Source organism: Pseudomonas sp. Pseusp88 (assembly GCF_047303955.1).
Classification (GTDB): Bacteria; Pseudomonadota; Gammaproteobacteria; order Pseudomonadales; family Pseudomonadaceae; genus Aquipseudomonas.
In genome coordinates, this window is record NZ_JBGLYM010000024.1 from 54,965 (window position 1) to 101,973 (window position 47,009).

35 protein-coding genes and 1 pseudogene (1 of these 36 cut by a window edge) are annotated in these 47,009 nt (G+C 57.8%); 3 read left to right on the top strand and 33 right to left on the bottom strand.

Annotated elements, in window-relative coordinates; genetic code table 11:
• Positions 1-2,321 carry the 3' portion of a TonB-dependent siderophore receptor gene (locus tag ACCD02_RS24180; protein ID WP_413307600.1) on the top strand. The gene continues 46 nt to the left of window position 1, outside the view, so the window shows 2,321 of its 2,367 coding nt (coding positions 47-2,367); the start codon falls outside the window, past its left edge; it ends in the stop codon at positions 2,319-2,321.
• 99 nt (positions 2,322-2,420) lie between these two features.
• Here ACCD02_RS24180 and ACCD02_RS24185 read toward each other — a convergent pair whose 3' ends face one another.
• Positions 2,421-2,891 (bottom strand): Lrp/AsnC family transcriptional regulator, encoded by a 471-nt coding sequence (locus tag ACCD02_RS24185; RefSeq protein WP_413307603.1) that lies wholly within the window; start codon positions 2,889-2,891, stop codon positions 2,421-2,423.
• Between the two features lie 215 nt (positions 2,892-3,106).
• On the opposite strand from ACCD02_RS24185, the gene ACCD02_RS24190 reads away from it, so the two are divergent.
• Positions 3,107-4,258: an aminotransferase class V-fold PLP-dependent enzyme gene (locus tag ACCD02_RS24190; RefSeq protein ID WP_413307605.1), complete on the top strand. Its 1,152-nt coding sequence runs from the start codon at positions 3,107-3,109 to the stop codon at positions 4,256-4,258.
• A 126-nt stretch (positions 4,259-4,384) separates the two neighbouring features.
• On the opposite strand, the gene ACCD02_RS24195 is transcribed toward ACCD02_RS24190, so the two are convergent.
• The 32 genes and pseudogenes from ACCD02_RS24195 to tssA all read right to left on the bottom strand — a co-directional run bounded on the left by ACCD02_RS24195 (position 4,385) and on the right by tssA (position 45,773).
• Positions 4,385-4,969: a peroxidase-related enzyme gene (locus tag ACCD02_RS24195; protein WP_413307607.1), complete on the bottom strand. Its 585-nt coding sequence runs from the start codon at positions 4,967-4,969 to the stop codon at positions 4,385-4,387.
• Entirely contained in the window at positions 4,966-5,466 is a 501-nt protein-coding gene (locus ACCD02_RS24200; RefSeq protein ID WP_413307610.1) for a CMD domain-containing protein, read from the bottom strand. The genes ACCD02_RS24195 and ACCD02_RS24200 overlap by 4 nt, the downstream gene beginning before the upstream one ends.
• Before the next feature lie 121 nt (positions 5,467-5,587).
• A complete protein-coding gene (locus ACCD02_RS24205) occupies positions 5,588-7,156 on the bottom strand; it encodes an ABC transporter substrate-binding protein (RefSeq protein WP_413307612.1) in 1,569 nt (522 codons plus the stop codon).
• A gap of 50 nt (positions 7,157-7,206) precedes the next feature.
• A complete protein-coding gene (locus ACCD02_RS24210) occupies positions 7,207-8,217 on the bottom strand; it encodes an ABC transporter ATP-binding protein (RefSeq protein ID WP_413307615.1) in 1,011 nt (336 codons plus the stop codon).
• Positions 8,207-9,184 carry an ABC transporter ATP-binding protein gene (locus tag ACCD02_RS24215; protein WP_413307618.1) on the bottom strand — a complete coding sequence of 326 codons (978 nt, stop codon included), beginning with the start codon at positions 9,182-9,184 and terminating at the stop codon, positions 8,207-8,209. The genes ACCD02_RS24210 and ACCD02_RS24215 overlap by 11 nt, the downstream gene beginning before the upstream one ends.
• Positions 9,181-10,086 (bottom strand): ABC transporter permease, encoded by a 906-nt coding sequence (locus tag ACCD02_RS24220; RefSeq protein WP_413307620.1) that lies wholly within the window; start codon positions 10,084-10,086, stop codon positions 9,181-9,183. Before ACCD02_RS24220 ends, ACCD02_RS24215 begins: the two co-directional genes overlap by 4 nt.
• Positions 10,083-11,057 (bottom strand): ABC transporter permease, encoded by a 975-nt coding sequence (locus ACCD02_RS24225; RefSeq protein WP_413307623.1) that lies wholly within the window; start codon positions 11,055-11,057, stop codon positions 10,083-10,085. The genes ACCD02_RS24220 and ACCD02_RS24225 overlap by 4 nt, the downstream gene beginning before the upstream one ends.
• A complete protein-coding gene (locus ACCD02_RS24230) occupies positions 11,054-12,514 on the bottom strand; it encodes a SidA/IucD/PvdA family monooxygenase (protein WP_413307626.1) in 1,461 nt (486 codons plus the stop codon). Before ACCD02_RS24230 ends, ACCD02_RS24225 begins: the two co-directional genes overlap by 4 nt.
• 333 nt (positions 12,515-12,847) lie before the next feature.
• Positions 12,848-13,798, bottom strand: coding sequence for a LysR family transcriptional regulator (locus tag ACCD02_RS24235; protein ID WP_413307629.1), 951 nt, complete (start codon positions 13,796-13,798; stop codon positions 12,848-12,850).
• Between the two features lie 353 nt (positions 13,799-14,151).
• On the bottom strand, positions 14,152-14,577 hold the full coding sequence (locus ACCD02_RS24240; RefSeq protein WP_413307631.1) for a hypothetical protein: 426 nt from the start codon (positions 14,575-14,577) through the stop codon (positions 14,152-14,154).
• Between the two features lie 83 nt (positions 14,578-14,660).
• Positions 14,661-16,172, bottom strand: coding sequence for a hypothetical protein (locus tag ACCD02_RS24245; protein WP_413307633.1), 1,512 nt, complete (start codon positions 16,170-16,172; stop codon positions 14,661-14,663).
• A 15-nt stretch (positions 16,173-16,187) separates the two neighbouring features.
• Positions 16,188-17,705 (bottom strand): hypothetical protein, encoded by a 1,518-nt coding sequence (locus ACCD02_RS24250; RefSeq protein ID WP_413307636.1) that lies wholly within the window; start codon positions 17,703-17,705, stop codon positions 16,188-16,190.
• A gap of 15 nt (positions 17,706-17,720) precedes the next feature.
• The gene (locus ACCD02_RS24255) at positions 17,721-19,169 is read right to left on the bottom strand and encodes a hypothetical protein (protein WP_413307638.1); all 1,449 of its coding nucleotides are present in this window, start codon (positions 19,167-19,169) and stop codon (positions 17,721-17,723) included.
• Entirely contained in the window at positions 19,169-22,561 is a 3,393-nt protein-coding gene (locus tag ACCD02_RS24260) for a hypothetical protein (RefSeq protein ID WP_413307641.1), read from the bottom strand. The genes ACCD02_RS24255 and ACCD02_RS24260 overlap by 1 nt, the downstream gene beginning before the upstream one ends.
• Positions 22,554-25,043 carry a type VI secretion system tip protein VgrG gene (locus ACCD02_RS24265; protein WP_413307644.1) on the bottom strand — a complete coding sequence of 830 codons (2,490 nt, stop codon included), beginning with the start codon at positions 25,041-25,043 and terminating at the stop codon, positions 22,554-22,556. The genes ACCD02_RS24260 and ACCD02_RS24265 overlap by 8 nt, the downstream gene beginning before the upstream one ends.
• Positions 25,044-25,081: 38 nt before the next feature.
• Positions 25,082-26,053 carry a serine/threonine-protein kinase gene (locus ACCD02_RS24270; protein WP_413307646.1) on the bottom strand — a complete coding sequence of 324 codons (972 nt, stop codon included), beginning with the start codon at positions 26,051-26,053 and terminating at the stop codon, positions 25,082-25,084.
• Entirely contained in the window at positions 26,050-26,778 is a 729-nt protein-coding gene (locus ACCD02_RS24275; protein WP_413307649.1) for a PP2C family protein-serine/threonine phosphatase, read from the bottom strand. The genes ACCD02_RS24270 and ACCD02_RS24275 overlap by 4 nt, the downstream gene beginning before the upstream one ends.
• A complete protein-coding gene (tssM, locus tag ACCD02_RS24280; protein WP_413307651.1) occupies positions 26,778-30,302 on the bottom strand; it encodes a type VI secretion system membrane subunit TssM in 3,525 nt (1,174 codons plus the stop codon). Before tssM ends, ACCD02_RS24275 begins: the two co-directional genes overlap by 1 nt.
• Before the next feature lie 12 nt (positions 30,303-30,314).
• A complete protein-coding gene (gene icmH / locus ACCD02_RS24285; RefSeq protein WP_413307653.1) occupies positions 30,315-31,190 on the bottom strand; it encodes a type IVB secretion system protein IcmH/DotU in 876 nt (291 codons plus the stop codon).
• A gap of 4 nt (positions 31,191-31,194) precedes the next feature.
• Positions 31,195-32,526 (bottom strand): type VI secretion system baseplate subunit TssK, encoded by a 1,332-nt coding sequence (gene tssK / locus ACCD02_RS24290; RefSeq protein ID WP_413307655.1) that lies wholly within the window; start codon positions 32,524-32,526, stop codon positions 31,195-31,197.
• A 2-nt stretch (positions 32,527-32,528) separates the two neighbouring features.
• Positions 32,529-33,026, bottom strand: coding sequence for a type VI secretion system lipoprotein TssJ (gene tssJ / locus ACCD02_RS24295; RefSeq protein ID WP_413307658.1), 498 nt, complete (start codon positions 33,024-33,026; stop codon positions 32,529-32,531).
• A gap of 5 nt (positions 33,027-33,031) precedes the next feature.
• Complete coding sequence (gene tagH, locus ACCD02_RS24300; protein ID WP_413307686.1) at positions 33,032-34,228, bottom strand: type VI secretion system-associated FHA domain protein TagH; 1,197 nt, start codon at positions 34,226-34,228, stop codon at positions 33,032-33,034.
• A 17-nt stretch (positions 34,229-34,245) separates the two neighbouring features.
• Positions 34,246-34,386, bottom strand: coding sequence for a type VI secretion protein (locus ACCD02_RS24305; protein ID WP_413307660.1), 141 nt, complete (start codon positions 34,384-34,386; stop codon positions 34,246-34,248).
• Positions 34,387-34,473: 87 nt separating this feature from the next.
• Complete coding sequence (locus ACCD02_RS24310; protein ID WP_413307689.1) at positions 34,474-35,991, bottom strand: sigma-54 interaction domain-containing protein; 1,518 nt, start codon at positions 35,989-35,991, stop codon at positions 34,474-34,476.
• 10 nt (positions 35,992-36,001) lie between these two features.
• Positions 36,002-38,608 (bottom strand): type VI secretion system ATPase TssH, encoded by a 2,607-nt coding sequence (gene tssH, locus ACCD02_RS24315; RefSeq protein ID WP_413307663.1) that lies wholly within the window; start codon positions 38,606-38,608, stop codon positions 36,002-36,004.
• Entirely contained in the window at positions 38,601-39,629 is a 1,029-nt protein-coding gene (tssG, locus tag ACCD02_RS24320) for a type VI secretion system baseplate subunit TssG (RefSeq protein ID WP_413307665.1), read from the bottom strand. Before tssG ends, tssH begins: the two co-directional genes overlap by 8 nt.
• Complete coding sequence (gene tssF, locus ACCD02_RS24325) at positions 39,593-41,380, bottom strand: type VI secretion system baseplate subunit TssF (RefSeq protein ID WP_413307668.1); 1,788 nt, start codon at positions 41,378-41,380, stop codon at positions 39,593-39,595. Before tssF ends, tssG begins: the two co-directional genes overlap by 37 nt.
• Before the next feature lie 288 nt (positions 41,381-41,668).
• Positions 41,669-41,746: pseudogene (locus ACCD02_RS24330) on the bottom strand (Rhs element Vgr protein); the annotation flags it as partial.
• A 9-nt stretch (positions 41,747-41,755) separates the two neighbouring features.
• Positions 41,756-42,163 carry a type VI secretion system baseplate subunit TssE gene (tssE, locus tag ACCD02_RS24335; protein WP_413307671.1) on the bottom strand — a complete coding sequence of 136 codons (408 nt, stop codon included), beginning with the start codon at positions 42,161-42,163 and terminating at the stop codon, positions 41,756-41,758.
• A gap of 14 nt (positions 42,164-42,177) precedes the next feature.
• A complete protein-coding gene (gene tssC, locus ACCD02_RS24340; protein ID WP_413307674.1) occupies positions 42,178-43,653 on the bottom strand; it encodes a type VI secretion system contractile sheath large subunit in 1,476 nt (491 codons plus the stop codon).
• A 28-nt stretch (positions 43,654-43,681) separates the two neighbouring features.
• A complete protein-coding gene (tssB, locus tag ACCD02_RS24345) occupies positions 43,682-44,185 on the bottom strand; it encodes a type VI secretion system contractile sheath small subunit (protein ID WP_413307677.1) in 504 nt (167 codons plus the stop codon).
• Between the two features lie 31 nt (positions 44,186-44,216).
• Positions 44,217-45,773 (bottom strand): type VI secretion system protein TssA, encoded by a 1,557-nt coding sequence (tssA, locus tag ACCD02_RS24350; RefSeq protein ID WP_413307680.1) that lies wholly within the window; start codon positions 45,771-45,773, stop codon positions 44,217-44,219.
• Between the two features lie 524 nt (positions 45,774-46,297).
• Here tssA and ACCD02_RS24355 point away from each other — a divergent pair.
• Positions 46,298-46,816, top strand: coding sequence for an Hcp family type VI secretion system effector (locus tag ACCD02_RS24355; RefSeq protein ID WP_413307683.1), 519 nt, complete (start codon positions 46,298-46,300; stop codon positions 46,814-46,816).
• Positions 46,817-47,009 lie beyond the last annotated feature (193 nt).

Sequence of the window (47,009 nt, forward strand, 5' to 3'; positions counted from 1 at the left end):
TGCTTGCCAGCAGTCTGCTGCTCGCGGTGTCCGGCCTGGTGCAGGGTCAGGAGCGGGTCGCAATCGACCTGCCCGGCAGCCCGCTGGACAAGGCCCTCAACGCCCTGGCCCGGCAATCGTCGGTGCAGATCATCTTCGCCAGCGATATCACCAGCGGCAAGACCGCCCCGGCGCTCAAAGGCAGCTTCACTCCACAGGAAGCCCTGGACCGCCTGCTCGATCACAGCGGTCTGCAACCCCAGGCCCGGGATGAGCACACCTTTATCATCGTCCCGGCCGGAACAACTTCGGCATCGACGCTGATAACGCCTGCCGCCGTGATCGCCCCTACCGATATCGCGCCCATGGTCATCCGCGGTGATGTGTTGGGCAACGCCAGTAATCCGGAAGTACTCAGCTACTCCGGCAGCCGCAGCGTGATCGATGCCGGGGACTTGCAGAAAGCCAGTACCCGTGGTGTCGACGAAGCCCTGCAACACGTACCTGGGGTCAAGATCTTCGATGAAACCGGCACCGGCGCCCTGCCGCAGATTGCGGTGCGCGGTCTCTATGAGAGCCGCAGCGGACGCATCCAGGCTCTATCTGACGGCATCCCTCTGGCACTGGCGCCCTACGGCCAGACAGGCCTGTCGCTGTTCCCGGTGACCATGGCCACCGTGGACCGGGTCGATATCGTCCGCGGTGGCGCCGCCGTGCAGTACGGCCCGAACAACGTCGGCGGGGTGATCAACTTCATCAGCAAGCCGATCCCCCGCGAGCTGCAAACCACCCTGCAGGAGCGCACCACCTTCAACGCCGGCGGCCGCCAACTGTGGGATTCCTATGTCGGCACGGGCGGTTACCTGACCGATAACTTCGGTCTGCAACTGGACCTCAATACCGTCACCGGCGAGGCCGGGCGCGAGCACTCCGACACCGACATCCAGAACTACCGCCTGCGCGGCCAGTGGAATATCGATGACGACCGCGACCTGAGTTTCGGCGTACAGCATTACAAGGCTGATATGGACCTGGCTGGCGCCCTCAGCGTCAAAGACTACAAGCACGACCCACGGCAATCGACCCGCCCCATCGACCGCTTCGAAGGCGACACTGACCGCGTCTGGGGCACCTACACCCAGCGCCTCGGCGCCATGGGGCCGTTCGATTCGGTAGAGTTCAGCTGGACCAACTTCGCCCACAAGAGCTACCGCAACTTCGTCGTCGGCCTGCCCTTCACCCCGGATGGCAAGGCCGCGACCAAGCAGGATGGGCCACGGGACTTCCGCGTCTGGGGCAGCGAACCGCGCCTGAGCATGAGCATTGATGGCGATGAGGTCAGCCAGACCTGGCTGCTGGGTGCACGCTATGTCAGCGAAGATATTGACTACAAGGTTGATCGCCAGAGTCTGACAACCGGAGTCAATGCGCCCTTCCGCAACTGGAAGTTCGACGACGACGCCAAGGCCTTTTACCTGAGCAACGCCATCGGCCTGCTCGACCACAAACTGACCATCACACCCGGCGTACGTTATGAAAATGCGCGCATGGACTACAACGATGGCATCACCGGCTTCCAGAACAAGAACAAGTCCGAAGAATGGCTGCCAGGCCTGACAGTCGGCTATCAGGCCACTGACGCCTGGTATGTCTACGCCAACGCACAGAAATCACTGCGTCCGCCGCAGGTCACGCAGATCGTCAAGGAAGGCTCGGTGGGCGCTGAACTGGCCTGGAACTACGAGACTGGCGTGCGCTATACCCCTTGGGACGGCATGCGTGTGGATTTAGGCCTGTACCGCATCGATTTCGATGACCAGATCGTCTACAACGCCACCACCGACCGCTATGTGAACCTGGGCAGCACCCGCCATCAGGGCATCGAGACTGAAGTGTTCTGGACCCCGCAAGCCCTGCACAACCTTGACCTGCACGCCAGCTACGCCTACCTCGACGCCAAACAGCGCAATGGTGATTTCAAGGGTAACGAAGTGCCGTTCGCCTCGCGCAATCAGTTGAATGTCGAAGGCCGCTACCGCTTTGCCGAGCACTGGACCTACAGCCTCGATGGCCTGTATGTCAGCAGCGCCTATACCGATGCCGCTAATAGCGGCGCCGAAGATGCTACCGCTTCGGTGGGCAAACTGCCTGCGTACTGGTTATGGAATACCGCCCTTGAGCGGGAGTTCAAGCTGCAGGACAAGAGCGTGCTGACCGCTTCGGCGGGTATCAGCAACCTGTTCAACCGCGAGTATTACTTCCGCGGCATCGACACCAGCCCCTGGGGCCGCCAGCCAGCGCCGCAGCGGTCGTTGACCCTGGGGGTCAATTACAAATTTTGAGTCTGTCCGTCGGAGCGAGGCTTGCCCGCGAACGATTGAACGCGGTATGCCTGATGGCCTGCGTCACCCGATTCGCGGGCCAGCCTCGCTCCAACGCTCCTATCTTTGTGATCCCGTATAGTCCAACGGCAACGCCGTAGTGGATTTGATCTGCTCCATGGCAAAGCTGGAGCTGATATCGGTAATCCCGGGCAGTTCGATCAGGCGCTTGTACACCGAGTCGTACCCGGCGATATCCGGCACCACGATGCGCAGCAGGTAATCGGTATCCCCGGCCATGCGGTAGCAGGCCACCACTTCAGGCAAGGTGTCGATCAGGGCGTGAAAGCGTCCAAGCCACTCGGCGTTGTGCTGGTTGGTGCGGATCGCGGCGAACACCGTCACCGCCACGTTCAGTTGCCGCGGGTCGAGCAAGGCCACACGCTGACGAATGATGCCCTGCTCTTCAAGCTTCTGTACCCGCCGCCAACAGGCGGTGCTGCCCAGGCCGATGGCGTCGGCGATCTCGGCGATGGGCCGGGTGCAATCGGCCTGCAGGATGCTGAGGATGGCTTGATCGAACTTGTCCACGGCGGCGCTCCGGGGGAGTAAAAACTGCGGCGGTTTCGGGGTTGTGGCGATGAAGATAATCGAATGGGGTGAACATCTGAAATTTTATTTCATAAACCTTCCACTCATTCGAATATTATTCGTTAAAAACTCCGTTAGTCCGTCGAGATATCAATTTTTTTTCAGGCCCACGCTAGTAATCTTTTTGCCATTACCGCTAGCCCAGGCCCTCGACCATGACCACCACTCCCTGTTACTTCGATTACGCCGCCACCACTCCGGTCGATGACCGCATCATCCCGCTGATGGTGGCCTGCCTCGGTCGCGAAGGTACCTTCGGCAACCCGGCTTCCAGCTCCCACAGTTTTGGCAATCAGGCCCGCACCTCCGTTGAACTGGCGCGTCGTCAGGTCGCCGAACTGGTGGGTTGCGCCGCTGATGCACTGGTATGGACCTCCGGCGCCACTGAGTCCAATAACCTCGCCATCAAAGGCCTGGCTGCGAGCAACCCGAGCGGCCATCTCATCACCAGCGTGCTCGAACACAAGGCCGTGATCGATACCGTGCGCCAGCTGGAACAGGCCGGGCATCCGGTGACCTGGCTGCAACCGGGCAACGACGGTCTGATCCAGCCCGAGGCCGTGCGTCAGGCGCTGCGCCCGGACACCACTCTGGTGTCGCTGATGCTGGTCAATAACGAGATCGGCACCACCACGGACATCGCCGCAATTGGCCAGATCGTCCGTGAACACGGGGCAATCTTTCACGTCGACGCTGCCCAGGGCACCGGCAAGGTCGCCATCGATCTGAGTCGGCTGGCGGTGGACCTGATGTCGTTTTCGGCGCACAAGACTTACGGTCCGAAAGGCATCGGCGCGCTGTATTTCAATGAGCGTGCGCGGCCCCTGCTGGCGGCGCAGATCCACGGCGGCGGGCATGAGCAGGGCCTGCGTTCCGGCACCCTGGCCACCCACCAGATCGTCGGCATGGGTGCGGCTTTTGCCCTGGCCAGCGCCGAGATGAATGAGGAAAGCCAGCGCATCGGCGAACTGTCCCGGCAACTGCGCGACGGCCTGCTGCAACTGCCCGGCGTCAGCCTCAACGGCAGCCCCGAGCAACGCATCCCCCATACCCTGAACCTGTGCATCGACAGCCCCGGTTTCAACGCCATGAGCCTGGCCAATGACCTGGCCTTCTCCACGACCTCGGCCTGCAATTCGGCCAGCAACGCCCCGTCCCACGTGCTGCTGGCGCTGGGGCTGAGCCCGGCGCAGGCATCGAGCAGCCTGCGTTTGAGCCTGGGGCGGTATACCCGGGCCGAAGACGTGCAGCGGGCGATTGACCTGATCGCTCAGAAGCTGACGGCGCCTGCCACTACCTTCTGGTAAATCCTGGCGGTGATTCGGTGGGACCGGCTTTAGCCGGGATGAAGTCGGTACAGTCGCTGCATCTTTAATGCATGTACCGCCGCCTTCCCGGCTAAAGCCGGTCCCACAGGCTTCCCTCGGCACTCCCTATACAGCAAACACCGGCTCACCCAGATTCAGCATCAACCGATTGGCCCAGGCAAAGATCGCGATCGCGTGAATCAGGTCGAGCACTTCGGCATCGCTCAGGCCCTGCTCGCGCAGTGGCTTGATCTGCTGCGGTCCGACTTCGGCAGGGTTCAGCGTCAGGTCGATGGAAAACTGCACGATGGCCTTTTCCCGCGCCGTGGTGCCTGCCGTGTGGGGATCGGCAAAGACCTCGGCGATAACGTCATTGCGCTTGGCCAGTTGCTCGAAACGCTGGGCGTGCACCGAGGCGCAGTAAACGCAACGGTTGATACGCGAAACCACGGTGCTCGCCAGTTCGCGCTCGGCACGGGACAAACCGCCGGGGGCGTACATGATGGCGTTGAAGGCCAGGGAACGCTGACGCAGGATGTCCGGCTGATGGGCCAGGGTCAGGTAGTAATCCGAGACCTTGGCCTTGGGGTGGCTCTCTTCCAGCACGGCAATCTGCTCGGGCGTGGCGCTGTCCAGATCGACCTTGGGCAGCCAGGCCTTCCAGCCCAACTCTTCACTGGTGAAACCGTTGCTGCGAATCGGCTCGCTCATGATTGGGCTCCTTGCAATGCGCTGAGCCCGACAAGCAGGCGCGTCTGGTAAGACAGATAGGCGATCAACTGGGCCAGCACGACGATTTCCGTGGTGGCCAGGCCAGCGTCCTGCAACCCCTTGAGCGCGCCCTGATCACCCTCGACCGGCGACAGAATCAGGGTCCGGGTAAAACCCAGGATTGCCTGCAAACGCGGATTGCCGATGTCCTCAAGACTGTCACTCTGGATATGCGCCAACTGTTGCGAGTCGACGCCCCGAGCCTGAAGCTGCTCCAGGTAGTGACTGGCCAGGGCCGTTTGCGGGGTCAGGCTGGCGGCGTACAAGGCCACTGCCAGGCGCTCGACCAGGGTCAGGTCTCCCGGCAAGTCTTCGGCGAAGAACAGCTCATGGCTGCCCTGGGTCGCGGCCACTACCTTGTCACGGGCATGGCGCACGCTGTACAGATTGTCCGGGGCGGCAAGCCCCAGCAGGTTGTCGATCAGATCGGTGCTCATATCAAATCCTGTAAAATAACCTGCGGGAACGAATTCATTCGCGAAGAGGCCAGTACATCCACTACTTCTGCGGCGACTGAAATACCGATTTCGCGAATGAATTCATTCCCACAAAAATGCATCAAGGTTGCACGGTAACCATGCTCGCCGTGGTGCGGTCGCTGACCAGTGGCTGGACTTTCAACCCTTTACGCGCCGCCCAGATGTTCTGGTAATGGAACAGCGGAATGATGCCCACGTCCTCGCTGACCACCTTGACCGACTCCTGCAGAATGGCCCGACGTTTCTCCTCATCGAACTCGGCGGTGGACTGCGCCAGGGCCTGGTCCACCAGCGGGTTGCTGTAGTGGCCCCAGTTGGAGGCGCCCTGGCCCTTGCCGCTGTCCACAGTGCTGAGGATATTGGTCAGGGCATAGGCCGCTTCACCGGTGCCGTTGCCCCAGGCAATTACGCTGACCGCCAGTTCGTTTTTGTTCGCCTTACCCGCATAGACCGCCCAAGGCAGCACTTCCAGCTGCACCTTGACGCCGATCCGTGACCAGAATTGTGCTACCGCCTGCATCGCTTCAGGCGCCTGCGGATAGCGGTCGCCCGGCACATGCACGGTCAGCTGGAAACCGTCGGGGAAGCCCGCCTGGGCGAGCAGCTCCTTGGCCTGTTTCGGGTCGTAGGGAATGTTCTTGATCGCCGGGTTGTAGCCAAAGGTGTTGGCAGGCATCCACTGGTTGGCCTCGGTTACCGTGCCCTGCATGATGCGTTCGTCGATGGCCTGGCGATTGATCGCCAGGGACAACGCCTTGCGCACGCGCAGATCGCGCAGCGGGTTTTCTGCCAAAGGCTTGCCCGCGTTATCACGAATGAACTCGTTGGGGCCTTCGCGGAAGCTGGGTTGAATCAGCAGGGCACGCAGGCCCTGGTAAGCAAAGACGCTGACGTTCGGACTCTTGCGCAAACGCTCGACATCAGTCGGCGACACCTTGTCGATCACATCGACGTCACCGGCCAGCAACGCGGCGGTACGGCTGGACGCGTTAGGCACGAAACGGTAGTCGACCTTGTCCCAGGTCGCCCTGGCGCCCCAATAGTCATTGTTGCGCTCGAAGATCGTGCGGTCGCCCGGCACATAGGAGACAAAGCGATAGGCACCGGTACCGACCATGGCCTTGCCCGAGTTGTAGTCGGCGCTGCTGGCGGTGGCGCCGACATGGCGACTGACAATGTAGATCGAGTCGATGTCCGGCAGCAGGTTGGCGTTGGGCGCACGCGTCTTGACGATCAGGGTGTGGGCATCCTTGGCCTGGGCCGATTCGACGGTACGCAGGGCACCGGCGTAGGAGGCAACGCTGCCCGGCACGCTGCGCGCACGTTCGAAGGAGAACACAAAGTCATCGGCGGTCAGGGGTACGCCGTCCTGCCATTTGACGTCATCGCGCAGATCGAACTCCCAGGTCTTGTCGTCCAGCACTTTCCAGCTCTTGATCAGGCCCGGCAGGGTGCGGTCATCGTGACGGTTGACCAGGGATTCGAAGACATGGATGGCCACCGAGCGGTCACCGGCATAGTTGTTCAGTTGCGGGTCCAGGGAGGAAATCGGGTCGGCGAAGGCGATGCGCAGATCTTGCGCGGCTGCGGTGCCGGCCGCGAGGATCAGGGCCGAAGCCAACAGCGATCGTACAAACAGTTGTTTCATGGGTCGTTCCTTGCACGCAATGGCATGACGGGCTGCACGCCCGCTCTGGGTTAGTCGTTGAGGTGGCAGGCGCTCAGGTGGTTGGGTGCAACCTCCCGGAGCGTTGGAACTTCCTCGCGGCAGCGCGCCGTGGCATGCGGGCAGCGGGGATGAAAATGACACCCGGCGGGCGGGTTAAGCGGGCTGGGGATTTCCCCTTGGATCGCGTCATAACGGGTACTGCGAACATCGAAACGCGGAATCTGCGCCAGCAGTGCCTGGGTATAGGGATGATTGGCGCGGGCAAACAGATCATCGACCGTGGCGCTTTCCACCACGCGCCCCAGGTACATCACTACGACCCGGTCACACAGGTGCTCGACCACGCCCAGGTCATGGCTGATGAACAGATAGGTCAGGCCCAGTTCATCGCGCAGGTCCATGAACAGATTGAGAATCTGCGCCTGAATCGACACATCCAGCGCCGCCACCGATTCATCGCACACCAACAGTTGCGGCTGCACCGCCAGGGCCCGGGCGATGCCGATACGCTGGCGCTGACCGCCACTGAACTGGTGCGGATAGCGCTGGCGCAATTGCGGACTGAGCCCGGCGCGTTGCAACTGGGCACTGACGTAGTCGTCGAACCCGGCCTTGTCGGTCAGGCCATGGAGCAAAGCGCCCTCGCCGACGATACGGTCAACGCGCAGGCGCGGATTGAGGCTCGCGGAAGGGTCCTGGAAGATCATCTGGATCTGCAGGCGCACGGCGTGGCGCTCGGCAGCGCTGAGGCTGTCCAGGGCCTTGCCATTGACCGATGCAGTGCCGGACGAGACCGGCAGCAGCCCGGCGACCATGCGCCCGAGGGTCGACTTGCCGCAACCGGACTCCCCCACCAGCCCCACCACTTCACCGCGCTGAATGCGCAGGTCGACGCGGTCGACGGCATGGGTCACAGGCGTTGGCCGGGTCAGATGCAAGCGCTGCAACAGGCGTTGTACCGCGGTGTTGTCAGCCGCCTTGCCGAAGGTCTTGCTGACCTGTTGCAGCTCGACAACAGGACTCGAATGATCAGCGCGCATCGGCAGCTCCCGGATAAAAACAGCGGACCAGACGGCCGGGTTCGATTTCCTGCATCTGCGGCTCTTGCGCACAAACACTCGAAGCCCGGCTGCACCGGGCAGCGAAGGCGCAACCCACCGGCATTGCCAACAGATTCGGGGCCATGCCGGGAATCTGCCGCAGGCGCTGCCCGCGCTTGTTACGGCTAGGGAGGCTGTCGATCAGGCCTTGGGTATAAGGGTGTTGCGGACGATCGAGAACATCAGCGACGCTGCCCTGCTCCACGATCTGCCCGGCATACATCACTGCAATATCGTCGGCCAGTCCGGCCACCACCGACAGGTCGTGGGTGATCCAGATCAGCGAGGTGCCCTGCTGGCGCACCAGTTTCTGCACTTCACTGAGGATCTGCGCCTGAATGGTCACGTCCAGGGCCGTAGTCGGCTCGTCGGCGATGATCAGGTCCGGCGCATGCAGCAAGGCAATGGCAATCGCCACGCGCTGACGCATGCCACCGGACAATTGGTGCGGATAGGCGCGCAGGCGCTCGTCGGGGCTGGCGATGCCGACCAGGCCCAGGGTACGGCTGGCATGCTCACGGGCTTCACGCTTGCTCATGATCGAATGGGCGCGTACGGCCTCGATCATCTGCGTATCCACGCGCAGTACCGGGTTGAGGGTCATCATCGGGTCCTGGAAGACCATGGCGATGCGATTGCCCTGCAACTCGCGCAACTGTTTTGGCGCCAGTTGCGTCAGGTCGCATCCCTGAAACAGCACCTCGCCGCCGCTGATGCGCCCCGGTTCATCGACCAGACCGAGGATGGAAAAACCGGTCACCGACTTGCCCGAACCGGACTCGCCGACCAGCCCGAGGATACGCCCCGGCTGCAGGCGCAGGGACACGTCGCGCACCGCTGGCAGCACACCGGCATGGGTGTAGAACGAAGTGCACAGGTTGCGCACCTCAAGGGTCGCTTGACTCATCGCTGCAACCTCGGGTTCAGGACATCACGCAGGCGATCGCCCACCAGATTGATGGCGACAATGGTCAGCAGCAGCGCCAACCCCGGAAACACGCTGATCCAGTATTCATTGCTGAGCATGTACTGGAAGCCGTTGGCGATCAGCAGGCCCAGGGACGGCTCGGTGATCGGCACGCCCAGGCCGAGGAAGGACAAGGTCGCCTCCAGAGTGATGGCCCGGGCAATCTGCAAGGCGCCGATGACGATCAGCGGCGGCAGACAGTTGGGCAGGATATGCCCGACCACGATGCGCCACGGACCAATGCCCTGCCCCCGCGCCGCATCGACATATTCACGACGGCTTTCGGTCAATGCCTGGCCACGGGCGGTGCGCGCGTAATACGCCCACTCCAGCACCACCAGCGTCAGCATCACATTGCCCACGCCCTTGCCCAGCCAGGCAAGGATCATCAGCGCCATGAGGATCACCGGGAAGGACAGCAGCAAGTCCACCAGACGCATGATCAGCGCATCGACCCAGCCACCCGCGTAAGCCGACAGCAGCCCCAGCAAGGTGCCGATCACCGCCGCAATAAGCGCCGAACCAATGCCGACCCACAGGCTGATGCGCAGCCCGTAGATAATCGCTGACAACAGGTCGCGGCCCTGGCCATCGGTGCCCAGCCAATAGGTATAACCGGCGTCCATATTGGGGCTGCCCGGTGCCAGGCGTGCATCCAGAACGTTGAGCTGCATCAGGTCATAAGGGTTTTGCGCGACGATCCATGGCGCCAGCAAGGCCAGCAGGATAATCAGCGCTAGCACCACAAGTCCGCCCACGGCGACCGGCGAGCGACTGAATTCACCGAAGACCCGGCGCCATGGCGACTGCGCCTTGAGGGGAACGGTTTCGACGGCGCTCATCGGCTCGCCTCCACACGCACACGGGGGTCAAGCAGGTAATACAGGCTGTCGACGATCAGATTGAGCACCACGAAAATCACCACGACCACCATCAGATACGCCACCACCACCGGGCGGTCCAGGGTGTTGATACTGTCCAGAATCAGTTTGCCGGCGCCGGGCCAGGCAAAAATGCTTTCGGTCACCACCGCGTAGGCGATGGTCGAACCCAGCTCCATAGCCAGCACCGTCACCAGCGGGATCATGGTGTTGCGCATCACGTGCATGAGCATCACCCGCGCCGGCGTCAGGCCCTTGGCCCGGGCAAAGCGCACGTACTCCTGAGGCAGCACTTCGCGCACGCCTGCACGGGTCAGACGCAACACCAGGGAAAACTTGAACAGCGCCAGATTGAGTGCCGGCAAAAGCAAATGCTGCAGGCCGTCGAGGGTCAGGAACGACCACTGGATGCCGAACAGTTCACGGGTATCGCCGCGCCCACTGGCAGGCAGCCAGCCGAGCTTGATCGAGAACAGCATGATCATCATCAGCGCCACCCAGAACGCCGGCAGCGAGAAGCCGACGATGCTGCCCGCCATCAGCAGGCGTGACAGCGGATGGTCCGGGTAACTGCCGGCAAACATGCCCAGGGGCACGCCCAGCACCACAGCCAGCAACATGGCGCTGAACGCCAGTTCGAAGGTGGCAGGCAGGCGCTGCATGATCAGGCGCATGGCATCTTCGTGATAGACAAAGCTCTGGCCAAGATTGCCGTGCAGCGCGCCCTGCACGAACAGCAGGTATTGCTGCCATAGCGGCTTGTCCAGGCCCAGATGGGCGATGGCCTGCAAGCGCTCGGCCTGGTTGAGGTCTTCACCGACCAGAATGTCCATGGGATTGCCGATGGCGTTGAGGCCGACAAACACCACCAACGTCATGACCAGCACCACCAGCAACGACTGACTGATGCGCCGCACCGCCCAACCGATCATCCGCGCAGCTCTTCGGGCGTGGGCTGGGCCACCACCCATTCGTCACCCAACAGCTCGGGTTCGGCATAGAGCTTCATCGCGGTGAAATGCTGCTCGATATCTTCGTTGAACAGCTGCCCGGTCAGGCCGTGGGCCAGGCGCTTGGCGCCCTCGCTGATGGCCGGGATATCGCCGGACACTGCGCCGTAGCTCAAAGCGGCCGGGTAGTTGAAGCAATGGATCTTGCCGATGCCAGGGCAGGCACCGGGGGTTTTCTCCTGAAACTCGAAACAGGTGCCCAGATCCGGCAGCTCGGCCAGTTCGGCGTCGAACTCATCGGCAGGTGGCGTGAAACGATCGCTCCAGGTCTGGATATGCCGGGCGAAACCGGCAAATTCCGGACGCAGGGCAAAGTCGGTCCGAAAGCCCGTGGCGAAAATCAGAAAATCGTATTCCAGCCTTGCGGTGGGCGTATTCAGCACAATTGCGCCAGCCGGATCAAGGCTCGCCGAGACGATCGGGCTGTTGAGCAGAAACCGCGAATTCGGCGAGCGCGACACCCGCTGGGTGCTACCCCGTGGCGGCGGTACCTGCTGGGCATTGAGATAACGACGGATGCGCCATTTCCAGGCATCCGGCAGGCGCCAGTAGCCATGGGTCATCCCGGGGTTACCGGCGCCCTTGCCCTTGTTCACCCGTGGCAGATCGGCGCGGCGAACCAATAGATCGACACGTGCGGCACCGGCCTCCAGGGCAGTGGCAGCACTGTCCATGGCCGAGGCGCCGCCACCGATGACACCGACGCGCTTGCCGACAAACCAGTCATTTTGCAGGCCATCCGCCGAGTGCGCCCAAAGCTCATAGGGCAGGTCTTTGGCGAACTCCGGCACCCAAGGCCCGCCCAGGCCATCACGGCCGGTGGCCAGCACCACATGACGGGCCAGCACGGTACGGGTCTGCCCGTCGTGAACCAGATCCAGCTCGACCAGGCCATCGGCCCGCGGCTGTACCCGGCTGACTCGCGTGTCGTTCTGCACATCCAGTTTCAGTACCTGGCGGTACCAGCGCAGGTAGTCGGCCCATTGCAGGCGCGGGATCTTGTCCAGGGCATCCCATTGCGCCTGACCGAACTGTGCCTTGAACCAGGCCTGAAAGGTCAGCGCTGGCAGCCCCAGCGCCGGCCCGGTCAACTGCTTGGGTGAGCGCAGGGTTTCCATGCGCGCCGTAGTCGCCCACGGACCTTCGAAACCGGCGGGAGCCTGATCGAAGATGCTTGCACTCACGCCCAGGTTGCGCAGTTCTGCCGACAACGCCAGCCCGGCCATGCCACCCCCGATAATTGCCACATCCAGCGTCGCCCGGCCATCACTCAGGCGCGGCTTGACCCAGGGATTGGCGGGCAGTTCCAGCCACTCCAGATCCTGGCGCAGGCGTTGTTCCAATGCAGGAAGGCCGATGGGGGCGTTGAGGTCGAACATGGGCAAGTACTCGGAATGGCGATCAGGGAATGGCCCCAATCTTTATTCAAAAAACGCTCCAAAACCTCAATAAATGAATTCATGAAGGCCAAGAATGCGAAATATGAATACTAAAACCGGATTTTTATTCCCACAACTTACATAAAGGAATATTGATAGAACAAATAGGAATAAATGGTGCTTCAAGTGCGTTCACAAACGCACCGTTATGCAGCGAAAACGTTGATCACGCAGGCGCCACTTGTTGGCGATAGGGAGGCGATGTGTCTGGTCCAACGCCTCGCGAACAGGTTCGCTCCTGCCCGATCGCATTCCAATCGTGGGTGACGAGGCTTATTCCGCGTAAATGCTCTGCAACAACGCATCATGCTCACCGGGCGGATGCATGATCATGTCGGGCAGTAGCTCCCTGGCCGAGATCGCCAGTTCTTCGATCAGCGCCTGGGTGACTTCCGACAACGGATGGGCGAAGGCCGAGATCAACCCAAAGAAGAACGGGATATTACAGGCGATTGGCCGCACCACCACCCCCTCCAGGGGCACGCCCATGGCCGTAAAGGGATCGACCATCGCCACGCCGAGGCCGACCCGGGCCATCTGCATGGCAATCAGCGACGTATTGGTATCGAACATATTCGGCGCCTGCAGGCCCAGATCGTGGAACGCCTTGTCGATGCGGCGGCGAAAGCGGAACGGGTTGGACATGGTCACCAGGTCCTGACGGGCCAGTAACGCCATGGGCAGCACGGCATGCTCTGCCAATGGCGAGTCGGCCGCCAGCACCGCCACACAAGGTGCCTCGCCGATCCAGTGGATATCCAGGCCGCGATGCTCGGTCGGCAGGCTGACGGCGCCCAGGTCCATGGTCTTGGATAACACCGCCTGCACAACGTTTTCCGGGGTCATGCTCTGCAACTGAATCTGCTGCGGCCGCAACTCAGCGGGCAGCCGCGACAACGCCAGGGGCAGCAACCCGGTGGCGAGAGCCGTGATGGCGACCAGCTTGATCTGCCGGTTCTCGTCATGGGCCAGATGCTGGGCACGCTGGCGGATATTACGAATACCCTGCAAGGCACTTTCCACCTCGGCATACATGGCGAAGGCCTTTTGCGTCGGCGTGACCTTGGGTCCGCTGCGCTCGAACAAGGCAAAGCCCAACTCCTGCTCCAGCTCCTGGATCACCCGCGTGACCGAGGGCTGCGAACGCCCGAGCATTTTCCCCGCCGCAGTGACACTCCCTGCCGACATCACTGCGGCAAAGGCTTCGAGTTGACGCAAATCCATAGACACGCCTTGCAAGAAAGTAACGGGACCGCCCGACCGGCTCACCCTGAAATCGCCTGCCAGTCTACACGCAGCTATCCACAACAATGGAAGCCGATCAAATCGCCATCATGCTTGCGAAGCGCTGTGAGTCATGCCTTTTTAGTTGAAAAAACTCGTTGACAATCAATACTTTCAAACTGGAAAAGGCATTTGATCATTTTTTGATCAAACCGTTAAAAACCATGAGTCACATGGCATTCAGAGAGTTATCCACAGAGATACTCAAGATTTTCGTGGACAACTCTGGTGACGAAAGAAGGCATCGAAAGGTGTGAACACCTGTTGATGAGGACGCCATTGACAAGCCGCTATCAGCAACCCATCTGCGGCATCAGTCGAATGTCGCACGTCGATGGGTTGCCCATTGCTGGCAATGGCTGGCTGTCAGCGACACCCTGGACGGCAACACAATTGGCCGGGATCTTGTCCATGCGCTGCATTTCATCGAAACGAGAGCATCTTGTAAAATCCAGCTGGCAGTAGCTTTCAGCTGCCCATTGAAAGCAACCTCGTAATACAAGCCATCTCCATCCCTCCGGTTCTCGACCATACCCATTCTTGAGCACCTGAATGAGCCCTTGGGTGAAGGTTTCCGCCTCCTTGTTGCGAACCAACTCGGCCTGGGTGAAATAGTCGATCTTATGGAGGTTCGTCGGGCCTTCGCCCACCTGGCCCAGGCGCAGCCGGGCTCTATAGGTCTCGTAGCCGGGCAGCACACTGACGGTGCTTTCGCGCAACAGGGGTATCGGGGAGCCGTCGTAGCGCGGCTGTCGAGCACTGCAGCAAGTACCGACAACGGCACAAGAGGCGTTGGCACGCATCAGTCAAACAGTGCCTTTAATTTTGAGCGAAAGCCTGATCCCGTTACCTCGGTGTCACCAGGGACCGGCTCACTTTCAATAACGCTGCTTTGCCCGGAGTTCTCGTTTTCAACCGGGCCCGCAAGCAATCGAAAGCTTTTTAGCGTGGCGATAAAGTCTGTTTTGACTTGCTCGTAGGACTGCGGTTTTTCCGGGTAGTAAGTCTCGGCTTTGAGCACCAGGCTCGGTTCGATGCCATTACTGGCATTGCCCGCGGTAATGACATAGCTGCCTGCCGTTGTAGACTGATCGCCCTTCTGGCCAGCGGGTTTATAAGTCTTGATACCGAGGACGCCTTTACGGCTGCCGATCTCCACCGAAGTTGGGGCCGATGCATCCATGGAGACTACGCTCGGGAACGGATTACCATAAATCGGCGCGGTCAGCATCGGCAAAAGATCCATCGCCTTGTCGATACTGGAACTCAGGCTCAAGCTGTACAGCAGTTCATGATTGTCGACCGGGTGCCAGGCCATGGTGACCGAATAAGGTTCCTTGCCATTGTCGGCGATAAAGCCAAAGGGAATACAGAAGCCCGGTTCCTGGGGTATTTCGAATTCCGAACGGGTGCGAAAGCGCGATAATAACTCGCGAGCGGCGAGTACTAGTTTTTCAAATACGTCCGGATGGCCTGAGTTTCTGTCGGTGTCGCCGAATGTAAATTTATACACCCTGTCGTCACGCCAGAGCACGACAACCAGCTTATCGGGATAAGGTCCGCCATAGACACCGGGCACGCCAAAGTCGAAGGCCATCTCTTTGGCATAGCGCTCATCGGTTGGATAGCTGTCATATTCCTCTTCATAAGCTTTTAACTCAGCTTCCATTTTCTCGGTCGGGAGATTTTTCTCCCGGCGCAATGGGATATCATACTTTCTAAGCGTGAATATTTCTGTCTGAACGTGAGATATTCGCTTGAGTTTTTTCTCAAGCGCTAATTCTTCCTTCAGTAGTTTCCTATACAGTTCAGGGTCTGAGCGCTCTAGATCCCCCGTCGCCACGTGAGATATCTCGTTGATTTTTTCTTGTACAACTCTCTCTTTTGACTCCAACTTACTTGGGCTTTCACTCCTCACAACAGCCTCATAGATATCGATGGTCGTCTTGGGACTGACTTCTATAGCCACCAGACTGAAAGCCGCATTGGTAGGATCACGCCCATAACTCAGCTGTTTAGCCAGTTGCCCAACATCCGGCGAATAACCGCCAGGCCCCGTATTGCCGTGCCCAAACCGGCGAAAATCCATCAGATGCCAGACAATATCCGTTTGCAGCTCAAATACCGAGCGGCCCAGGCACTGGGTTCTCGTCTGAACACCAGAGTTTTCCGGGGACGCCACAGCGCTCTGAGCACCCAGCAGTAGCGATGTAACAAAAAGACCAACTGTATTAACAGGACGCATAAAAAACTTCCATATTTTGGCCAGCCAGAAACCGGCCATGACAGCAGAGGCAACCATCAAAACAAGCAAGCACCCTCGCCGCACTCATAACAGCACTTTCAATACTTTCAACACTATGTCAGGGCTGATACCGAGTTCCTTCATGTCACGGGGGAGCGGTCCAGTTTTTTCAGCCTTGTCGGGAATGGGGCTCTGCGCTTCAACCGGGCCGGGAAGCAAGCGAAAGCTTTTTAGCGTGGCGATAACGTCCGCCCTGGTTTCTTCCATCGACTGGGTCTGTGTCGATGAAAGATTCTTGACCTTTAGGGCCAGGCTTGGCTCGATACCATTACTGGCATTACCAGCGGTAATAATATAGCGCTCAGTAAACAGCGCTGGATCAGATCCCGGAGTATCGGGTTTGTAATACTTCCCCCCGATGACGCCTTTACGGCTGCCAATATCGACGGGCGTAGGACCGAAGGTTTGCAAAACGCCTACGCTCGGGAACGGATTACCATAAATCGGCGCGGTGAGCATCGGCAAAAGATCCATCGCCTTGTCGATACTGGAACTCAGGCTCAAGCTGTACAGCAGTTCATGATTGTCGACCGGGTGCCAGGCCATGGTGACCGAATAAGGTTCCTTGCCATTATCGGCGATAAAGCCAAAGGGAATACAGAAGCCCGGTTCCTGGGGTATTTCGAACTCGGATCGGGTGCGAAAGCGCGACAGTAACTCGCGAGCGGCGGGTACCAGTTTTTCAAATACGTCCGGATGGCCCGAGTTTCTATTGGTGTCGCCGAATGTGAATTTATACACCCTGTCGTCACGCCAGAGCACGACGACCAGTTTATCCGGATAAGGCCCGCCGTAGGCACCTGGCACGCCGAAGTCGAAGGCCATCTCTTTGGCATAGCGCTCATCGGTGGGATAGCTGTCATATTCCTCTTCATAAGCCTTTAACTGGGCCTCAAACTCCTCAGTCGGGAGATTTTTCTCCCGGCGCAATGGGATATCATACTTTCTAAGCGTGAATATTTCTGTTTGAACGTGAGATATTCGCTTGAGTTTTTTCTCAAGCGCTAATTCTTCCTTCAGTAGTTTCCTATACAGTTCAGGGTCTGAGCGCTGTAGATCCCCCGTCGCCATGTGAGATATCTCGTTGATTTTTTCTTGTACAACTCGCTCTTTTGACTCCAACTCACTTGGGCTTTCACTCCTCACAACAGCCTCATAGATATCGATGGTCGTCTTGGGACTGACTTCTATAGCCACCAGACTGAAAGCCGCATTGGTAGGATCACGCCCATAACTCAGCTGTTTAGCCAGTTGCCCAATATCCGGCGAATAACCGCCAGGCCCCGTATTGCCGTGCCCAAACCGGCGAAAATCCATCATATGCCAGACAATATCCGTTTGCAGCTCAAATACCGAGCGGCCCAGGCACTGGGTTCTCGTCTGAACACCAGAGTTTTCCGGGGACGCCACAGCGCTCTGAGCACCCAGCAGTAGCGATGTAACAAAAAGACCAATTGTATTAACAGGACGCATAAAAAACTTCCATATTTTGGCCAGCCAGAAACCGGCCATGACAGCAGAGGCAACCATCAAAACAAGCAAGCACCCTCGCCGCACTCATAACAGCACTTTCAATACTTTCAACACTATGTCAGGGCTGATACCGAGTTCCTTCATGTCACGGGGGAGCGGTCCAATTTTTTCAGCCTTGTCGGGAATGGGGCTCTGCGCTTCAACCGGGCCGGGAAGCAAGCGAAAGCTTTTTAGCGTGGCGATAAAGTCTGTTTTGACTTGCTCGTAGGACTGTGGCTTTTCCGGGTAGTAAGTCTCGGCTTTAAGTACCAGGCTCGGTTCGATGCCATTACTGGCATTGCCCGCGGTAATGACATAGCTGCCTGCCGTTGCGGATTGATCGCCCTCCTGGCCAGCGGGTTTATAAGTCTTGATACCGAGAACGCCTTTACGGCTGCCGATCTCTACCGAAGTTGGGACCGATGCATCCATGGAGACTACGCTCGGGAACGGATTACCATAAATCGGCGCGGTCAGCATCGGCAAAAGATCCATCGCCTTGTCGATACTGGAACTCAGGCTCAAGCTGTACAGCAGTTCATGATTATCGACCGGGTGCCAGGCCATGGTGACCGAATAAGGTTCCTTGCCATTGTCGGCGATAAAGCCAAACGGAATACAGAAGCCCGCTTCCTGGGGTATTTCGAATTCCGAACGGGTGCGAAAGCGCGACAATAACTCGCGAGCGGCGGGTACCAGTTTTTCAAATACGTCCGGATGGCCCGAGTTTCTATTGGTGTCGCCGAACGTGAATTTATACACCCTGTCGTCACGCCAGAGCACGACGACCAGTTTATTCGGATAAGGCCCGCCGTAGGCATCTGGCACGCCGAAGTCGAAGGCCATTTCTTTGGCATAGCGCTCATCGGTGGGATAGCTGTCATATTCCTCTTCATAAGCCTTTAGCTGGGTCTCAAACTCCTCAGTCGGAAGATTTTTCTCCTTACGTAATGGGATATTATACTTTCTATAGAGGTAAGCCTGGGTGTCAGCTATGGATATCCGCTTGAGTGATGCCTGAAGCACCCGTTTCTCTTTGAGCAATATTTTATAACGCTCTGGATCTGACCGCTCTAAGTCCCCAGTCAATACGCGGGATAGTTCGTCGATTTTTTTTTGTACGACTCTCTTTTTTGATTGCAACTTACTTGGACGTACAGTCCCCACAACAGCCTCATAGATATCGATGGTCGTCTTGGGACTGACTTCTATAGCCACCAGACTGAAAGCCGCATTGGTAGGATCACGCCCATAATTCAGCTGTTTAGCCAGTTGCCCAATATCCGGCGAATAACCGCCAGGCCCCGTATTGCCGTGTCCAAACCGGCGAAAATCCATCATATGCCAGACAATATCCGTTTTCAGCTCAAATACCGAACGGCCCAGACACTGGGTTCTCGTCTGAACACCAGAGTTTTCCGGGGACGCCACAGCGCTCTGAGCACCCAGCAGTAGCGATGTAACAAAAAGACCAATTGCATTAACAGGACGCATCAAGAATTTTCCGTATTTCGGTTATCAGGCAAGGCAGCAACGCGGGTGCCATCGGCCCCACGCCCTACACTTGGCTGTATGTTCGCCAAGATAGTCAGATTGAACTGAGAGTCGTTACTCTCATTCTTTGTCCAGTGGATAGGTAATTGCGTAATGAAGCCCATGATAGTCCCGGGCTGAACGCCGTAGGCGGCCTCTGTCCAGAACTCCTTCTCAAAAGGCATCAAACCTTTTTTGACATTGGCGGGCGAATACCCTGCGGTCTCTTGTAACTCTTTAGGATCTTTCCAGAGCGGCCAGATAGAGGCATTGTTTCTCGGAATAAATGGAAACGCCTCTTCGTATTTTTCAGAGTTTTCCAACGCCTGCCCTTGAATAGCCTGCCAGGTGGCGGGCGCCGCTGGCATATCGATCAGGCTCTCCAGATGAGTCGCAGGCTGGACTTTGACCTCGCTATCGCTTACATCCAGCGCAAATAACTTACGCCACAGTTGCCGGCGCAAACCCCTTACATCGGCGCAAACCGGATGTTGGCCCCTGCCATTGAGCGGCGAAGGCGTCGGCATATTGCCCGAGACAATCACCGCCAGCTCCGAATCGCGGTCCCCCAACTGGCTGCGGTCGTTGATATTGGCACTGCCAAGAATCGCCACCCGGTCATCGGCAATCAGCAGTTTGCTATGGACATAGATCTGCTCGGTCACCGGACGGTCCAGCAGCTCCCAGGAACGAAGATTCAACAGGGTCAGGTAACGTGACCAGTCTGCCTCCTCGTATCGTTTAACCATTTCATCAGACTCGACATTATCTTCAATGGCTCGCCTGGCTTGTTCCTCTGTCTTACCTTTATCCATCTGTGCCTTGATCGCCATCGAGCGCTGGATTCGCTTGACCAGGCTCTGCTCGCCCAGCGACAGGCTCTGCATGGTCAAGTGCACCTGAGTCATCAGGCTGATGACATTGAGCGGCCCTTCGGGGTGGACCGGCAGGACCATGTACACATGGAAGTCTTCACCCATCTCGATCGCCCGCTCGATCCGTGCGGCGAGGGCCTCGCACAGGGGATTTTGCAGGGCGGCCTGGGCAGGTTGAAGTCGTCTCAGGCTCTCGACTGTGCCGATGTTCGTGAGTACCTGCATCAGCCCTTGGGTGAAGGTTTCCGCCTCCTTGTTGCGGATCATCTCAGCGAGGGCGAAATAGTCGATCTTATGCAGGTTCTTCGGGTCATCGGCCACCTGGTCCAGGCGCAGCCGGGTTTTATAGAGATCGTAACCGGGCAGTGCGCTGACGCTCATCAAGCCTTGCATCGGTCCGGGGACGACCGTAGTCGTCACTGTGCTGTCCTGGCCGTAATCACTCTGAAAAAACTGATTTTCGATATAGATGAACTGCTGCGCGCTGGAAATAGCCTTGAGCATCGCCTGCAGGCAGTTGGCCTGGACACCGCCAGGGGGCGGATAGCCGTCGCCGGCTTTCAACGCGCCCAGGTACTCCTCCTGGCGCAGGCGCGCTGAAGCGCTGCGCAGCACTTGTACGCTGACGCTGCCTTGTTTCGGCACTTCGGCGGGCTGGGGCAGGTACTGCGCCTTGAACGGCACAGGGGCCAGGTCGGTCTGGATAAGCTTCAGCACGCTGCCCAGGGCGCTCGGCAGGGTTATCCGGGTGCCGTCGTAGCGCGCCTGCAGGCTGTTCCAGCGGTCGATGAAGTTGCGCGACAGGTCCTGCACTGCGGGGCCTTCAAGGCGCATATGGACGTCGTGCCAGGGCATGCGTGGCTGGCGGGCACTGTCGTGGATAACCTCGCCCGCGGGCATGAGGCGGGTGTCGGGGTCTGCCAGATAGGAATAGGGTTCACCCTGCTGGGCATCACTCCTGCGCTCAATGACCGAGTGCAGATAAAGCAGAAAGGGAGTGGCCAGCGCCTCGAACTCTTCAACGGCCTTGGCCGCGACAATCGACGAAGGCGTGTTGTTGAGCCAGGCGTAGAACGCACCGACGCCGCTTTGTTGCACCCACAGGCTGACCAACTCGCTGCCACGATTCAGCTGCGCATCATTGATAAAGCCGCCGGAGGTCTGGATCTGCCCGGCCCAGGCCAGTAACGCCTGTTGCAGTTCATCCAGTGGCGCAGATGCGCGCTCGGCCCAGGCCTGATAGTCACCCTTGAGCCGGCTGACCCGCGCCTGCAACCTGCTGCTGGCAGGCCCGGAAAGGGAAGTGATCCGCGGGATCTGCCGTTGCGCGTCAGTGAGCCATCGATCTGTCATCTGCTGCAGGGTTGTCGCCCGTTCCGGATCGTCATGCCAGGCGCCAATGGCATCGCTGACCAGCCTGGTGTCGCTGCGCAGTGCCTCGAGGGCGCCGTCAGTGCGGCGCCCGGTCTGCAGTTCCTCGTCCAGTACCTGGAGCGCTTCATCCAGGGAGTGCTTCCACTGTTGCAGGGTGTACTGCCAGTTCTGTGGGTTATCTTTTGCCAACTGTCGGTGGATGAACTCAGCGATATAGGCCACACCACCTGCGGTATATGCCCCACCGGCGCCCATGATTCGCAACCCGTCCACCGCCCTGTGCTTGAGCCAGATGCCGGCTTCCTGGCCACTATGGCGCAGTGCGTTGAACAGCTTGTTATCTTTTGCCCACCCTACATGGCGCTGGGCTTTACTGAACAGATCGCCGCTCCACAGGGCGGCACTGATCAGTTCGAAACCCGTGAGGTAAGGGTATTGTTGATGCGCCGCGATGCTGGTGATCGGCGGGATGCACGGGTTGTAAAACTCGTTGGCCACTCTGCCGTTGGCGGCCAGACGGAAATTATGGTCATCGCAACGACCATAGGCCAGGTCGATGCCTCCGACGTAGGCAATTTCATTGTCGATCACCACCATTTTCTGGTGATGGGAGAAAAACAAGCCCAGATTGGCCATGTCACTTTGCTGTATGGCAGGCAGGCACCAGACCTTCTTCGTGTCGAGCCCCGCGTTCAACAGGAGGGCTGCGACCATGGTTTCCATGTCACCCGTGTCGACGGCGACCTTCGGGGAAAGCCAGGGCATGAGGTAGATATCGGGTGCCGCGCCTTGACGCAGCGCGTAGTTCAGGCAGTCCCACAGACGAACGTCGCCTGTCAGGCGCACTTCATAGTTGATCTGCCAGCCACAGATGTAGATCGACTTCCTGGCATGCTTGATGGCATGGGCAATATCTTTGAAGTAGTCGCTGCCGGTGGTAAAGAATTTAACCTGGTTGCCCAGCCGCTCATTGGCGAAGGTTTCGCCATGCCGACTGCTGTGTTTGATGAACCAGCCCGGCGCAGACGTGGCCGGGCAGGCTTTGCCGTCCTCGCTGATCACCTGGTTGAGTTGCTTGGCCTCAATGCCGTTCATGTTACTCATGCTTGTTTCCCTTCAGCATTTCAAATAGTGCGGTGCCTTGAGCGAGCGACAGGTTTATCAAGGCTGTGCGGGTTTCGATACCTGCCAGAGGATGATGGGCACTGACATGGGGTTCGCTGCTGAAATCCATGCTCGCCAGTGCCAGCATCTGCTGCTGCTCGCTGCTCAGCCCCTTGTCCAGATGGGTTTTCAATGCGACACACTGACCGGCATATACCAGCCAGAACCGCTGTGCATCCTTGGCGTACTCAAGGGAGAGCTTTTGCTGCTGGGCGTCTGAAAGCACGACGCGCCCCGCGTTATCGGATTCGCCCTGGGCTATCACGTCTTCCGGGGAAACTCGCCCCAGGGTTCTCCAGGTCGGGTTGCTGAGTCGGACGATGCGCCAGGGGGTGTGAGCCAGCGGGAAACCGCCGTCGCCGGGGCAGTCGGACAGGCGAATATCGAAGCGCAGGTCTTGAGGCACTACCGACGAAGCGGGCTGTGTTGCGCCTGTCTGTGGCTGTGCGCCCGCCAATAGATTGCCAGCGGCGTCCTGATCCACCCGCCCCGGCAACATTGGCAACTGAATACCGATCCCGCTCCCCGAACCAGGTCCGCCTCCGGCATTGAGCTTCACCTGCGCGCCGACTCCCGTCACACCGCTGGCATCAAGCTTGATAAAACTGCCACCCGCCTTCAGCGTGAGTTCCAGTCCGGCCTCAACGACCACTTTCTCGCCGGCCTTCAGATGAATTTCGTTTCCGGCCCGGATCAGTTGCGCCGTTCCGATCTTGATGTGCTGGTTCTGCCCGACCGTCAGGTGATCGTCCATGCGCGCTTCGACCCTGCGGTCGGCGTGGGTGATGCGATGCTCCTGGGCTTTGAATTCGCTGAAACTGTTCTGCTCGACCGTATCGTGGCGCTCGTTGCCGACATGGATTCTCTGGTCGTGCTCGATGTTTTCATCCCAATTGCGCTGGGCGTGGATGAAGATTTGCTCCGCGCCTTTTTTGTCCTCGATACGTACTTCGTTGTAGCCGCCACCGCCTGGGCTGCTCATGGTCTTGAACAGGGTGCGGGTCTTGTTGGCTGGCAGGTCATAGGGCAGCGGGTGTGCCTTGTGGTACAGGCAGCCGGTCACCAACGGCTGGTCGGGATCGCCCTCAAGGAATGACACCAGCACTTCCATGCCTACGCGGGGGATGCTGATGCCGCCATAGCGGTCGCCTGCCCAACTCGAAGAGACGCGCAGCCAGCAACTGGTCTTGTCGTCGGTGCCGCCCTCACGGTCCCAATGGAACCGGACTTTGACGCGGCCGTACGAGTCGCAGTGGATCTCTTCCCCTTCAGGGCCGGTGATCACCGCCGTCTGGCTGCCAAACACCTTGGGTTTTGCATGTTTCAGTGCCGGGCGGTAGAACACATCCCAGGGTATGGCGAGGAAGCGGTTGCGGTACCCCTGATGGAAGTCGTCCTTGCCCGTGCCGACGTCGCTGGTCACCGACTCTTCCAGCACCTGCGGCTGTTTACCTTCGTGGAAAACTTCAGTGAGCAGCCAAAGGTCGTTCCAATCGGCATGGGGATGCTCAGAAAGCTCGAGATAATGACCGCTGACCAGCCTGGGCTGGTCGCCATGGCCTTCGCCTTGTCGATAGTCGGCGCGGTGGCGCTCCAGGGCACGCAGGCTGAGAAGTTTGCCGTGAGCGCTTTCGGTAAATCGGCCGGGGTAGTCGTAATCCTCAAGGTCCGGTTGCTTGCGTTCGTCCTGAGGCTTGCAGGCTGCTTCGAGTTGCAGCCTGGGCTGTTCAAAGTCGTAGTCGCGGCGGGTAACACGCCCCGTGCGGACTTCCAGGCGCACATTGAAGCCCTTGATGACTGGCTCGTCAGCCACCATGCCGCTGCCCTGGACATAGGCGGTGGGTCGGCCGAGCCTGGGGAATACTGCCTGGTCGTCACCAAACACCAGCACATGGCCTTGCTCACTGTGCTGGAAGTGGTAATGGATGCCCTCTTCCTCGCATAGCCGTTGAATAAAGTGCAGGTCGCTTTCGCCGTACTGCACACAGTAGTCGCGATCCGGGCAGGGTCGATTGAGATGGAAGCGGTAGTTGGTGCTCAGAATGCCGTGTTCTTCGAGGATCGATCCGATGATCGCCTGCACCGACTTGTGCTGAAAGATGCGCTGGTTCGTGCGATGACGCAGATAGTACAGATGCGGCACCAACGACAATGTGTAGCGCGTCAGGCGCTTGCCGGCCGCGCCTTGGGCAACGCGGTAGATCTGCCCGTGAACGCCATTGCCCTGGAGGTCGAACGCCAGATACGCTTGCTTGTGCAACAGTTCCTCAAGGTCCAGATCGGGTTTTTCGCTGACCAACTCGAGATCAAAGCGATAGGTCCGGCTGACGCCTTCAGTGCCGGTGAAGGACAATACTTGCAGGTCGCCTGCATAGTTCTGGATGGTCAGGCTGAAGTGTGTTTCGTTGGCTAGGTTGAACATTTCTTTGCTCCCTGTGTTGCAGTCAGTCGTCCGTAGCGTCATTGCGTCATGCGTTGCAGCCACCCTCCCGGGCTTCCCAAAACGTCGCGTAACTGGGCAACACTGATGGTGCGTTCAGCCGGGTTGAAGGCCAATGCTTTACGCAGCGCAGGCCAACAATGCCGCGGGAGATTCCTGGGGCGGCGCAGCTCCCGTTCGAGGTGTTCGTCACGGGCCAGTGTCGAAGGTAGACGGCGAAACGGCGGTTTCCCCCCGGCCAACTCGTAGAGCACGCAGGCAACGCCGTAGACATCGGCACTGGTGGCCAAAGGCTGTCCTTCGAGCAGCTCCGGGGCCGCGTAGCCTGGAGTCCAGGCATTGAAGCGGCCACGATTGAGGTGAGCCAGGCCTGGCAGGATGCCCGCCTGGGCCTGGCCGAGACCAAAGTCGAAAAGGCGTACGCCGTTTTCGCTGAGCATTACGTTGCTTGGTTTCATGTCACCATGCAGGACCCCGCGAGCGTGGGCATAGGCCAGTGCATCGAGCAGCGCCAGCGCGATATCACGCATTTCCATCCACGGAATTCCCAAAGGCCGCTCGCTAAGCAACCTGTCCAGGGTCAATCCACGCATGAGCTCCATGGTGATGAAAGCGCGCCGGCAAAGGGTATCGACTTCAAAGCTGTGCAAACGCAGCACATTGTTGTGGCGCAGTCGTCGTGTCAGCGCGAATTCGTTGTAGAGCAGCGCGCTGGCATCCGGCGACCCGGCAAATTCATCGCTGAGCACTTTTACGGCGATATAGGGGTCGGGGTCACCAAGCTGCTCACTCAGCAAGTCTCGCGTACGGTAGACCGCGCCCATACCGCCGGCACCGAGCAAGCGCTCGATACGATAACGACCTGCAAGTACGCCCGGCATTTTACCAATGCGGCGCCTGGCGGCCGCCGACCCCACCTTGAGCGACTCGACGAAAGCGACGTAGCTCAGATGCTGGTCCTCTGCTGTGCCCACTCGCATGTGTTCAGTCATTGCCTGATCACCACAGCAGTCAGATTGTCTCGCGCAGGGCCATGCAGAGCGTCATCGAACAGACGATCAAGCGCAGTACTCGGCACGGACAAGCTCATGGCGTTGCCAAGCGCATCGCTACCGAGGCCGCGATACAACCCATCGCTGCACAGCAAGAACGTATCACCGGGATAAACCTGAAACTCAACCACATCCAGTTTCAATTGCTCTGCCGCCCCGACCGCGCGGGTCAGGGCATGGGCAGCCGGAAGCGCACTGGCTTCGTCGACGCTCATGTTTTGCTCATCAACCATCTGCTGTAACAGGGAATGGTCCTTGGATAATTGATACAGCCGCCGACCACGCCACAGGTAGCAACGGCTGTCCCCCGCCCAGATACAGGCAGCGCGATTACCTTCAATCAACAGAGCCACCACAGTGCTGCCCATAATGCTGTCGCGACCGGCGGCGGAGACCGTCAGTTCCTGACCAAAACGACGGTTGAGCCAGTGCAGGCACTGACGAATGTCTTTGAGCCGGGCATCGAAATCATCCCGCTGCGGTAGCTCAGCCAGACTGGCAACGATCATCTGGCTGGCGATATCGCCACCCTGATAACCACCCATCCCGTCGGCAACCACCCACAGCCCCAGCTGTGGGCAGTCAAGGAAAGCATCTTCGTTACGAGCCCGAACTTTGCCGACGTCGGTGCGCGCAGAACTGCGCCAGGGGCTTGCCAACTGCATCAGAGCTGCACCGGCATTCGGAAGGTTCGCAACACCCCCATATCGAACGGGTTAGGTGTACGCTGGCTGGTCAGCAAGTAGTTGGCACGCAGGCCACCGACATTAGCCTTGAGCACTAACACGTCGCGGCCAATCAGGTACTCGGTTTGCATCAGCTCGAATAGACGGAACAACGACCACGGGCCCGTGTTCTGTTCGATACCCATCGGTCGGCCGATCATTTTGTCGAGAACCAGACTGGTGCGACCCTCTTGTGCATCGGCTGGCCACTTGAACGACATCGATACGATAGGACCGTGGCGATATTCGATAACCTTGTCGCCAAACTTGAACTCGGAACGACTGACGGCAGGATCAAGGGTGTAAGGTTCGAGCTTGAAATGCACCTGCGGCTCAGCCGGATCGTTGGCGAAAAAGCTCTGTCGGATAACCTGTGCTGCGGCCATCTGATCGAGATAGGCCTTGGAGACGGGCAGACTGTAACCATCAACACTGCGCAGACGGTAGTTGCCCGGCTCCCCGCTGACAAAAGGACGCAGGTAAGTCTCGAAGAACCTGTCATTGGCACCCTGAGCCCTGAAGAACTCGCGGAAGTCGCTAAGCGCGACATCACTTGTACTGTGGGCATTGAACGGATAACGCTGATTGATTGCCTTGCGATAGAAGCTGTACAGCTCGCTTTGATAGCGCTGGTTCAAGTACTGATAGGAGCCGTTCAACGCCAGACGCCAGGTATCTTCAGCCAGCACGCCGAACCACACGCTCACCGGACGTGGCAGCAGGTTCGACGCGGTGCGAAGGTTGCTCAGCGCATCACGCTGGCCGCCCATACGAGTCTTGGCCATTTCGAACGCGGCGTGTTCCGGGGAGCTTGCGCGGGCCAGACCGGCCATTTGCATTTGCAGATCACTCAGCGCGGCCAGGGCGGACGACAGGTCTGCGGTCGGGCCGTTATTGTCGTCCAGCAAGCGGTGCATTGGCTCAAAGCGAGCTTGCAGGGACTTCCTTGCGGTGTCCGTCAGCTTTAATGCCTGGGCGTCAGGAGGCATGCCTGCCAAAGACGCAAGCTTGCCTGTTTTACCGCCCATTTGCGCAAGATTACCGGCTGTATCAGCAACCTCATCCAGAGCACCGGCGACAGTCGGGAAGCGAGTATTTTCGCGCACTTGCACCAACAGTTGCAGGATCGGCGAATTCGCCGACGTCAGGCCCGCCAATTGCTCGGCACCTTTAGCGAAGTCGGGAATCGCCGACAACGTAATCTGCCCAACCGCTTCGCTCCAATGGTTGGCATAGTCACGAAAGTACAGTTGCTCCAGCTCGACCATCAGGCGCCGCAGGTCCATGCCGCTGATGTTCGGGCTTTCACCCAGCACCCAGTTGTCGCTCAAGATGTCGGTGACCAGCAATGCACCCTGTACCGAAAAATAGCGCTGATAGCCCTGCTGGGTATAGAACCCCGGGATCACATAATCGGTGCCGGCAAGCAGAGAACCTTGTGGGCCGAGCTGTTGGCTCAAGCGGTATTCGGGCAGATTACGAGCCTGCTCGCGAAGCGTGCGATAAACCACATTAGCCAGGGACTCGCTGCGCAGGACCTGGCGCGCCTGGGCTAACAAGGGTTCACTGAGCGGATAGCTGAAGGACTGCTCGAGCAAGCGGCTGAAGTGATTGTTCAAATCATTTTGCACCGCAGCGTTGCCGGTGTAGCGCTGGGACCATTCGTTGGCGACCCAATCCTTGAGCCAGGGCCCGTCGCGACGCTCGCTGTCATTGAGCATCAGATAGGCGCGCAGACTGTTGAGCAGGAGTTCGCGGTCATTCATGTTGGCCCGAATCTGCGCCTCCATCTGGATCGCGACTCGTGGCAACAATTGCGCCTCAAGCTCACGCTCATAGGCGGTCCGCACCACCGGGTTAGCCTCCTCACCCTGATATAGGCCGTTGTGTTCGAGGTATCGCGTGTCGTCTTTTTTCGGGAACACCTGAGTGGCTGCATATCGGGTGTCGAGGGCTTTTAATGCCATCATGGCGTCATCACTTGGGCTGAGCGCCGAGCGCTGTTGAGCCCAGGTCTGAGCCAGGTTGCGCAGGCTTTCCAGGCGCTCGTAATTAGCGGCGAAGCTGCTGGCCCAGAGCATGCCGAACAGTGACAGTACGGCCAATGCACCTGCATAAACCGCACGTTGGCCCCAATGGATACGTCTGCGCTCGCGCTTGTCCAGCCCGGCAAGATTGGCTTCGGGAAAAATCACCTGGCTGAATAAATGGAGAATGAACCGCGAACGACCGCAGTGCCGGGAAGGCAACATATTAGTCTTGGTGCCGGCGGAGCGCGCTGCATCGGCAGCGTCCTGATCAGTCTTCTCAATCAGGTGCGGCGCACTGGTCAGATAAAAGCCGCGCAGTTGATTGATCAACTGATAGCGGTTAGCGGCAAACGCCACGTCAATAAACGAGCAAAGGCGTTCACCGACCTGGCCCAGTTGATGGGGAAAGTCGAGAATGCGGCCGCGTCGCTGGGTGTTACGCTCCTGGTGCAGGCGCATGATCAACTGGCTATTCAAGCGATCCAGGAGTGCTTCGAATTCCGCTCGCAGTACGGCCACATCGGCACCGTTCTGCCCCTTGCGGAAACTGGCGCCGAGCACCTGATCGCTCTCTTCGCGCGACAACTGATCGAAAAACTCGGTAAACCCGGGCAATTGATCAGACTTGCTTAGCACCAGGTAAACAGGCACATCCACGTGAAGCTTCTGACGCACTTCCTGCAGGCGGGCTCGTACCTGCTCGGCCAGAGTTTGAAGTTCAGCATCATTGCCCTTTAGCAGGGTCAGCGCCGGAATGGCCACCAGCACGCCATTCAACGGGCGATTGCGACGGCGCAGACGCAACATATCAAGCAACGTGTTCCAGGCAGTGCCGTCAGTATCATCCTCCGACTGAGTCAGATAACGCCCAGCGGTATCGATCAATACACCGTGATCGGCAAAGTACCAATCACAATGTTCGGTGGTGGCGGTGTCGCGGGTTATTCTGTTATCGATCTTATTGATCGGGAATTCCAGGCCGGAGAAGTTCAGCAAACTGGTTTTGCCACTCTTGTGCGGCCCGATCAGCAGATACCACGGCAAGTCATCCCGCCAACGCTCGCTACGCCCGCGATAGAGGCTTGATGTTTTCAGGATCTTCAATGCATCCTTGAAACGCCCCTTTACTTCCCTGTGCTCTTTATCGATCTTCTGTATGCGCGCGATACGCGCCTTGCCTCCCTCACTCTCTTCGCGCTCTTTTTTCAGCACTCCGGCACGCCAATTACCGAAGACCAGAGTCAGCCCCCAGGCCAGAAATAACCCGCTGACGGTGATCAAGCGCGAGGTCGGGGTCTCCCAGAACTTGTAGTCATCGACCGCCAGCAGCGGCCCGACGAACCACACCAATAGCGCAAGCAATAATGCCACCAGCAAGGTCCAGACCCAGGTCTTGCGCAGGAATGCGCCAACTTTCTTGAAAAAACTTTTCATACACGTTCCTGTTTACAACTGCGACTGCGGGCGTGCCGCTGACAGTTCCAACGGCTGATAAGGCTTGAGGACAGTTGAACGCTGTCCATCCAAGACCCACGCGAAGCCCGAATACATCGCTACCAGGCAAATGCCAGTGAACAGCAGCACCATCCACGTCGGGACGATGCGTACCAGACGACTGCGCTGATCACTCAAGCCTTCCCAGTGCGGTGAAAGGCCACGCGGAACGTCGCCGCGCAGTTGACGAATCTGCCGATACAAGGCATCACGAATACCTTCGAGCTCAAGCACGCCTCGCTCCTTGACGCGGTACTTGCCCTCAAAACCCAACGCCATACACAAGTACATGAGCTCCAGAATCGGCAGGTTCTTGACCGGGTTTTTTGTCAGTTCATCCAGCAAGCGGAAGAATTTCTCACCCCCGAATGTTTCATTGTGAAATCTGCTGAGCAGACTCATCTGCGACCATTGGCTTTCGTTGCCCCATGATGTGCTGACTACAGCTTCATCAATCACGGTGCAAAGTATGTAGCGGGCTGTCAGCACCATGCTGCTCTCCACGCCGCTGTGCAAAGCGCGGACATCAAACAACTTGAGCCCTTCGGTCAGGCTCTGGTTCAGCGCCAGCAGCTCTTCATTGACTTTGCTGTGCTTGAATCGCACCACTTGCGACAAGAGCTCGGAGGCTGCTGCCACCAGCAGGTTGAGACTGACGTTAAACGCCTCGGCGGGACGCAGGCGTGCGGCATATATCATCCGTTCTTCGAGTTGCTTGTAATCCGGAGGACTCTCATGGCTCGTCAACGCAGCCGACGCCGGAGAGTTACCCCGATGATCAAAAAGTACGGTTTTGTCATCCTGGTTGTATTCAATGTCCCTGGTCATGTGGTCAGCTCCTGATGGCCCAGAAATTCAATTCAAGCTCACTGAACTCACCTGAAACATGGAACGCGAAGCCTCCAGAACGCTGCAGTTGCTCCACATCTTCAGAGCTGAGCTCAAGAATGAAATAGGTTTTGTTGGCGTGGAATGCGATTTGCCGTGGCGCCACGGGCAAAGGCTTGACCTTGATTCCCGGGAGATGCAGGTTGACCAACTCACGGATACGCTCCACAGGCCCAACCTTGAGGTGTGCAGGCAAGCGATGGCGTAGCTCCTCAGGATCGCAGTTGGCAGTGGCCGCCAGCACGAATGAGGCCGCTCCCAACAATGTGTGATCGCGTAACGGAGAAACAGTAAGGTTATAGGGGCGCGATTGCAGTTCCAGTTCAATGGCGTGCCGCTCCAGTACCATCGACAACACCTGACGAATCTCGTCCATCAATGTACGGAAGCTCGCACCCTGGTCGCTGTGCTGGTAACGACTGTCAAGACGCGGGCGTTTACTGTCGCTGGAGAAAGTCGCCAGGTCACCCAACATGGCCAGCAACGTTCGATACAACTCTTCGGGATGCACCTGTTCCAGCCCCAGGTAATGGCGCAGCAATAACTCAGTGCGATTGATCAATTGCAGCATCATGAAGTCCCCGACTTCCGTCCCGCCTACCTTGCCGCTGGAGCGAATCCGCTCGGCGATGGCGTCGCCCCTGTGCCCAAGCATGCTGATGACTTCTTTGAGACACGACAGCAAGTAACTGGAAGCATGAGCCTGTATATAGGTTGGCACGAAGTCCGGATTGAGGCTGAGCGCGCCTTCGGGGGAAGTATCCAGCACTTCGCAGACCTTCAACTTGACGTATCCCTGGTCGTTCTGCCGGTCGCCGAGCAGTAGTTTGAAATCCGGACGCGCGCAACTAATTTGCCTGGAAGAGCTGTCGCCAGCATTGGAGTCGATCACTTCCCTTTCGTATACCTTGTAGCGGGCCAGCACGTCGGAATGCTCTTCGCGACGTGCTTCGACGTGATTCCCGCTGACCACTGGCAGCGCCAAATATATGGGGGTGCTCACGGTGTTACGAGGTACCTCGAGAAGTAGCGGTTCAATATCGCCTCCCAACTCAAATAGACTGCCGTCGGGCAAAACTCCAGAGGCATGGCTGATCACCACTTTGCCCGTATTGAGGTTCTGGACGTCGATTTCCAGCTTGAGAAACCCCCAGACGTAACCGCCCAGCAATGCCGTACGAATCTTTAACTGGTGATCGTAGTAGCGGTCGTTGTGCTGGAAGTGCTGCGGGCGCAGCAGCATACCTTCCTGCCAGATAACTTTGTGGGTCGTCATGCTTAGTCAGCCCTGGAGGCGAATGAATTGGTGTTGCGAATCCCGCTCTGATCGAGGGTCAAGTTGGCTTCGGTCACCCCGTCCTGGGTGACTTTCAGTGTGTGGCGCCATTTACTGTCCGGCAGACTCCGGTAGGCGGCCAGGACACCGACGTAGCGGCTGCCCTCTTCCACACTCAGCTTGAGTTCGACGGCTCCACCCGGGCGCAACTCCAGTTCCTCGGTCGCAATCAAGTCCGGTGCCAGGGCGTCTTTAGGGCGCTCGTAAAGGCTGAAGAAGTCAGCATTCTCGAAGGCGACCGGATGCTTCAGCTCGTACAGGCGTATGACGATCGGTGAGGGCCGACCGTTTAGGTCCGGGTTCAACTGATCGCTGGCCGTCAATTTGAGATTGAGCTTGGTGACCTGGGAATATGGCGACAACGTCGAACAACCGACCAGCACCATCAGGGCAGCCATCGCGGTTAGCATCTTGAGAAAAACAGTCGGGTGCGGGGGCATGCGTATCATCCTTGGTGATCGGTGTGGAGAGTGGAAATAAGGCGAACCTGCTCTTCGTAAACCTGGGCGAAGTCACGAGCCAGCATCCGCTCATTCCAGTCATCGTCTTGACATAGAGCCTGGTGATAACGGCTGTATGCTCTCCAGCGGCTGCCCGATGTCATCATCAGCGGCTTGCTGTCGCGCTCGAAACGCAGAGTCAGTTGCTGCGGAGAAAAGTGCTCCAGAACACCGCGAACAGCCGCGCGGCTGGCACTCACCAAGGCCACCTGATGAGCTTGCAAATCACGGAATGCGCGAGAGACAGCCTGTTCGGCAGACAACTGGCCTGGCTTATCGGGCTGCAACATCGCGCCTAATGCCTCACCTGCATCGACTGTAAATTTCAACGGGTTCTGCTGAACGCCATGGGCGATGGTTTGGGCGAGACGCAGTTCATTTTTAAGTTCGCTACGGGTACGCAAGCTCTGTTGCAAACCAGCGACGCTCTGCCTGAGCAGGCGGACTGCACTCAGTGCAAGTGCTTCGCGGGCGTCATGGTCGAGGGTTTTGACGTCGACACCCAGCACCGTACCAAAGTGCTCCCAAAACGCTTCGCCCAGGCGCGCTGGAGCCGGCGAAAGTGGTGCGGGTGTGGGTTCATTCGGCGGTGCGACCAACGCTGGCACCGTGAGATGCTCCATGTCCACGCGGGCGAAGTCCGCACGCCGATTGGCATCGTCGATTGTGGCGCTGGGGGAAATCAATTTATCGATTTCCGAATTTGCGCGCTTGTGCTTATCAAGGAGGTAGAGCGGATCGAGTTCGAGAAATGCATCATCCGGAATGACACTGCCCGCCGGTTGCGGACTGCCGGGCTCGAAGTCGATGGTCCCAGGGTCACGCACCAGAAGCGCGCGAATCTCGATATCACCCAGCATATACACGCTGCCATGTTCGATGCGTATCGGGTCACCCTTTTGCAACAGAGCGCCACTTGTGCGATCCCGAGTACCGTTGCGACTGGTATCGGTGAGGAAGAACGCGTCTGCGCGGTAACTGATCAGAGCATGCTGCTTGGACAGGTACCGCTCCTTGTCCGGAATGCACCAGTCGCAATCCTCTCCTCTGCCAATCACACCACCCGCCTGGTTGAAGGTCTTCTGACACAACTGCGGTGGCACAAACTGCTTGGCATGCAGTATTTCAAAAACCAGTTCCATCATGCTGTTCCCTGCGGTCACTTGCCGCGATTGACCGACTGCGGATCACCCAGCGGGCGATAGGCGTCGTCGTTGAATTTGTAATTGCCGCCACAGCCCCCCACACCGCACAGGACGGCGAGGGCCAGAAGGACGATTTGCCAGTGACGAACCATCATCAGAGGATCTCCATGAGTAAGCGAAAAACACCGGGCTTTTCAGATTGCGCAGCAAGGAGTGAAGGAGCGGAGATCGAGCGGTTTTGCCTACCCACTCAAATCACCACAATTGATATTCAGGCGATCAAGCCGATACAGCAGCGTGCGTCTTGGCAAGCCGAGTTCACGGGCACAAAGGGACTGGTTACCGGCGTTCTTGCGCAGGCAATCGATGAGTAAGCTGCGCTCTATCTGCATCAGTCGCTCACGAAAATTAAGGTCCGTATCTTCGGGCATGGCGGGTGGTCTGAGAGCGAAATGCTCCGGTCGCAGCTCGTCTCCCTCACAGAGCAAAACGGCGCGTTCGACCAGACCTTTGAGTTCGCGCACATTGCCGGGGAAGAGGTATCGGGATAGCTGATCAAGCGCAGCATCCGCCCAATGCAGCGGCTGACGCTGCAGGAAGGCGCAGGCTTTATCGGCAAAGTGTCGAGCCAGAATGAGAATGTCGCCCTGACGTTGGCGCAGGGGCGGCAGCTCAATGGGGAATTGCGCCAGGCGGTAGTAAAGGTCCTCGCGGAACTTCCCCTCGCTGACCAGCATCAACAAGTCTCGATGCGTCGCGGCGACAATGCGAACATCGACTTTATGAGTTTCTGTGGCACCGAGCGGACGAATCTCGCCCTCTTGCAGTACACGTAACAACTTGGCTTGGAGCGATAGCGGCATATCGCCGATTTCATCCAGCAGCAAAGTGCCGCCATTGGCCGCATCGAACAGCCCGGCACGGTCGCGGTCGGCACCAGTGAAGGCCCCCTTGCGATAACCGAACAGCTCGCTCTCGAGCAGACTGTCTGGAAACGCTGCGCAATTTTGCACAATGAAAGAGTGTGTACGTCGCGGCCCAAAATCGTGAATGGCCCGTGCAACCACCTCCTTGCCGGTACCGGTCTCGCCGAGTAACAACACTGTGTATGCGCTGTGTAGCACTTTGCTGATCAGTGAGCAGGTCTTACGTATGCTCTCGCTCTGCCCGACCAGGCCGTAATGGGTGTTACCTGGCACGGCGCCGGGCGCAGGTCGTGATTCATTGGAGGGCCGTTGTATGCGTTGCAGCATATGCAGCTGGCCAAGTGCGAACGATCCAAGCCAACCAAGGGAATCGGCAAAACCTTGCAAGTCGACATGTTGATGACTTGCGCACAATAGCAAACCCTCTACCGCTTTTTGTTGGTTGACGATCGGCACAATCAGGAGGGACTGCCACGCAAGGGCGAGCGGTGGCAAAAAAGTGGTTTCGTGCAGGCTCGCGCTTAGCCCTTCAAGGCATACCACACGGTTTTGGCACAGGACGAATTGCAACAACTGTTCACCACTGTAATCCGTCGGCCGACTCGATACCTCCCGAGTTTGCAAGATACCGTCCAGACACTCGACACTGAGCCCCAGGCAGGTATGGGTAGCATCGAGCAAATACAGTTGCGCCAACTCGCAACCGCTCAGTTCGGCCACCCCACGGGCAAAATTACCCAGCAACGAGTCACGATCCGCCACCCATGACAGACTGGTGAGTTGCGCCAGCAAGGTTTCGGCATAGACCACTGGCTGAGCTATTCGAGTAAGCATTTCGTTCACGTCAAACGAACTCGCAAGCCACGCGGTTACCATCAAGGGTCGCGTGGACGCGCTTGAGGCTTTCCCCGGTAACCATCGCGTCAAGTAATCGGTCGGCCACTGCGGGCAGCACATACTGATCAAGTAAATGGTCGATAAAACGCGCACCGCTATCGACTTGGGTGCAGCGCTCAGCCAGGTGATCAACCAGTTTCTGGCAATAAGTGAAATCAAGCTGGCGGCGATTAAATCGTTCACCCAGACGACCGAGTTTCATCTCGACCAATTCGCGCAAAACCACGCCTGCCACCGGGTAATAGGGCACGACGCGCATGCGCGCCAATAATGCCGGCTTGAAGTGTGCGCTGAGGATCGGTCGGATGGTTTCTTCAAGCACGTCGACTGTCGGTCGTGCGCTCGTTTTGCAAAGGGTACTGATCTGCTCGCTGCCAAGGTTCGACGTCATCAGGATCAGGGTGTTGCGAAAATCAATCTCACGCCCCTCTCCATCATTAGCCACCCCTTTATCAAAGATTTGATAGAACAGATTGAGCACATCAGGGTCAGCCTTCTCGACCTCGTCGAGTAGCACGACAGAGTATGGTTTCTGCCGTACGGCCTCGGTAAGCATGCCGCCCTCTCCATAGCCGACGTAACCCGGAGGTGCACCGATCAGGCGCGAAACTGTGTGCTTTTCCTGGAATTCGGACATGTTGATCGTGGTCATGAAACGATCACCGCCATACAGCAAATCAGCAATCGCCAATGCAGTTTCGGTCTTGCCTACACCGCTAGGCCCCACCAGCAGGAACACGCCCACAGGTGCGTCGGGTTTATTCAGCCCCGCAGCGGTAGCCCGTATCGAGCGATCAAGGGCGTGAACCGCCTGTTCCTGGCCGAGAATGCGGCCACGCATATCCGCAGCGAAGCTGGCGACCTTGACGTTATGCTCACGCGCGAGCTGCGTAATAGGCACACCCGTCCAGGCGCTGACCACTTCGGCCACCAGGCGCGGGCAAACTTCGAAGCTGACCAGCCGCTCTTTGGCTTGAGCCTGGATCAAGGCAAGATGGATTTCATTGAGCGATGTTTCCAGAGCGGCTACGCGTTGCATGCTCCCCGACGTAACGGTTTCGCTCACACCCTCGGCGCTACATGCCTCCCTGGCCCGGGACAGTTGTCGACGCAGTTCCAGCAGATGCTCAGCCAGTGATTTTTGTTCGGTCCAAAGCGCGTCTATCTCGAGCAATTCATTCTCGGCTTCAGCCAGACGTGCCCCCAAGGTACTCAAAGCCTCATGGTCGATGGGCAGACCAGCCTCGGCATCGCGATTCAGCGCTTGACGCTGACGCCTGCCTTCGGCCAGTTCGCCGCGCAATTGCTCAAGCCTTTGCGGGGCTGCGACAAGGCTGATGCGCACGCGAGCGCAAGCCGTATCGAGGACATCGACGGCTTTGTCCGGTAGCTGACGTCCCGCCAGGTAACGGGCAGACAACTCGGCGGCTGCGACCACGGCATCATCACGCAGATAAATACCGTGACTCTTTTCGTAGACCTGAGCCAGACCACGCAAAATGGTTACTGCGTCTCTGATGGTAGGCTCGTGCAGTTGCACCGGCTGAAAGCGACGGGCCAAGGCCGGATCTTTTTCGAAGTACTTTTTGTATTCCGTCCAGGTGGTCGCGGCAATCGTGCGTAATTCTCCACGAGCCAGGACTGGCTTGAGCAAGTTGGCCGCATCGGAGCCACCGGCATTGCCTCCCGCGCCGATCAACATGTGGGCCTCGTCGATAAACAGGATGATCGGTATCGGCGACGCCTTGATCTCGTCGATCACCCCTTTGAGGCGACGTTCAAATTCGCCCTTTATGCTTGCACCAGCCTGCAAGAGCCCCATATCGAGGGACAGCAACTCTACATCCTTGAGGACTTGCGGCACTTCACCGGCGGCGATACGCAAGGCGAGTCCTTCGACGACCGCCGTTTTGCCGACGCCAGCTTCACCCACGACAATCGGGTTGTTCTTGCGCCGGCGTGCAAGGATGTCGACCATCAGACGAATCGCGCCGTCGCGACACAACACCGGATCGAGTCTGCCGTCACGGGCTTGTTGAGTCAGATTGTAAGTGAAGCGCTCCAGCAGCGACTCGCCGGGCTTCGTCGGTTTAGAGGGTGATTCATACTGCGACAGCGCGAACTCTTTCAGCCGATCGGCGCTTAGCCTGGCCAGCAATGGCTGGTAGCGAGTTCCTGCATAGCGCATCGGATTGCGCAACAACGCGAGAATCAATGCGGCCTGTTCGACCTGGGTCTGCCCCAACTCCAGGTTGGCGAGCAGCAATGCATCCTCCAGCCACTGTATAAGCTCCGGCGCGAAAACAGGGTTGCGCGAAGCGCTCTGCTCCAGCTGTGGCTGCAGGGCGACACTCAATTCGCCAACGTCTACCTGCGCGTCCTGCAATGCAAGGGCGAGCATGCTTTGCGGTCGCTCGAGCAACTCCAGCAGCAAGTCCTCAAGAAGTACTTTGCTACCGCCACGAGCAACGCAGCGCTCGGCCGAACGTTCAAGGTCACGTCGAGTTTCGGCTTCCAGCGCCTGAATCAGTTGTTGCAGGTCAACGTTACTCATGTCTGATACTTCCTAAATGGATTTTGCTGCCCAAGATCACTACGCCATTCGCCTTTTCGCGGCCCAGCCAACTGGTCCAGCCCAGGTGACAGGTGTTCTGTTCACCGATGCGCAGGTCGCGGATTTCCTCCTGGCAAAGAACAAGGCGAATGTCGTAATCGAGCGGATCACGCAGGCTGAAACGCACCAGTGCACAGAGGGGCTGATAGCCGGAACCAACGGGCAGAAACTCGTGAAAACGCTGCCAGTCCAGCTCGGCGATGTGGATACGGAACTTGCCGCTGCGGTCGCATACGTATTCGCCGAGCACCAAGTCTTCGCTGAGCACGCTGTTGCCGCCGCCCAGTCGGTTACGCTGCTCATGGAGAATTTGCACACGACGTTGGACACACTGTTCGATGAACAACTCTTCGTGCTTGAAGTAGTAACGCAGTACCGCTTCGATCAGGGCTGCCGAGTGCGCCCGCAGGCTGAGCAATCCGAGGTACGGCAGCAGGCGTTTCCAGTTCAGGTCCTTGGACTTGCGGATCTCCTCGCCACCAAGACCTACGAGTGCAAAAAGCTGCGCGGAGAAAGGGTCCAACGCGCCACTGCGGAAGCTCGCGCGATAGCGATATTTGCGCCAGATCGGCAACAACAATCGTTGAAGACGATCATGGAACAGATCGAGAAAGCTACGTGTCGGGTTGCCGTCCTCGCTGTCGCCTAAAGCCTGTTCACCATAAAACGCTGGCAGTGGCGAACCGGAGCCAACCAGGCTGATCAGATTGAAGCGCAGGCGAGCGCGCAGTTGCCCATGTTCTTCGAAAAACATCACTCGATCGACGTCACTGCCGGGGAAGCCAAAACTCGGGTTGGCCTGAAACTCCAATTGCTCGTACAACTCGTCTTCGCTCAAATGCGGATGCGCATCGCGAAGGCGATCTATCACTAACGCCACGGCCTGAAACAATGAGTATTCGCGTATGCATCGGGTCAGCCCGCTCAGAGCAGAGGCTGTTGGCCCATTCGGGGCGTCCATTCGTAAACCTCTCCTTGTTTACTGATTACCCGCAGCTCGTGATACGAGTTGAGGCTGGCGTAAAGTGCGAAAAACTCGTTAAGCACCGAGGCGAAAACGAACAGATCGCCTTCGCCGATATAACCTTCAGGATCGATGCTCAACTCCGTGCGCACCCCGCGCACCGGCAACCCCTGATACAGGCGATCCACTGGCCAGTGTTTGATTGATTTGAGCCCGCCAAGCAGCCGCTTACTGACTCGCTCGGCGTGCTGGTCGTAATAGCGCGGCAGATCATAGGTTTCGAGAATCACCTTGAGTGCGTTGACGTCTGCCAACGACAGGTAGTTGAGCGACATATTGCTGATCAGCTTCCACAGGAAGTCGTGGTTCAGCGGCGGCGCAAAGCTCGGCGTGGCCTTGGTGATATTGCGAAAACTGAGAAACTCGGGAGTACCCTGGCAAGATTGGTTGATTTGCCCCAGCTTGAGCTTGCTAGGCAGGTTCTGATTGGTACACATCAACTCGATCGACAGCGTTTGGTGAGCGTCCGGGTGACAAGTGCCAAAACTCAAGTAAGTGTCGAGACCGTCATGCGACAGGGAAGAACGATGTCGAATGCTGTAATGCCGGCGGGCATGGGGGACGTCGAAACTGGGGTCGTGCGCAAACGACTCAAACGGCACGTACTCCTCGTAATCGACTCCGCCCGGATTCCAGCCAGTAATGCCGTTGACGGAAAACACTCCGCAGTTTTCGAGATCGAATTCAGCAGGCAACAGGAGATACTCGTCCTGTTTGCCATCCAGGCGAATTGGCAGAGCATGATGCTCGAACAGGTTGGCGATTGGCGTGCAGTGCAGTTTCACGTTATCCAGAGTGGGACGCACATGCTGTATGCCACCTTTGCGAATATCGAAGCGCAACTCCAGGCCACACATCTGCTTGAGGCTGTCCTTTGGCAACGCATTGAACAGGCCCAGACCGTTGATATCGACGAAAAGGAACTTGTCCTGGAAGGCGAAATACTCCTGCAGATAGCGATATCCGCGGAAGGTGTTTAGCGGATAGGGGATTAACGCCTCGTCCTCGGCAAAACCAACAGGTTGCACATGGTTGGCGGGCAACTTGAAAGCCAGAGGCTTGCCATCGATGCCATTAACAGGCTTGCCGGCTCCGTCCAGGGGAATCAACTCGATGTCTTTCAGATGGCGTAAAAGGTTGAGATAGAGCATCTGACTGATATAGCGCTCACCGCAGAAGTGTAGGCGAAGACGACTCAGCTCCAACTCGCCAAGGTGCCCTTCAGCACTTACTTCCACACGCAGGCTCAACAATGATTCTTCGCCTTTTACCGAGTAGTTCAGCGCTGCCAGACGCAGCGGCAGCACTTCGGTGGCGTAGCAGGTACGGAAGCGGCAGATCACACCGTCGACTTTCGAACTCTCGACCGGCGTATCACGCGCAACGGTCCGCGCAGGCCCCGCACGCTCCAGTGGGTCAAACTGCAAAATGCTGAACGAGGGCAGTGGCCGCATATAGTTGGGCCATAGCAGTTGCATCAGTGAGTGGCTAAGCTCTGGCAACTCGTCATCAAGCTTCTGCCGCAAACGGCCTGTCAGGAAGGCAAAGCCCTCAAGTAACCGCTCCACATCAGGATCCCGCCCGGACTGCCCCAGGAACGGCGCAAGCGCAGGGCTACGCTCGGCGAAACGGCGACCCAGTTGGCGAAGTGCGGTAAGTTCGCTTTGGTAGTAGTGGTTAAAGGACACGGTGTATATCCCTGATAGTGGAACTCATTAGTAAAGCGCCCTGTAGTGCGTTGTCGCAGGGATGGCAGCTATTTGCCCTGCCATGTGCTAATGCGATTACAGGACCCGTACACCGCACATCTTTTATAGGTCGACAAAAATCGCCCGACACCGGATGTGCAGGTCCGTAAATCACAAAGGCAATCACGTAAAACAAGTTTAATAAGCGCGGCGATAGACAGACTGTCTTTGAAAATCTGCTGTCCGGCTCTCCCCTTGGCGTGTCAAATTTCTCCGTCAGAACACACTGATGATCGGATTGCTGCCGTGACCAACGTGTGGGCAGGCAGTTGAGTCTGTGACACGCGCTGCGGGCTTACCGGACATGGAGTCTCCTTAATTAATTTTGATTTGGCCGCCGCCATCCAGGCGCGCGGCGAAACTGACCTGGGACTTGAAACCATCAACTTCCAATAAGCCCTCAATACTGAATGACAGGCGAAGTTGATCGTTATCGCGCGGCAGGGAAATAACCTGCACGTTGCTCAAGCGTGGCTCATAGGCTTCAATAAAGCGTTCGATGGCCCGGCGGGCTTGACTCAGAGCGTCGTGCAGACTAAGACGCATATCATTGAGATCCGGTAGCCCGTAGTCGGCCAGCGTTTGCACGCTGCCCGCGCGGGTACTGAGCATCTTGGCAAGGTGGGCAGCCACCGAAGCCGTCGCAGAGGCCTCGCGGCTCCATTTGACACGTTTTTCCGCATCACCGTTCAGCCGTTCGAAAAGGCTGCCATACCCACTCATGAGTCAAACTCCGCTTACTCTTTGTCCAGCTTGCCAACCAGCGACAGCGTGAAATCAGCCCCCATGTACTTGAAGTGTGGGCGCACGTTCAGGCTGACGCGGTACCAGCCCGGCTCACCATCAACATCGCTGACGACGATTTGTGCCGCTCGCAACGGACGACGACCACGAACTTCAGCACCAGGGTTTTCCTGGTCGGCAACATACTGGCGAATCCATTTATTAAGTTCCAATTCGAGGTCAGTGCGCTCCTTCCATGAACCTAGTTGTTCACGCTGAAGTACTTTCAGGTAATGGGCCAAACGGTTGACTATCATCATGTAAGGCAATTGGCTGCCGAGCTTGTAATTCAGCTCGGCGACTTTGCCTTCGGCGCTGTTGCCGAACAATTTCGGCTTCTGCACGGAGCTTGCGGAGAAGAATGCCGCGTTATCGGAACCTTTACGCATTGTCAGGGAGATGAAGCCCTCCTCGGCCAGTTCGTATTCTCGACGATCAGAAACCAATACCTCGGTCGGAATCTTGGTTTCAATCTCGCCCATGCTTTCGAAGTGGTGCAACGGTAGGTCTTCGACCGCACCGCCGCTCTGTGGGCCGACGATGTTCGGGCACCAACGGAACTTGGCAAAACTGTCGGTCAGCCTTGTGCCAAACGCGTATGCGGTATTGCCCCACAAATAGTGCTCGTGGCTGTTGACAACGTTTTCTTTGTATACGAATGATTTGACCGGATTTTCTTCAGGATCGTATGGGTTGCGCAGGAGGAAACGCGGCAAGGTGAGACCCACGTAACGAGAATCTTCAGACTGGCGGAAGCTCTGCCACTTGGCAAATTGCGGGCCATCGAAATGATCCTTCAAATCTTTGAGGTCCGGCAGGCCGGTAAAGCTCTCCAAGCCAAAAAATTTCGGGCCGGCAGCAGCAATGAATGGTGCATGAGACATGCACGCCACACTAGACACGTACTGCATTAACTTCACGTCTGGCGAACTTGGGGATATGAAATAATTTGCAATGACTGCGCCCACCGGCTGACCACCGAACTGACCGTACTCCGCAGTGTAGATATGCTTGTACAAGCCCGCCTGGGTTACTTCCGGGGAGTCCTCGAAATCGTCCAGCAGGTCGTCTTTGGAGACGTTGAGGATTTCGATCTTGATGTTTTCACGGAAGTTGGTGCGTTCGACCAACAACTGCAAGCCACGCCAGGACGACTCAAGTGCCTGAAAGTCAGGGTGATGAAGAATCTCGTCCATCTGATGACTGAGCTTGGCGTCGATCTCGGCAATCATACGGTCAACCATGGCTTTCTTGACCGGTTCACCGTCGTTCTGTGGCTTGAGCAGCTCCTCGATGAATGCTGATACGCCACGTTTGGCTATACCGTAGGCTTCGTCGTCCGGAGTCAGACGTGTTTCGGCGATGATACTGTCGAGAATACTGTACCCGCTGTTCTCGGCTTTACTCTGTTGTGCTGCGCTGATAGTCATAGTGTCGGTTTCCTTCGCTGATACAAACTCAAGCGTTCTGCGTTGCGTGATTCAAGCCCAGCTCACCCAATACGCGGGTACGGGATTCGTCATCGGCAAGAGCGCCTTCGATGGCTTTGCGGAACGCGGGCGCATTACCCAGCGGCCCCTTGAGCGCTACCAAAGCGTCACGCAGCTCCATCAGTTTTTTCAGCTCAGGTACCTGCGCGACCAGGCTCGCCGGGTTAAAGTCCTTCATCGCGTCGATACACACTTCTATCGCCAACTCTTCAGGCCCACCCTCTTCCTGCAGACGATTTGGCACGCTCAGTTGCAGCCGCAGCTCCTGCTTGGCCAGCACTTCGTCAAATGTCACTTTGTCAATGTTGATCGGTTTACGATCTTCAACTTTGCGCTCATCTTTACGATGGGTGTAGTCACCTATTGCCAGCAGTTTCAGTGGCAGCTCTATCTCCTCCTGAGCACCGCCGGTCGCGGGCTTGAAAGTGACATTGATGCGTTCTTTAGGGGCTACGGAGCCTTGTTTGGCCATAGCTTTTCTCCTAGCGTTGGGGCCCAGGGGCCTATTCAAGTACCACTTCGAGGTCGAGATGGCACAGCCTGCGATAAATCTCATCTTTGCACTCACGCACGGCCTGGTTTTGCGGCAGCAACTCGCAGCAGCTATGCAGCAACTGCAAGACATCCAGCGCAAGATCTGGCTCCCAGACAATCAGACCTGAGTTCTGCAATGTCTGGTCCAGCGTTTCGAGTTGGGTCTTGGCCAGTTCGTATTTTTTGGCCATGAAGCACAGACGGGCGAGAGAGAACTGCCAGAAAAATCGGACGCGTCCACCGTGAGCGGTTTGCAGGCCTTGCTTGAAGATCTGCACCGCGACCTTGAGGCCGTCCTTGCGCAAAATGGGTAGGACATCATCGAGCGCCTGCTCCCAAGCAGGCTGGGTGTCCGAGACCTCAACCTTGCGCGGCGCACTTTTCGCTTGCAGGTGCGACATCACGCTCGCGCTGATCCATGCGCGAGTAGCTGGATCAGCAAATGGGATACCATCGTGGTAGCGCAACTCGATGATGCCGGGCAGACGCTGGATCAACAGCGCGAAATGGATTTCTACTTCACGCATAGCCATCTCGGCATTCAGCCGTTGCAGGCATTCCCACACCATTCGGTGGCCGTCAAACCAGAATGGCGCCTTTGCCAGACTAGCCTCCATCTCGACCAAAAGATCGGCATATTCGCCCCTGTCATAGCGATCCTGATAGGCCTTGAGTTTGTCGGTTGGCAACCCGCGCAATGCGGTGATTTGCTCGGCGTTGCGTTCGGGAAGCACATCTATCGGCAGCCACAACAAGGTACGATTGAGGCGCAGGGCACGCAGATCAGTGGCCTTCTGCTTGAGCCACCACGCACACAACGGGCGCGCGCCCTCCTGTTGAGCCCGAAGCGCCTTATTGGCTTCCTTCTCGCTATCGATCAACACACCTGCGGCGAACAACTGATTTGCAACCTGTTTGACTTGGGCAACGGCAGCGCCCACCACCCCAGGATCCGGTTGGTTATCAGCAGCCCGCTGGAGCATATTTTTCAGACGACGACAGATCGGTAGCAGTAGCGGCGCTTCATCACCCAGGCACTCCGTGCATACGGCATCAAGCCCCTCAAGGTGTTCCAGCAGGCGACGAAACAGTGGTAGCTGTTCTTTAACCGCAACATTCTCATTGAGAACCTGCTCAAGACGAGGCACCAACCAGCCAATGGCCGCTGCACGCGTACGAGCCTTGCGTGGGTAAACATCTGCCCAGTGGTTTTCGCAAAGCCGATGGAGCAGCCCGAGACCCGCCATGAGCCCCTGAAAAGACTCACATTGGTATAAGGCCCATACCAGCCAGGCAGCTACACGCAAATCCTTGGATTGGGAGCGAAGCAGGTCCTCACTGTTTTCACGAATTTTCAGCCAGTCAATCTGACCACTTTCGTGCATGGACTGGGCTTTACTCAGCTCGCTTTCCAATGCCTCATACTCACTGCAAAAGCGCACGTCTTCACCCGCAAAACTTTTGCTGGAGACTGAGGCTTTTGCGAGTGCCAGGTAATGAGCAGAAAGCTTACTGGAATACGTCATCTGTGCTCTATGGTTAAGACTACGTTGATTTAGGTTTGATTAGTGGCCGTACCTTCAATCACATTACTGACAGGAGGCGCATGGCGAAAAAAACCAATGCCATATATGAAATGCGATTAACGCTCGCACCACAACAGGACAAATCCGAAAACCCTGTAGGAATTATCTCGAACATCTATCGCTCGTTATTCGCCACATAAAAACAACATCATATAGCCACTATGCGCAAGATGCTGCGCATATAAATATAAATACACCGATAAAAAGTCCGCCACCTAGCAAGTACTTAAAGGAATATGGAAAGCTGCGCAACAAGTGGCACTGGCATGCGCAAACTGTTGCGCACTTTCGCACGAAAAAACATTTGAGTTTACGATGCAGAACAACATTCCCCTTCTCCCAACCCCGGTTTATCTAGCCCTGACCGTTTCTGGCACGGAACTTGGCAATACATATGAACTCGGTAGCCACTATCTATCTGCCGGGTCGGTATAAACCGAAAAAACTCATCAAGGAGTACAACCATGGCTACACCCGCGTACATGTCCGTCACAGGGGAAAAGCAAGGCCTGATCACCGCTGGCGCTTTCACGTCCGATTCGGTAGGCAATACCTATCAGGAGGGCCATGAAGACCAGGTCATGATTCAGGCCTTCAGCCACGACGTAATCATTCCGCGAGATCCACAGTCCGGGCAGCCTACCGGCCAGCGTATCCACAAACCCGCGACCATCACCAAGGTTTTCGACAAGTCTTCGCCGTTACTGCAAGCGGCCCTGACCACTGGCGAGCGCATTACCGAGATCGTCATCCAGTGGTACCGCACTTCCGGCAAAGGTGTCCAGGAGCACTACTACACCACCAAGCTGGAGGACGCGATCATCGTCGCTATCAACAACACGATGCACAACTGCCAAGACCCGGACAATGCGCAGTTCACGCATCTGGAAGAGGTGCAGTTCACCTACCGCAAAATCACCTGGACTCACGAAGTCTCCGGAACCTCTGGCTCCGATGACTGGCGTGTACCCGTCGCAGGCTGATCGACTCCTGTATCGACCAGCGCTGCTGGTCGGTACTTTTTCGCTTTTTAAGATTTTTTGCGTTTGCCATCGCCCTTCGGGTCATTGGCAAACGCCTAGACCTCAATAGGAACAAGGGATGTTCGCGCCAGCCAATCAAACTCACTTCTCTTTGACCATCGAGGGCTTTGCCAGCGATTTGCAGGTAGCGTCC

Excerpts from the sequence above, each read along its gene's own strand:
- ACCD02_RS24190 (WP_413307605.1), top strand. The coding sequence starts at position 3,107 with ATGACCACCACTCCCTGTTACTTCGATTACGCCGCCACCACTCCGGTC.
- ACCD02_RS24195 (WP_413307607.1), bottom strand. The coding sequence starts at position 4,969 with ATGAGCGAGCCGATTCGCAGCAACGGTTTCACCAGTGAAGAGTTGGGC.
- ACCD02_RS24200 (WP_413307610.1), bottom strand. The coding sequence starts at position 5,466 with ATGAGCACCGATCTGATCGACAACCTGCTGGGGCTTGCCGCCCCGGAC.
- ACCD02_RS24205 (WP_413307612.1), bottom strand. The coding sequence starts at position 7,156 with ATGAAACAACTGTTTGTACGATCGCTGTTGGCTTCGGCCCTGATCCTC.
- ACCD02_RS24210 (WP_413307615.1), bottom strand. The coding sequence starts at position 8,217 with ATGCGCGCTGATCATTCGAGTCCTGTTGTCGAGCTGCAACAGGTCAGC.
- ACCD02_RS24215 (WP_413307618.1), bottom strand. The coding sequence starts at position 9,184 with ATGAGTCAAGCGACCCTTGAGGTGCGCAACCTGTGCACTTCGTTCTAC.
- ACCD02_RS24220 (WP_413307620.1), bottom strand. The coding sequence starts at position 10,086 with ATGAGCGCCGTCGAAACCGTTCCCCTCAAGGCGCAGTCGCCATGGCGC.
- ACCD02_RS24225 (WP_413307623.1), bottom strand. The coding sequence starts at position 11,057 with ATGATCGGTTGGGCGGTGCGGCGCATCAGTCAGTCGTTGCTGGTGGTG.
- ACCD02_RS24230 (WP_413307626.1), bottom strand. The coding sequence starts at position 12,514 with ATGTTCGACCTCAACGCCCCCATCGGCCTTCCTGCATTGGAACAACGC.
- ACCD02_RS24235 (WP_413307629.1), bottom strand. The coding sequence starts at position 13,798 with ATGGATTTGCGTCAACTCGAAGCCTTTGCCGCAGTGATGTCGGCAGGG.
- ACCD02_RS24255 (WP_413307638.1), bottom strand. The coding sequence starts at position 19,169 with ATGCGTCCTGTTAATGCAATTGGTCTTTTTGTTACATCGCTACTGCTG.
- ACCD02_RS24260 (WP_413307641.1), bottom strand. The coding sequence starts at position 22,561 with ATGAGTAACATGAACGGCATTGAGGCCAAGCAACTCAACCAGGTGATC.
- ACCD02_RS24265 (WP_413307644.1), bottom strand. The coding sequence starts at position 25,043 with ATGTTCAACCTAGCCAACGAAACACACTTCAGCCTGACCATCCAGAAC.
- ACCD02_RS24270 (WP_413307646.1), bottom strand. The coding sequence starts at position 26,053 with ATGACTGAACACATGCGAGTGGGCACAGCAGAGGACCAGCATCTGAGC.
- ACCD02_RS24275 (WP_413307649.1), bottom strand. The coding sequence starts at position 26,778 with ATGCAGTTGGCAAGCCCCTGGCGCAGTTCTGCGCGCACCGACGTCGGC.
- tssM (WP_413307651.1), bottom strand. The coding sequence starts at position 30,302 with ATGAAAAGTTTTTTCAAGAAAGTTGGCGCATTCCTGCGCAAGACCTGG.
- icmH (WP_413307653.1), bottom strand. The coding sequence starts at position 31,190 with ATGACCAGGGACATTGAATACAACCAGGATGACAAAACCGTACTTTTT.
- tssK (WP_413307655.1), bottom strand. The coding sequence starts at position 32,526 with ATGACGACCCACAAAGTTATCTGGCAGGAAGGTATGCTGCTGCGCCCG.
- tssJ (WP_413307658.1), bottom strand. The coding sequence starts at position 33,026 with ATGCCCCCGCACCCGACTGTTTTTCTCAAGATGCTAACCGCGATGGCT.
- tagH (WP_413307686.1), bottom strand. The coding sequence starts at position 34,228 with ATGGAACTGGTTTTTGAAATACTGCATGCCAAGCAGTTTGTGCCACCG.
- ACCD02_RS24305 (WP_413307660.1), bottom strand. The coding sequence starts at position 34,386 with ATGATGGTTCGTCACTGGCAAATCGTCCTTCTGGCCCTCGCCGTCCTG.
- ACCD02_RS24310 (WP_413307689.1), bottom strand. The coding sequence starts at position 35,991 with ATGCTTACTCGAATAGCTCAGCCAGTGGTCTATGCCGAAACCTTGCTG.
- tssH (WP_413307663.1), bottom strand. The coding sequence starts at position 38,608 with ATGAGTAACGTTGACCTGCAACAACTGATTCAGGCGCTGGAAGCCGAA.
- tssG (WP_413307665.1), bottom strand. The coding sequence starts at position 39,629 with ATGGACGCCCCGAATGGGCCAACAGCCTCTGCTCTGAGCGGGCTGACC.
- tssE (WP_413307671.1), bottom strand. The coding sequence starts at position 42,163 with ATGAGTGGGTATGGCAGCCTTTTCGAACGGCTGAACGGTGATGCGGAA.
- tssC (WP_413307674.1), bottom strand. The coding sequence starts at position 43,653 with ATGACTATCAGCGCAGCACAACAGAGTAAAGCCGAGAACAGCGGGTAC.
- tssB (WP_413307677.1), bottom strand. The coding sequence starts at position 44,185 with ATGGCCAAACAAGGCTCCGTAGCCCCTAAAGAACGCATCAATGTCACT.
- tssA (WP_413307680.1), bottom strand. The coding sequence starts at position 45,773 with ATGACGTATTCCAGTAAGCTTTCTGCTCATTACCTGGCACTCGCAAAA.
- ACCD02_RS24355 (WP_413307683.1), top strand. The coding sequence starts at position 46,298 with ATGGCTACACCCGCGTACATGTCCGTCACAGGGGAAAAGCAAGGCCTG.